This is a genomic window from Streptomyces sp. NPDC036815 (assembly GCF_055609205.1).
Map to the genome: position 1 here is coordinate 1 of NZ_JBVJPW010000002.1, position 56,111 is coordinate 56,111.

Below are 56,111 nucleotides of genomic sequence, written 5' to 3' on the forward strand. Positions count from 1 at the left end.
TGCCGCCGCGTTCCGAAGCCATGATCCACCTCGCCATGACCGACCTCATGGCCCGCCGCCTCACCGGCGAGAACACCATCTCCTGGCGCGACCCGACACCAGCACACCAAAGCCGCATTCAGGGATGAAACGACCTCTCAGCGCGGCAGCCACCAACGCGCCTTGTAGATGCCACCGTTGACGTACTTGTAGGAACTCTCCGGCCGGTGCACGCTCACCGTCGTGGTCCACCAGGTCTCGCCGAGCCCGCTCTCCGGCACGGTGGTCACGACCTGCCCGGTGCGCGGGTCGTCCCCGACGGCCTTCACCGACTTCCGCGAGATCGTCCCGGATCCGGCGAAGTCCCGCACGAACTCCCCGGTCCGCGCCTCGTACTGGAAGACCGCCGCACTCGTCGTCACCCACAGCCGCCCCGGCCGCCCGGCGACCGGGAACAGGTCGTGCCCGCCCGGCGTCCTGCCCGGCGTGCCGACCGGCAGCCCCACCGCGGACAGCCGCGTCAGCGTGGGCCGCGCGGCCTTGCCGCCCACCGCGTACGTCACCAACTCGTCGTCGCCGAGGGCCCACAGCACCTCGCGGGCGGCGTCCCAGTGCAGCGCGTGCGCGCCCTTGAGCTCCGCCTCCGTGTACCGCGCGGACCGCGGCCCCAGCGACGCCGCGTACAGCCGCACCCGCGCGCCGGTGCTGCACGCGACGGCCACGTTGCCGTCGGGCAGCAGCTCCGCGCTGTGCGGGTTGAACAGATCGTCGCCGGGTCCGATCGCCGTGCCCCAGTACCGCCGCCCCGTCGGGTGCTCGACGACGGCCACGAAGCCGAACGACGCCGTGGTCAGGACGTACGTGCGCCGCCGGTGCAGCCGCGCCTTCGCCTCGCACGGGTACACCCAGCTCACGTCCGGGTCCAGGTCCCGGTAGCGCGGGTCGCCGAGCGGTGAGAACTCCCAGCACACGGCGGACGGGTCGACGGCCGGGTCCCAGACCCGGCGCCGCGGGTCGAGCACGAGGATCCGCCTGCTCGCCTGCTCGGTCAGCAGAACGGGCGGCGTCCCGGCGGGAACCCCGCCACCACCACCCGCCCCGAACGCCCGTGCGGTGGGCAGCGCCACCGCGACCCCGGCACCCGCCGCACCCAGCACGACGGCACGTCTCGACGGCACGGCAGCCATGAAATCCCCCCGGAACCTGGGCAGTTGGTCAGGTGCGCGACCGCAATCTGCCATGCCGTCCGGTCCCGGGACAGCCTTCTACCGGACTTTGTGCCCGTGTCCCGCCGCCGACCACCCCGTTGGGGGACGGTCTACAGGTCGTAGACCACCGTCACGGGAGCGTGGTCGCTCCACCGCTCGGCGTGGCTCGCGGCCCGCTCCACGTACGCCTTCACGGCGCGCCCGGCGAGCCCCTCCGTCGCCACGTGGTAGTCGATGCGCCAGCCCGTGTCGTTGTCGAAGGCGCGCCCGCGGTAGGACCACCACGAGTAGGGGCCCTCGACGCCCGGGTGCTGCTGACGCACGACGTCCTCGTACTCCTCGAAGACCTCGTCCAGCCAGGCGCGCTCCTCGGGCAGGAAGCCGGAGTTCTTCTTGTTGCCCTTCCAGTTCTTGAGGTCGGCCTCCCGGTGGGCGATGTTCCAGTCGCCGCAGACGACGACGTGCCGCCCCTCGGCGGCGGCCCGCGCCTTGAGCTCCTTGAGGTAGCCGAGGAACTCCCCCATGAACCGCACCTTCTCGTCCTGCCGCTCGGTGCCGACCTCGCCGGAGGGCAGGTACAGGCTGGCGACGGTGACGCCCGGCAGATCGGCCTCGACGTACCGGCCGCTCCCGTCGAACTCCTGCGACCCGAAGCCGACCCGCACCCGGTCCGGCTCACGGCGCGTGTACAGCGAGACACCGGCACGGCCCTTCGCGGCGGCGGGCGCGTGCACGACGTGCCACCCCTCGGGAGCCCGCACCTCGTCCGGCAGCTGCTTCTCCTCGGCGCGCACCTCCTGCAGGCACAGCACGTCGGCCGAGGTCTCGGCGAGCCACTCCACGAAGCCCTTCTTGGCGGCGGCGCGCAGGCCGTTCACATTCACGGAAGTCACAGTGAGCATCCCGGCACGATACCGGCACACTGGACGCCGGAACTCCCACCCGTATCGCATAGAAGTACGATGGAGCGCATGAATATCCAAGCTCGCGAGGCCGCGATCCCCGCACCCGCCCCGGCCGGTGCGCCCGCCCCCGTCCACCTGCGCACCGTCACCTTCGCGCACCCCGACGCGGTCCGGCTCAACGACCGCGTCCAGCTCGAATACGCGGAGCGCTACGGCGACGAGGGCGACGTCACCCCCCTCGACCCCACCATGTTCGAGCCGCCTCGCGGGCTCTACCTCATCGCGTACGACGAGCACGGCACCGCCCTCGCGACCGGCGGCTGGCGCCGCATGGACGAGAACGGCGAGGGCTACCAGGACGGCGACGCCGAGCTGAAGCGGATGTACGTCATCCCCGAGGCCCGCGGCCTCGGCCTCGCCCGCCGGATACTCGCGGCCCTGGAGGCGGACGCGAAGGCGGCGGGCCGCGTCCGCATGGTCCTGGAGACCGGCACGAAGCAGCCCGAGGCGATCACGCTCTACTCCTCCAGCGGCTACATACCCGCCCCCGCGAAGTTCGGCCACTACCGCTTCGACGACCTGAGCCGCTGCTACGCGAAGGCCCTGTAGCCCTCGCCGGGCCCTCACCGTCCCTCCCCCCGGGATCCACCTCCCCTACCCCCGCACGGCCGACCGCAGATCGAACTCGGCCAGCGCGCCGCCCCCCGCCGGATTACTGAACCGCAGTCCGGCCCGCAGCGCCCGGGCCTGGCCCTGCGCGATCGTCAGTCCGAGCCCGAGCCCCACCCCCTTCTCTCCGCACCCGCTCCGGAACCGCTGCGGCCCGCCGGACAGCAGGGACTCCGGAAACCCGCCCCCGGAGTCCCGCACCCGCACCACCCCGGCGTCGACCTCGACGGTCACCGGCGCCGCCCCGTGCCGCAGCGCGTTGCTGACCAGGTTGGCGACCACCCGTTCCACCCGTCGGGGGTCGGTCACCACCTCCGCGTCCCGCACCACGTCCACCGTCACACCGGCCGCCCCCGCGGCCCCCGCGACGGCCGACCTGCGGACCAACTCGCCGAGCCCGCACGCCTCGGCCGCGACCTGCTCGCCCGCCCCGTCGAGCCGCGCCACCTCGATGACGTCGTCGACCAGCTCCCGCAGCCGCTGCGCCGCCTCGCGCACCAGCTCCGAGGGGCGCCCCGGCGGCAGGAGTCCGGCCGCCGTGACCATGCCCGCCACCGGCGTCCGCAGCTCGTGCGCGATGTTCGCCGTCACCTCGCGCTCGGCCTGCAGCCGGGCCGCGAGCGCGTCGGCCATGGTGTTCACGGCGGCCGCGAGCCGGGTGATCTCGTCCTTGCCGCGCAGCGGGAGCCGGGCCGTCAGATCCCCCTCCGCGATGCGCTGCGCCGCCCCCGCCTTGGCCCGCAGCCGGTGACCGAGCCGCGTGGCGACGAGCAGCCCCGCCACACAGGCCAGCGCCGTCCCGAACCCGCCGGAGATCCACAGCACCCGGTCCAGGTCACGGACCGTCTCCGCCTCCCTGTCGTAGGGCCGCTTGAGCGCCACGACCTCCCTGTCGTACTTGCTCGCCGCCCACAGCTGCGGAACCCGCCCCTTGCGGTCCAGGTAGACGCCCCACCGCCCGTTCGCCACGGCCCCGGCGAGCGGCCCCGGCAGATCGACGGGGTCGATGAGGGTGCGGTCCCCGTCGATCCCGGCCGCGTGGTCCTGCACGGCGGTCCGCAGCCGGTCGCCGATCTGGCTGCGCGCGCCCGCGTACTGCGCCTCGACCGTGCGGTGGTGCACGAGGAGGCCCATCAGGACGGAGACCAGCGCGGCGGTGCCCGCGATGGCGATGCCGATCTTGGTACGCAGCCCCATGCCGTTCCCCGCGCCTCAGAGGTCCGGGACCGACAGGCGGATGCCCTGGAACTGCACGTTCACCGCGGCGGGGGGAAGTTCCCCCGGCGTCTTCGGCTCGACGGTGGCCCGCCGGTAGGACGCCACGTAGTCCTGCCGCTCCAGACCGCTGAGGGTCAGCGTCGCGTCGTACGGCTTCTTCGCGCAGCGGGGCTCGCACCACGCGCCGCCGAGCTTTCCGGTGGCCCGCGCGGTCGGCCCGCCCCAGTCCCGCCAGCTCAACTCCGTGAGCGTCACGGCCTCGGTGAGCCCCACCGCCGCCGGTTGCTGCAGCGGCCGCCCGGTCACATCGGCGAGATAGACGGGCCCGGCCACCCGGGAGGGCCGCAGCGCGGGCCCCTCCACCCGCAGCCCCCGAGGCTCGGCGCACCCGCCCACCGACACGGCGGCGAGTGTGACGCCGCACACGGCGGCCATCCTCAAAGGGGACACCATGGATCAAATGTATCCACGGCCTCGCAAAGCACACGTGGGACGGACCACATGGGTTTCAGTACGGCGCAACGCAAAGATCCCGCCCGGTTCGATGAACCGGACGGGATCTCATGTGCAGTGGACCTGTGGGGATTTGAACCCCAGACCCCCTCGATGCGAACGAGGTGCGCTACCAGACTGCGCCACAGGCCCTTGCAACGAGTGAAACTCTAGCACCCCCAACCGGGTGCTCGGAAATCCGGTCCTGGCTGGTCAGCCAGGGCGGCCTCCGGAGGCTTCACTCGTTGGCCGCCCGCGGCCGGCCGCCGTCCTCGTACTGGTCGAAGAGCGGCGTGCGGCCGCGCTCACGAGCCCGCCGTGCGGACGCCGCCCGGCGCTTGTCGCTGCGGCCGCCACCGGCGTCGGCGCCGTCGGCCCCGTCGATGTCGCCCGCCTCCTCGGCCGGCCGCTCCCGCTCGGCGGCTCGCTCGGCCGACGGCTCCGCCTTGCTGGAACGCGCCGCGCTCCACGCGTCGGGCGAGCCCAGGTCGACGCTGCCGGTGGCGCGCGGGGCGACCGGCGCGGTCACGTACGTCGGCAGCGGCACCGGGACCGGGTCCCAGCTGTCGCCGCGGCCGGGACCGCGCTGCCGCTCGCGCTGCTGGTCGACCCACTCGGCATGGTCGGTCTGCTCGACGAGGGCGCGGCGGTCGGCCGCGAGTGCCGACAGGCCGGTCTCCGTCTCGACCGCGGGGCCGTCCTCCGCCGCCTCGTCGCCGAGCGGCTCCGGGCTCGCGGGCCTGCGCCGCGGCTGCCGCTCACGCAGTCGCTGCGCCGCGACCTCGGCCCTGCGCCGGTCCATCGTGTAGGTGAAGCGGCGCCGCTCCTGGCCGCGCAGATAGACGATGTACGCGCTCAACAGCACGGCGGGCACGGCGGGCGCCCACAGGAAGGCGAGCCCGCCGACCCCGGCGACGACCGCGCCGACCGTGAAGGCGAGGAAGAGGAGGACCGTCGTGCGCCGGCGCCTGGCGAGGACCTTCGTGCGCCGGGCGCGTGCGGCGGCCTCCGCCGACGCGGCGCGCTGTGCGGGTGTCGCCCTGACCGGCGCCTTGGCCCGGGGGGCCGGGACGGATTCACGTGCGGGTTCGGGTTCGCGCTCGGCGCGCGCCTGCGGCCGGGCCACGGGTTCGGGCCGCTCCGCGGGGGGCTGCGCGCGCTCCTCCCGGGGTTTTTCCCGGGGCTCCGCCCGGTCCGTGCGGTGCTCTCCCGTATCGAGAGGAGGCGCGACGAAGGAGCGGACGTCCACCGAGCCGGTGATGCCGTCCGCGTCGTCGCGCGACTCCCCCTCCTCGGGCGAGCGCGTTTGCAGGTCCTTGGCGTATCGGCGCTCCATGCCCGCCCGTCCGGACAGCAGCCGGATGGCGGTGCTGAAGCGTTCCGTCGGACGGGCTTCGTTCAGCTCGTCCTGCCTACGGAGCCACATCGGCACCAAGTAGGCGGCCCAGGCCCCGACGATGACTGCGTAGATGAGGCCGCTGCTGCTCACGCTCACACGGTAGAGGGGTTTCCGTGAGGCCATCTGCCAATTGAGTCGGTGTGTCGCACGATCTGGCTGATATCTCGAACTTTTTTTGCGACTGATGCGATCAACAGGCCGCCGCCAGCGTGAAATTAATGCCTGAGACAAGACTCATACCCGTCTCGGACGGTCGATCGGCGATGAATTTCGAACACATATTTCATTTATGCGGGTCAGGAACAGCTCTACGCCGTGTTCCGAGGTCGCGCCTGGTGCCAGCGGCGCAACAACCCTTCCGGTACCTCTTCGGTCGTCAGCGCGAAGACAAGATGATCGCGCCACGCGCCGTCGATGTGGAGATAGCGCGGCCGAAGCCCCTCCTCGCGGAATCCGAGTTTCTCCACGACCCGTCGGCTCGGCGTGTTCTCGGGGCGAATACACACCTCGATACGGTGCAGTCCGACCGAGCGGAAGCAGTGGTCGACGGCGAGCGCGACGGCGGTCGGCATGACCCCGCGGCCCGCGACGGACTCGTCGACCCAGTAGCCGACGTGGCCCGAGCACATCGATCCCCAGGTGATCCCGGCGACCGTCAACTGTCCGACGAGACGGCCCTGGTACTCGATGACGAACGGCAGCATCCGGCCCGCGCCGGCCTCCGCGCGCAGGTGGCGGACCATCTGACGGTACGTGGGGCGGTGCACGATGGGGCCGCTGGGAGTGGGCGGCGGGATCGTGGCCTCCCAGGGGCGCAGCCAGTCGCGGTTGCGCCGGTTGACCTCGCGCCAGGCCCGCTGGTCACGCAGCTTTATCGGACGGAGGACGACATCGCCGTCCGTCAGTTCGACGGGCCAGGAAGGGCTGTTCAGCTCGCACCCCCTGGAGGGGCGGGATGGTCGCCGCCGCGCAGCTGGTCGACCGCGTGCCGCAGCAGCGGCTCCAGGACGGCGAGACCGTCGCGTACACCTCCCGTGGAGCCCGGCAGGTTCACGATCAGCGTCCGGCCCGCCACCCCGGCGAGTCCGCGCGACAGGACGGCGGTGGGGACCTTGTCCCTGCCGTACGCGCGGATCGCCTCCCCGATGCCCGGCACCTCGTGGTCGAGCACGCCGCGGGTGACGTCCGGGGTGCGGTCGGTGGGCGAGATGCCGGTGCCGCCGGTGGTGAGGATGACGTCGTACCCGGCGTCGACGCCCGCGCGCAGCGCGGCCCCGACCGGATCACCGTCCGGGACGACCTGCGGTCCGTCGACGGCGAACCCGAGCGCGGCCAGCCCTTCGGCGAGGATCGGGCCGCCCTTGTCGGCGTAGACACCGGCGGCGGCGCGGTTGGACGCGGTCACCACGAGCGCGCGGTAGGGCGCGGCAGCGCGCGTACCGGCTTCGTCGCGCGCCCCACCGGTGGCGTCCTCGCCGCTCATGCCTGTGCTCCCTCGCGCGTCCAGTGGCCCGACTTTCCGCCGGTCTTCTCCTCCACGCGTACGTCGGTGATGACGGCGCCCTTGTCGACGGCCTTGACCATGTCGACGACCGTGAGGGCCGCGACGCTCACCGCGGTGAGCGCCTCCATCTCGACGCCCGTGCGGTCGGTGGTCTTCACCGTGGCGAGGATCTCGACGGCGTCGTCCGCCACGGAGAGGTCGAGCTTGACTCCGGAGACGGCCAGCGGGTGGCAGAGCGGGATGAGGTCAGGGGTGCGCTTGGCGCCCATGATGCCCGCGATCCGCGCGGTGGCCAGGGCGTCGCCCTTGGGTACGCCCTCGCCGCGCAGCAGTTCGATCACCCGGGGCGAGACCCGTACGCGGCCGCTGGCGCGGGCGGTGCGGGCGGTCACGTCCTTGGCCGACACGTCGACCATGCGGGCCGCGCCCGCCTCGTCGATGTGGGTCAGTCGCTGCTGCTCAGGGGCTCCGGGGGTGTCCCCCCGGGAATTCGCGGTCATGTGCTTGGCGCTCCCGGTCCGGGCTCCGCGCGGTGCGGCGCGCGGGCCTGTTGTGCGCGACACGGTACCGCGCGGTCGGCCCTCTCAGCCGAGCAGGACCACCTCGACCTCGGCGCCCGGCTCCACCGACGTGTCGTCCTCGGGGATGACGATCAGCGCGTCCGCGTGCGCGAGGGCGGCGATCAGATGCGAGCCGGAACCGCCGACGGGCGTCACGCGGCCCGCCTCCTCGTCGTAGCGCCCCCGCAGGAACTGACGGCGCCCCGCAGGCGAGCGCAGCGCCTGGTCCGCGAGGAGCTCCGCGCGCGCGGTGGGCCGGTGGACCGTGGGCAGCCCCATGAGGGTGCGGATCGCGGGGCGCACGAAGAGCTCGAAGGAGACGTACGAGGAGACGGGGTTGCCCGGGAGGGCGAGCAGCGGGGTGTGGTCGGGACCGATCGAGCCGAAGCCCTGCGGCTTGCCCGGCTGCATGGCGAGCTTGCGGAACTCCACGCCGCTGCCCGCGCCCATGCCGTCCTCGTCCTCCGGATCGCCGATGGAGGACAGCGCCTCCTTCACGACGTCGTACGCGCCGACGCTCACGCCGCCCGTGGTGACGATGAGGTCGGCACGGATCAGCTGGTCCTCGATGGTGGAACGCAGCGTCTCCGCGTCGTCGGCGACCGCGCCCACGCGGTAGGCGATGGCTCCGGCGTCGCGGGCGGCGGCGGTGAGGGCGAAGCTGTTGGAGTCGTAGATCTGCCCCTCGGCCAACTGCTCGCCGGGCTGGATCAGTTCGCTTCCGGTGGACATGACGACCACGCGGGGGCGGGGGCGCACCTTCACCGTGCCGCGCCCGATGGCGGCGAGCAGGGCGATCTGCGGGGGGTCGAGGACGGTGCCGGCGGTCAGGGCGCGGTCGCCGGTCTGGACGTCGCTGCCGCGCGCGCGGACGTGCGCGCGTGCCACCGCGGGGCGGTGCACGCGGACCTCGCCGGAGGCCCCCTCGGGGGAGGCGCTGTGGGCCCGCATCCCGGAGACGGGGCCCTCGCCCAGACCGCCGTCGGTCCACTCCACGGGGACGACGGCCTCGGCGCCGGGCGGCAGCGGGGCGCCGGTCATGATGCGGGCCGCCTGGCCCGCGCCGACGGTGGGCTGCGCGCCCGCACCCGCGGCCACGTCCCCGATGACGGTGAGGACGGCGGGGAACTCCTCGCTCGCGCCCTCGACATCGGCGACCCGCACCGCGTACCCGTCCATGGAGCTGTTGTCGAAGGGCGGCAGCGAGACGGGCACCGTGACGTCCTCGACCAGGACGCAGCCCTGGGCGTCGAGGAGTTGGAGCTCGATCGGTTCGAGCGGCCGGACGGTCTCGAGGATGTCGTCCAGATGCTCGTCCACCGACCAGAACTGGTCCTGGTCGGTGATCGGTGTCGTCGTGCTGCTGCTCAAAGTGCTACATCTCCTCGGTGACGTAACTGCGGAGCCAGGCCTGGAAGTCCGGGCCCAGATCTTCACGTTCGCACGCGAGTCTGACAATGGCACGCAGATAGTCGCCACGGTCACCGGTGTCATAGCGGCGGCCCTGGAAGACGACGCCGTGCACCGGGCCGCCGATCTTCTCGTCCGCGGCGAGCTGCTGGAGTGCGTCGGTGAGCTGGATCTCGCCGCCGCGGCCCGGCTCGGTCTTGCGCAGTATGTCGAAGATGTGCGGGTCGAGGACATAGCGGCCGATGATCGCGTAGTTCGACGGGGCGTCGGCCGCGTCGGGCTTCTCGACCAGGCCGGTGACCTTGACGACGTCACCGTCGCCGGTGGGGTCGACCGCCGCGCAGCCGTAGAGGTGGATCTGCTCGGGGGCCACCTCCATGAGGGCGATGACGCTGCCGCCGTGCTGCTCCTGGATCTCGACCATGCGGGCCAGGAGGGGGTCGCGCGGGTCGATGAGGTCGTCGCCGAGGAGCACGGCGAACGGCTCGTGTCCGACGTGCGGCGCGGCGCACAGGACGGCGTGACCGAGCCCCTTGGGGTCGCCCTGGCGTACGTAGTGCATCGTCGCGAGGTCGCTGGACTCCTGGACCTTGGCGAGGCGTGCCTCGTCGCCCTTCTTCAGGAGGGCCGACTCCAGTTCGTAGTTGCGGTCGAAGTGGTCCTCCAGCGGGCGCTTGTTGCGACCCGTGATCATGAGGACGTCGTCGAGACCCGCGGACACGGCCTCTTCGACCACGTACTGGATCGCCGGCTTGTCGACGACCGGCAGCATCTCCTTGGGAGTCGCCTTGGTGGCCGGCAGGAAGCGCGTGCCGAGACCCGCGGCAGGGATGACCGCCTTGGTGATCCGGGTGTGGGGGGGGTGAGACTCAGTCATGGCGTCACCATATCCGGTGCGTATGTGCGGAATCTGTGGATCCGGATAACTCGGCGGCATATGCGCCCACCAGGAAGGAATTGCGAGATCCCCATGAGCTCAACCAGCGGAACCAGCGGCACCGACGGCGGTGCCGGCAGCGGTGCCGAGGCCGGTGACCAGCCAACCAAGCGCATGTTGCGACGAGACTTCCTCGCGGTGAGAAGCGCGTTGACTGCGGATGACGCGCGGAAGGCGGCCGCGGTGCTCGCCGACCGCGCACTGGAACTTCCGGAACTCGCCGGAGCGCACACGGTCGCGGCGTACGTCTCGGTGGGGAGGGAGCCCGGCACGCGCGCCCTGCTCGACGCCCTGCACGCGCGCGGGACCCGCGTCCTGCTGCCGGTGCTGCTCGCGGACAACGACCTCGACTGGAGCGCGTACGACGGGGCGGGCTCGCTCGTCCGCGTGCAACACCAGGGGAAGATCGAGCTGTTGGAACCCTCGGGAGCGCCTCTCGGGCCCGACGCCGTCCTCGGCGCGGACGCCGTGCTGCTGCCGGGGCTCGCCGTCGACGCGCGCGGCATGCGGCTCGGGCGCGGCGGCGGCTCGTACGACCGGGTCCTGGCCCGCCTGGAGCGCGCGGACGTCCACCCCGCCCTCGTGGTGCTCCTGTACGACTCCGAAGTGGTCCCCCACCTCCCCGAGGAGGCGCACGACCGGCCGGTGCACGCCGTCGTGACGCCCTCGGGCGTGCGCCGCTTGCGCTGACCCCCGAAGCCTCCCCGACACCTGAAAGGGCCCTCCACGCGTGCGTGGAGGGCCCTTTCAGTACGTGCCGTGAGCGGTCGTCAGGGGCGCAGCACCAGCTTGTCGCTCGTGCTGCCCTCGACGGCCTTTTCCGTGAAGGACCACGGAAGGAGTTCGCCCTTGGACCACTTGTCCGTCTGGTCGGTGTAGTGGTCGTTGTAGGCGTGCCCCGAGGCGCCGGTGAGGTTGATCCACTTGGACTTGTCGAGGTCCTTGAGGTTCACCACCATCCGCATCGACGGCACCCACACCACTCCGTAGCCGCCCGCCGCGTTCCAGCCGGTCGCGTTGACCGCGGCCTCGCCGCCGCCGAGGTTCCACGGACCGCGGTTGAGCACGAACTGCAGCCAGCCGGGTCCGTCGGTGCCGAGCGTCTGGTTCTTCAGCGTGAGGCGGTGCAGCCGGCCCCAGCTCCAGGTGTCGACGTCCTTGCCGAGCTTGGCCGTCAGGTCCCAGCGCGCGTCCTCCAGAGCCCGCTTGAACAGCTGGTCGCGGTTCTTGGTCTCCTTGTCGGTACGGGTCGCAGGCGCCTTCCACCACGCGTTGGTCTCGTCGTCGATGATCTTGCGGACCACTTCGTAGTAGCGGTCGCCGCCGTCCGGCTGGGCCAGGTCGGCCTCGCGCTCACCGCACTCGCGCACCTTCGTGCCCTCGTCGGCCGGGCCGGTGTTGTCGGCCGGCTCGACGTTCAGGCACTGCCCCTTGACCCGCAGCTCCTTGGGGAGCTTGTTGCCGAAGGCCAGCTTGAGGATGTTGCGCCAGACGGAGTTGAAGTACGCGGCGGCCGCCGAATCGGCGTCCTGGGTGTAGTCCCAGCCCTCGAGGAGCTTCTGCGCCTCGCGGACGTACTTGTCCTTGACGTCGATCTTCAGCAGCTTGGGCACGAGCAGCTTGGCGATCTCGCTGCTGTTGTCCATCTGCATGAGGCGCATGTCCTCGGTGGAGATCTTGCCGCCGTTCTTGATCTTCGACTGGATGAGGTCGTCGATCCGCTGGCTGCGCGCTCCGTAGCCCCAGTCCGATGTGAGCTTGTACGGGTACTTGGCCTGGTCGACCACGGCCTGGTTGGCGGTGACGATGTAGCCGCGCTTGGGGTTGTACTCGTAGGGCAGCGCGTCCTGCGGGATGTACCCCGTCCAGCGGTAGTCGGGGTCCCAGCCCGGCGCGGGGAGAGAGCCGTCGCCCTTGCCGCGGGTGGGGATCTTGCCGGGCGCCTGGTAGCCGATGTTGCCCTTGGTGTCGGCGTAGATCAGGTTCTGGGAGGGCACCTCGAAGGAGCCCGCCGCCTTGCGGAACTGCTTGAAGTTCTTGGCCCGGTTGAGGTCGAAGACGGCGTCCATGGACTTGCCGGGGCTCAGCGCGGTCCAGCGCAGCGCCACTCCGTAGCCGTCGCCCCGGTCGGGGGCCGCGGTGTCGACGTGGGCCTTCTTGCCGACCTTGACGAGTTCGTCGTCGCGGTCGGAGATGAGCGGGCCGTTGTCGGTCTCCCGGACCGTGATCTTCTTCGAGCTGCCGCCCGCGACCCTGATGGTCTCCTCGCGCGAGGTGAACGGCACGACCTTGTCGCCGGAGAGGTAGCCGTCCCCGGTGAACTTCTCCAGGTAGAGGTCCGTCACGTCGGCGCCGAGGTTCGTCATGCCCCAGGCGATGTCCTGGTTGTGGCCGATGACCACACCCGGCATGCCCGAGAACGTGTAGCCGGAGACGTCGTACTGGCACTTGTCGGAGACCGACCGGCAGTGCAGGCCCATCTGGTACCAGACGGAGGGCAGCTGCGGCGCGAGGTGCGGGTCGTTGGCGAGGAGCGGCTTGCCGGTGATGGTGTGCTCTCCGGAGACGACCCACGAGTTCGAGCCGATGCCGTTGCCGTTCGGGCCCAGGATCGAGGGGACCTCGTCCAGGGCGCCGGAAAGCCCCGAGAGCTGCGACGTCATGCCCTCGGTCGTCGGGGTGCCGCCCGCGATACCCGTACCCGCGGTGCCGCCGGTTCCGGTTCCGTTTCCGGTCCCGGACTGGGTGCCGGTGCCGGTACCAGTGCCGGTGCCCGTTCCCGTACCAGTGCCCGTACCGGTACCCGTACCCGTCCCGGAGCCGCTTCCCATGTCACTGGGAGTGCCCTCGGGGTCGTACTCCTTGGTGACGCTGCTGTACGCGCCCTCCCGGACGATGGGCTTGTTCCGCTTGTACGGGTACTCGGGGTACAGGTCCTTGATCTGCGACGGGCCGAGGCGGCTGGTCATCAGGGAGCGGTCGATCTCGTCCTGCATGTTGCCGCGCAGGTCCCAGGCCATGGCCTTGAGCCACGCCACCGAGTCGACGGGGCTCCACTCCTGCGGCTTGTAGTCGTTCTTGAAGCCGAGCGCCGCGTACTCGACGGAGATGTCCTTGCCGTCCTTGCCGGCGAGGTAGGCGTTGACTCCCTTGGCGTACGCCTGGAGGTACTTCTTCGTCTCCGGCGAGAGCTTGGAGTCGTACTCCTTCTTCGCCACCCGGTGCCAGCCGAGCGTGCGCAGGAACTCATCGGTCTTGACCTGGCTCTTGCCGAACATCTCGGAGAGCCGCCCGGAGGTCATGTGACGACGTACGTCCATCTCCCAGAAGCGGTCCTGCGCCTGGACGTAGCCCTGTGCCATGAAGAGGTCGGCATCGGACTCGGCGTAGATCTGCGGGATTCCGTTTCCGTCGCGCTTCACGTCGACGTTGCCGGCCAGGCCGTCGAGCTTGATCGATCCCTTGGTCTGCGGGAAGGAGGCGCGCACGGTGCTCACGCTCCAGTACGCGCCGAAGCCGATGCCTCCGACGATGGCCAGGACCAGGACGATCACGACGAGTCGGGCTCGGCGCCCCTTCTTCTTCTTGCCGGACTTATGACCGGAAGAGGCGGTGGTGTTGGAGGGCATCGCTGTCCTTGCTGTCCTTACGCGAGCGGCAGGGCGGGCTGTGCTGTCGACTTGGGGCGGCTCTGGGAGCGCTGGAGCAACCATAGGCGCAGGGCGTTGCGGCTCCGGACGCGGAGTCAGGAACCCGGCCCCCATGAGATCGAATAGTCATTCGATGGCATCAAGAAAGCGTTAACAATTAGGTAAGGTAACGAAGTACTCCTACGTAGTACCCGACTCCGCTACGTAGTGCTCGGCTCCACGCAGGAAGGAACGGCCCCTGACTGTCCACCACCTCAACCAGCTCCTGCTCGTCTGCTCGCTCGTTCTGCTCGTCGCGGTGGCGGCGGTCCGCATCTCATCGCGCAGCGGGCTCCCCAGCCTGCTGCTCTACCTGGGCATCGGCGTCGCCATGGGCCAGGACGGAGTGGGCGACGTCCACTTCGACAACGCCGAACTGACGCAGGTCATCGGCTATGCCGCCCTGGTCGTGATCCTCGCCGAGGGCGGCCTCGGGACGAAGTGGAAAGAGATCAAGCCGGCCCTGCCCGCTGCGGCCGTGCTCTCGACCGCGGGCGTCGCCGTGAGCGTCGGCGTCACGGCCGCCGGAGCCCACTACCTCGTCGGGCTCGAGTGGCGCCAAGCGCTGATCATCGGCGCGGTGGTCTCGTCCACGGACGCGGCCGCGGTCTTCTCGGTACTGCGGAAGGTGCCGCTCCCCTCGCGTGTCACGGGCATCCTGGAAGCGGAGTCGGGGTTCAACGACGCCCCTGTGGTGATCCTCGTCGTGGCGTTCTCCACGGCGGGACCGGTGGACGACTGGTACGTACTGATCGGCGAGATCGCCCTGGAGCTGGCGATCGGCGCCGCGATCGGCCTCGCGGTCGGCTGGCTCGGCGCCTACGGCCTGCGGCACGTGGCCCTGCCCGCCTCCGGCCTCTACCCCATCGCCGTCATGGCGATCGCGGTCACCGCGTATGCCGCGGGCGCCATGGCGCACGGCAGTGGATTCCTCGCCGTCTACCTCGCGGCGATGGTGCTCGGCAACGCCAGGCTGCCGCACTGGCCCGCCACCCGCGGCTTCGCCGAAGGGCTCGGCTGGCTCGCCCAGATCGGCATGTTCGTCCTGCTCGGCCTCCTGGTCACCCCGCACGACCTGCTCGACGACACCTGGCCCGCGATCCTCATCGGCCTGGTCCTGACCGTGGTGGCACGCCCCCTCGAGGTCGTCCTCAGCCTGTTGCCGTTCCGCCTGCCCTGGCAGGAGAAGGCGCTGCTCTCCTGGGCCGGGCTGCGCGGCGCCGTGCCCATCATCCTGGCGACGATCCCGATGGTGAGCGGCGTCGAGGACAGCCAGCGCATCTTCAACATCGTCTTCGTCCTCGTCGTCGTCTACACCCTCATCCAGGGCCCCACGCTGCCCTGGCTGGCCAGGAAGCTGCGCCTCGGCGACTCCTCCGAGGCCGCCGACCTGGGCGTGGAGTCCGCGCCCCTGGAGCGGCTGCAGGGGCACCTGCTGTCGGTGGCCATCCCCGAGGGCTCCCTCATGCACGGCGTCGAGGTGGGCGAGCTGCGGCTGCCGCCGGGGTCGGCGGTCACGCTGGTGGTGCGCGACGGAGAATCGTTCGTCCCGCTGCCGACGACGGTGCTGCGGCGCGGCGACGAGCTCCTCGTGGTGGCGACCGACCCGGTGCGCGACGCCGCGGAGAAGCGGCTGCGCGCGGTCGGCCGAGGCGGCAAGCTGGCCAGTTGGCTGGGAACCGACGGAGAAAAACACCAATCGTAGGTGGCGGGGGTCTCATCGGCCGCAATCACAGGGCCGAATGAGATCTCTCCCTGTACGATGAAGGCACCTGATCGAACCAACTCTGCCTGAAGCAGAGCTGGCGCGACCGTATGGCGGCCGTGAAGCCCTCGCAGTGGGCCCGGCATCTACCGCAGTTCCGCGCAAGAGGACAGCTCTCGGCGCCCCCGCACGGGCGCGCTACCAGGCGGCAGAAAGGCACGGGCCGTGGCATCCACGGTCACCGAATCCCGCCCCGGCTACGGACAGCTGCTGCGTACCCCGCGCGCCTGGACGTTCCTGCTGCCCGGCTTCGCGGCGCGACAGCCGTTCGCGATGCTGACCATCTCCATCGTGCTGCTCGTGCAGCACACCACCGGCTCGTACGGGGCCGCCGGCGCCGTCTCGGCCGTCACCGGCGTCTCCATGGCGCTCTTCGCCCCCTTCAGCGGCAAGCTCGCCGACCGGTTCGGGCAGCGCGCCGTGCTGGTGCCCGGCATCCTCGTGCACTCCGCCTCCGTCATCACCCTGACGGTCCTCGCGCTCTCCGACGCCCCCCTGTGGGCGCTCTTCGCGGCGGCGGTGCCCGCGGGCGCCTCCACGCCGCAGGTCGGGCCCATGGTGCGGGCCCGCTGGGGCGTCAAGCTCCAGGACTCGCCCCTGGCCACCACCGCGGCCGCCTTCGAGTCGGTCACCGACGAGCTGACGTTCGTCCTCGGTCCGCTGTTCGCGACCGCGCTGTGCACCACCGTCGACCCCGCCGCCGGCCTCCTCACCGAGGCCGGGCTCACCCTGGTGGGCGGTCTGCTCTTCGCCGCGCAGAAGAGCACCCAGCCGAAGCCGTCCTCGCACGATGACGGGCACGCGCGCGTGGAGCAGGTCTCCGCGCTGCGCGTCCCCGGAGTGCGGGTCCTCATCGTGACGTTCCTCGGCATCGGCGCCGTCTTCGGCGGCATGCAGGTCTCACTGGCCGCCTTCACCGAGTCGATCGGCGAGCCCGGCCTGAACGGCGTCCTGTACGGCACGTTCGCGGCGGGCAACATGCTCTCCGGCATCGCCTGCGGAGCCATCGCCTGGAAGATCTCCCCGCAGCGCCGCCTCCTCGTCGGCTACGCGGCCCTGACCCTGATGGCCTCCGGCCTGTGGGCCGCGCACTCCGTGCTGCTGCTCGCCGGACTCGGCCTGCTGGTCGGCGTCTGCATCGCGCCCGCGCTGATCACCGGCTACACCCTGGTCGACAAGCTGGTCGCGCCGACCGGCCGCACGGAGGCCTTCACCTGGCTGACCGGTGCGGTCGCGCTCGGGCAGGCGGCGGCCGTCACGGTGGCCGGACAACTGGAGGACCGCTTCTGGGACGGGGCCGGATTCCTGGTCCCGCTGGGCGGTACGGCCATGGCTCTCGTGGTCCTGGTGACACTCCGTTCGCGGCTCGTCCCCAAGGCCTCGGGCCGCACCGTCGCGCGTGGCGTGGGTCACCGCGTGCCGGTGACGGTGGACTGATCTCGCGGAATACGTCACTATGGACCGTCGTTAGCACTCATCGAGTGAGAGTGCCAGGAGGAAGCAAGTGCCGACGTACCAATACCAGTGCACCGAGTGCGGCGAGGGCCTCGAGGCGGTGCAGAAGTTCACCGATGACGCCCTGACCGTATGCCCGAACTGCGACGGACGCCTCAAGAAGGTGTTCTCGGCGGTCGGCATCGTCTTCAAGGGTTCCGGCTTCTACCGCAACGACAGCCGCGGCTCGTCGTCGAGCAGCACACCGGCGACCGCGTCGTCGAAGTCCTCGACGTCGGACTCGTCCTCGTCGGGCTCCTCGGACTCGAAGGCGGCTTCGTCGTCTTCGTCCTCGGATGCCAAGTCGTCCAGCTCCTCCTCGACGCCGACGTCGTCGAGTTCGGCAGCGTAGGACCCCTCCACACGCTTTCCGTGTGACCCCGCCGTCCTGTGACGGCGGGGTCGTCGGCGTTCCCCGCCCCGGCTACTGTGCGGGCCATGGTGAACACGGCGAACGCCGCGCGGGCCGAGATCGGCGTGATCGGCGGCTCCGGCTTCTACTCCTTCCTCGACGACGTGACCGAGACGCAGGTCGACACTCCGTACGGAGCTCCCAGCGACTCCCTCTTCCTGGGTGAGGTCGCGGGCCGGCGGGTCGCCTTCCTCCCCCGGCACGGCCGCGGCCACCATCTGCCACCGCACCGCATCAACTACCGCGCCAACCTCTGGGCGCTGCGCTCGGTCGGCGTGCGCCAGGTCCTCGGCCCGTGCGCGGTCGGCGGACTGCGGTCCGAGTACGGGCCCGGGACGCTGCTGGTGCCCGACCAGCTCGTGGACCGCACGCGCACTCGTGCGCAGACGTACTTCGACGGGGCGCCACTGCCGGACGGCAGCGTCCCGAACGTCGTGCACGTGTCCCTCGCCGACCCCTACTGCCCCGCGGGGCGCACGGCGGCGCTCAAGGCGGCCCGCGGACGCGACTGGGAACCGGTGGACGGCGGGACGCTCGCTGTGATCGAGGGGCCGCGCTTCTCGACCAGGGCGGAGTCCCGGTGGTACGCGGCACAGGGCTGGTCGGTGGTGGGCATGACCGGGCACCCCGAGGCGGCGCTCGCCCGCGAACTGGAGCTCTGCTACACGTCCTTGGCGCTGGTCACGGACCTGGACGCGGGCGCGGAGACCGGCGAGGGCGTGTCCCACGACGACGTCCTGCGGGTGTTCGCCGCCAATGTGGACCGGTTGCGGGGCGTGCTGTTCGACGCGGTGGCGGGACTGCCGACGGACGACGAGCGGCGTGAGTGCCTGTGCGCGGGGGCGCTGGGCGGAATGGATCCGGGGATCCGGTTGCCGTGAGCGCGTGGCTCCCGCTGCGAGCGCGCGGCTTCTGCCGTGACCGAGGGGCGGAAGTGCCCCTTCGGGTGAGGAAGTTGTCCACAACCGGCGAGTAGTCCACGGGCCTCAGCGGGAAGCGGCGCGAGCCCGCATCGTGAGAGCGGAAGCCGAGCTCCTCGCATCGCAGGCGGTGGTTGTCGTGACCCAGACCCATGTCCCTCCTCAGACCCGACCGGCAGATCAGCCCCGACCGGCAGATCAGATCCGACCGGCAGACAACTGCCCGGTCCCCCAGTTCCCGCCCGTGCGGGTGCGCGGCGGCCGTCCGCGGCTGCGGCGACTGCTGCGGCACAGACGGCGGGCCCTGGCCGTGGGCCTCGCGATGACCGCCGCCGCCCTCGCGGCCACGGCGCCGAGGGCCCCCGCACCGCCCCCGGCGCAGGAGGCGGCCGCCACGGAGCCCGTGCGGGAGGGAGGGCCCCGCCCGGTCACGGCGGAGCGGGCGACGGTGACGGCGCCGGTACGGATCGCCGACGCGGACGCGGTGCGTCTGCTGCGCCCCGGCGACCGGGTGGACGTGATCGCCGCCGACGGATCGGCCGGGGGCGGTGCGAGGCCGCGCGTGGTGGCGGCGGGGGCGCGGGTTTCCGAGGTGCCCGAGCCGGGGGGCGGCCCCGCCGAGAGCGGCGCCCTGGTGGTCCTCTCCGTCCCTCGGGACACGGCCGCACGGCTCGCCGGGGCCTCGGCGAGCATGCGCCTGGCGGTGACCGTGCGATGAACCGGAACGTTCACGATCGCACTGGCAGCCGGTCAAGTAGCTCGATGGTGCGTAGCAATTGGACAGGTCCGCCATGGTCTGACGTAGGTTGCGAAGTTGTTTGTCCAGCAACCCGCACATGCAACGAAAGGCCTCGTGGTGAGCGAGAAGAAGGAACCGGGTCTCTGGGACGGCTTCAAGGCCTTCCTGATGCGCGGCAATGTCGTCGACCTGGCGGTCGCGGTGGTCATCGGCGCCGCGTTCACGAACATCGTGAACTCCGTGGTCAAGGGCGTCATCAACCCGCTCGTCGGCGCCTTCGGTACGAAGGACCTCGACCACTACCACTCGTGCCTGAAGTCACCCTGCGAGATGAATGCCGCGGGCGAGGTCTCCAAGGGAATCCCGATCATGTGGGGTTCCGTGCTCAGCGCGGTCCTGAGCTTCCTGATCACGGCGGCCGTCGTGTACTTCCTGATGGTGCTGCCCATGGCCAAGTATCTGGCGCGGGTGGCCGCCAGGCGGGCCGAGAAGGAGGGCACGAAGGAGGTCATGGAGATCACCGAGCTGGAGGTGCTCAAGGAGATCCGCGACGCCCTGGTGGCGCAGCGCGGCTCGGGTCACCGCGAGGAGTAACGCGGGCGGCGGCTCGGGCTCAGAGGACGGCTCGGGCTGAGGGGACGGCTCGGGCTCAGACGTGGTGGGGCGGCTTCTCGTCGAGGAAGCGCGCGAGGTCGGCGGCGCTGCCGTGGCCGGGCTCGGCCCGCTCGCCCCACCCTCGGTCCGTGTCGTCCGAAGACTGCTGCGACAGCGGGTCGTCGAAGATCAGCGCGTTCCCCGGTCGCTTCTTCGGGTCTTCGGGGGTCTTCGGCTTTTCCGGATCTCGCGGTTCGGGGGCGGGGGCGGGGCTCATGTCTCCAGGGTACGCCGGGGGTGCGGGCGGCAACCGCGAGCAGCTTGCTTCAGACGGCCTTGAGGCCCTGAGCTGCGAAGATCTCTTTCGCCTCGGCCACCTGCGCCGGGGTGGGCGAAGGGGTGCCGCGCAGCGCGAAGTCCTTGCCGAGCGCGTCCCACTTCGCCTCGCCCAGCTTGTGGAAGGGCAGCACGTCGACCCGGGAGACGTTGCCGAGCGAGGCGGCGAAGCGGGCGACGCCCTCGATGTTCGCGGGGTCGTCGGTCAGCCCGGGCACGAGGACGAAGCGCACCCAGACGTTCTTGCCGAGCCCGGCCAGACGGTGGGCGAAGTCCAGGGTGGGCCGCAGGGGGCGCCCGGTGACCTGCTGGTAGGTCTCGGGGTCCCAGGACTTGATGTCGAGCAGGACCAGGTCGGCGTCGCGGAGCAGCGCGTCGGTGGCGCGTGCGCCGAGGAATCCGGACGTGTCGAGTGCGGTGTGCAGCCCCAGTTCGTGCTTGAGGCGGTGCAGGAGTTCGCCGGTGAAGACGGGCTGCAGGAGGGGTTCGCCGCCGCTGATGGTGGCTCCTCCCCCGGCCGCGGAGATGAACTTGGTGTACTTGGCGGCCTCGGCGATCACCTCGTCGGCCGTGGTCCGCTTGCCGTCGCGCATCCGCCAGGTGTCGGGGTTGTGGCAGTACAGGCAGGTCAGCGGGCATCCGGCGAGGAACGTGACGAAGCGCGACCCCGGCCCGTCCACACCGGTGGACAGGTCCCAGGAGTGCACGGAGCCGGTGACGGGGCGGTGGGTGGCGGCCGCCGCGGGGGTGGCCGCCTCCTCGTCGGCCCCGCGGGGGCGTACGGGGATGTCGGTACCGAGCAGAACAGCCATGGCGGAACTCCCGAACTCCTGGCAGTACATGGGGTGCGCGGCGCCCGGGGCCGGGGTGAGGGCTCGGCCCCGGGGCCGCGGTTCAGGGGCGGCCCCCCGGAGGGAGCCGGTGGCTCACAGGGAGCCGTGGAAGGTGCGGTTGATGACGTCGAGCTGCTGGTCGCGGGTGAGCCGGATGAAGTTGACCGCGTATCCGGAGACCCGGATGGTCAGCTGCGGGTAGTTCTCCGGGTGCTCCATGGCGTCCTGCAGCGTCGCCTTGTCGAGGACGTTGACGTTCATGTGGAAGCCGTCGCTGGCCATGAAGCCGTCCAGGACGCCGGCGAGGTTCGCGACCCGCTCCTCGGGGGTGCGGCCGAGCGCGTCCGGGGTGATGGTGTTGGTCAGCGAGATGCCGTCCTCGGCGTCGTCGTAGTCGAGCTTGGCCACCGACATCGCGGAGGCGATGTAACCGTGCTCGTCGCGGCCGTTCATCGGGTTGGCCCCGGGGGCGAACGGCTCGCCCGCGCGGCGGCCGTCGGGCGTGTTGCCGGTCTTCTTGCCGTAGACGACGTTCGAGGTGATGGTCAGCACGGACTGGGTGTGCACCGCGTCGCGGTAGGTGGGGTGCTTGCGGACCTTCGCCATGAAGTCGTGCACGATGCGGCGGGCGATCTCGTCGGCGCGGTCGTCGTTGTTGCCGTAGGCGGGGTAGTCGCCCTCGATCTCGTAGTCGACGGCGAGACCCGTCTCGTCGCGGACCACCTTGACCCTGGCGTGCTTGATCGCCGAGAGCGAGTCGGCGGCGACCGAGAGGCCTGCGATGCCGCACGCCATGGTGCGCAGGATCTCCTGGTCGTGCAGCGCCATCTCAATGCGCTCGTAGGCATACTTGTCGTGCATGTAGTGGATGACGTTGAGCGCGTGGACGTACGTCTTGGCGAGCCAGTCGAGCATCGCGTCGTACCTGCGCACGACGGTCGCGTAGTCGAGGTAGTCGCCCTCGATGGGCGTGAAGCCCTCGACGATGGTCTTGCCGGACTTCTCGTCGCGGCCGCCGTTGATCGCGTAGAGCAGCGCCTTGGCGACGTTCACGCGGGCGCCGAAGAACTGCATCTGCTTGCCGACGGTCATGGCCGAGACGCAGCAGGCGATCGCGGTGTCGTCGCCGTACTTGGGGCGCATCAGCTCGTCGGACTCGAACTGGATGGCCGAGGTGTCGATGGCGACCTGGGCGGCGAACTCCTTGAAGCCCTGCGGCAGTCGCTGCGACCAGAAGACCGTGAGGTTCGGCTCGGGGGCCGGGCCGAGGTTGTAGAGGGTCTGCAGGGCGCGGAAGGTGGTCCGCGAGACCAGCGGGCGGCCGTCCTCGCCGATGCCGGCCATCGACCAGGTGACCCAGGTCGGGTCTCCGGAGAAGCCCTCGTTGTACTCGGGGGTGCGCAGGAAACGGACGATGCGGAGCTTGATGACGAAGTCGTCGATGAACTCCTGGGCCTCGGCCTCCGTGATGCGCCCGGCCTCGATGTCGCGCTGCAGGTAGATGTCGAGGAAGTTGTCGATGCGGCCGATCGACATGGCCGCGCCGTTCTGCTCCTTCACGGCGGCGAGGTAGCCGAAGTACAGCCACTGGACGGCCTCGCGGCCGGTGGTGGCCGGCTGGGCGATGTCGTAGCCGTACGACATCGCCATGGCCTTCAGTTCCTTGAGGGCCTTGATCTGCTCGGAGATCTCCTCGCGTCCGCGGATGACGTCCTCGGTCGCCCACTGCTCGCCGAGGGCGGCCTTGTCGGCCTCCTTCGCGGCGATCAGGCGGTCGACTCCGTAGAGGGCGACGCGGCGGTAGTCGCCGATGATCCGGCCGCGGCCGTAGGCGTCCGGCAGGCCGGTGATGATGCCGGAGGAGCGGCAGGCGCGGATCTCGGGCGTGTAGGCGTCGAAGACGCCTTCGTTGTGGGTCTTGCGCAGGTGCGTGTAGACGTCCCTGACCTCGGGGTCGGCCTCGTATCCGTAGGCGTTGAGGGCGCCTTCGACCATCCGCCAGCCGCCGTTGGGCATGATGGCGCGCTTGAGCGGGGCGTCCGTCTGCAGTCCGACGATCAGGTCCTTGTGGTCGGCGGCGGTCCCGTCGACGTAGCCCGGCTTGAACGCGTCGATCCGGGAAGGGGTCCGCACGTCCACGTCGTGGATTCCGCGCTCGATCTCCGTGGGGAACATCGAGAGGAGCTTCTGCCATACCTGGGTGGTGCGTTCGGTCGCGCCGGCCAGGAAGGAGGCGTCCCCTTCGTACGGGGTGTAGTTCTGCTGCACAAAGTCACGGACGTCGATGGCGTCCCGCCACAGACCGCCCTTGAAGCCCTCCCAGGCCTCGCCGTTCACTGTCGTTTCCGCAGGAGTGGCAGTCATGACCCGCACCTTCCGTCTCGCTTCTTCGCTATGCCTCCATTCCACTCCTCTTTGATCGATCAAAGGGGCAGCAATGGTCCTCGATCAGGGACCCAAGGTCCTTTTCCTGCGCGAGAGGAACACCGCGAACCCCACCTGACCAGGAACTTCCTGTGGGACCTTGGACCTAAGTTCGCTTGTGAAAGTATTCACAAGAATTTCCGGGAAATCCCGTGGTAGCCGGGCACGAAAAGAGGGTGGGCCGAGTGCTCCCACACTCGGCCCACCCGGACCGGATCGCTCACGCCGTCCCGGCGTCAGCTGGGCGACTCCGCGCCCTTGCGGGCGTAGAACCACCAGGCCACCGCGATGCAGCTGACGTAGAAGGCCACGAAGCCCCACATCGCGCTGGTGACCGCGAAGTTGGCGAACATCGCCGGGATGAAGAAGAAGCCGTACGCCGCGATCGCGGAGGTGAAGCCGGTCACCGCGCCCGCTTCCATCTCCGACTCCTTCAGCGCCTTCGCGTACTCGGGCGTGCCCTCGGTCAGGCCCTTCAGGTGCTGATTGCGGAAGATCACCGGGATCTGGCGGAACGTGGAGCCGTTGCCGATGCCCGAGAAGAAGAACGCGCAGAGGAAGCAGGCGAAGAAGCCCCAGAAGTTGCCGTCGTCGCCGCCGGAGGGCAGGAAGTTGATGACGCCGATGATCGAGAGCGCCATGCCGACGAACGAGATGATGGTGACCTTCGCGCCGCCGATCTTGTCCGCGATCCAGCCGCCGGCCCAGCGGGCGAGCGCGCCCACGGCCGGCCCCATCCAGGCGTACGTGGCCGCGGAGTAGGCCGCGTCGATCGGGGTGAAGGTGGTCTTGATGAGCATCGGCAGGGCCGCGGCGAAGCCGATGAACGAGCCGAACGTACCGACGTAGAGCCAGGTCATCAGCCAGTTGTGCTTGCGCTTGAAGATGACCTTCTGCTGGCTGAAGGGGGTGGAGGCGACCTTGAGGTCGTTCTGGCCGAACCACGCGACGGCCGCCAGGATCACCAGGACCGGCACCCACAGGAACGCCGCGTTCTGCAGCCAGATCGCCGAGCCGTCGGCCTTGTGCTGGGCCGAGCCGACCGCGATGACCGAGCTGGTGATGACGATCGGGGTGAGCAGCTGGACGACGGAGACGCCGAGGTTGCCGAGACCGCCGTTGATGCCGGTGGCGTTGCCCTTGTCCTTCTTGGGGAAGAAGAAGCCGATGTTGGCCAGGGACGAGGCGAAGTTGGCGCCGCCGATGCCGCAGAGGGCCGCGATGGCGATCATCACGCCGTACGAGGTGTCGGGGTTCTGGACGGCGATGCCGAGCCAGATCAACGGGACGACCAGGACGACCGTGGAGAGCGCGGTGAAGCGGCGCTGGCCGATCATCGGGCCAAGGAAGGTGTAGAGGATCCGGGCGGTGCCGCCCGTCAGGCCCGGCACCGCGGTCAGCCAGAACAGCTGCGAGGTGGTGAAGCCGAAGCCGACGTCCTTGAGGTTGGTCGCGGTGACCGACCACACCTGCCAGACGACGAAGGCGACCAGGAGGGCGGGAACCGCGATCCACAGGTTGCGCGCGGCGACCTTCCTGCCGGTGGACTTCCAGAAGAGTTCGTTCTCCGGCTCCCAGTCGGTGATGGTCTTGCCGGGGCGGTACTGCGCGGGGTCGTACGAGGTGCCCGTGGGCGCGGTCCGCGTCTCTTGGGCGGCAGGCGATCTCATGTTGATTCCCAGTTCCCTCAGGGTCCCGACCTTGCTACGGGGCCTGACGTATCCACGATCACGCGCGCGGCGCTCCGGGAGCAGAGGCGTAGGGCACCTTTCGGCCAGGCCAAAGAGCGGGAAAGTGACGGGACTTCGGGCCCCGGACCGCGGGCCCCGGCGTGCTCGGAGCCTGGGTCGTATCCCCGGTCGGCCAGGAGCAGACGCAGGCTCTCAGAGCTCGTGCACCGGCGAGGCCATGACGGGACGGCCGTCGCGCGTGCTGAGGATGCCGTGGGCGATCACGTCGGCCCCGGAGAAGGGGTCGCGGTTGCCGACCGCGCAGACCCGGCCCGCACCGTCCTCGAAGAGCGCGGCCTCCGACCCGTCGGGCAGCACCGCGGCGCGGCACAGACCCGCCCGCCGACCCCGCGCATCCGCGCACCCGCGCTGTGCGTCGCCCGGGTGTCGCTGCTGTGCCCTTCGGCGCCGCCGCCTGATCCGAGAGTCGCTCTCTGCTGTTCTGAGGGCATGACGTCCACCCCCGCCTCCCCCGCCCCCGGGGACTCCTCGCCCTCCCCCGCCCCCGGAAGGCCCGCCCCCGGAAGGCCCGCCCCCTCGTCCATCGCCGAGCCACTGCGTCCCCTCCTCGCCCGCGGGCGCGACGAGGAGCACCGCGCCGCGACCCCGCTGGAGCTCTTCTTCGACCTGTGTTTCGTCGTGGCGGTGGCACAGGCCGGTGCCGAGCTGGTGCACGCGGTCGCCGAGGCGCACACGGGCGAGGGCATCCTCAATTACGCGATGATCTTCTTCGCGCTGTTCTGGGCCTGGGTCAACTTCTCCTGGTTCTCGTCGGCGTACGACAACGACGACGTGCTGTACCGCGTGGTCACACTGATCCAGATCGCCGGGGTCCTCGTCTTCGCAGCCGGGGTGACCAAGGCTTTCGAGGAGCACGACTTCCTGCTGGTCTGGCTCGGCTACCTGATCATGCGGATCGCGCTCTCCACCCAGTGGCTGCGCGTCGCCAAGGCCGCGACCGGCGCCGAGCGCGGCACCGCCCTGCGGTATGCGGCGGGTGTGGTGATCTGTCAGATCGGCTGGTCCGGACTGCTGTTCCTGCCGGAGCACGCCAGGCCCTGGCTGTTCCTCGCGATGGCGGTGGCGGAGATGTGCGTGCCGGTGATCGCGGAGCGCGCGTACACGACGCCCTGGCACCCGCATCACATCTCCGAGCGGTACGGCCTGTTCACCATCATCGTGCTCGGCGAGACCATCGCGGCGGCAACCGTCGCCGTGAAGTCGGGCATCGAGGAGAACGACGCGCTCGACGAGCTGCTGCCCATCGCCGCGGGCGGCCTCCTCATCGTCTTCGCCGCCTGGTGGATCTACTTCGTCGTGCCCATCCACGGCCGCCTCCGCGGCAACCGCCAGGCCTTCCTGTGGGGTTACGGGCACTACGTGATCCTCGGCTCGGCCGCCGCGATCGGCGCCGGGATCGAGGTCGCGGTCGAGCAGGCCGTCGGCAAGGCGCATCTCTCGACGCCGGCCGCGTCCGCCGCCGTGACCGTGCCGACGGCGCTCTATCTGTTCACCGTATGGGCTCTGCACTCCCGTTACTACAAGGTGGGGGCGGCGCAGCAACTGGTGCTGCCGGTGAGTGCGTTGGCGGTGCTCGCGAGTACGTTCGCGGGGCGCTGGGCCGTGCTCGTGGCGGGGATCGTGACGGCTGCGACGGTCGCGACGGGGGTGACGCTCACCGCCCGGATGGCACGCCGCGCGTGACCGTGGCCCGTGGTACGCCTTCCCCATGACGTCCGAGCCCGGGCCCGACTCCGGCCCCCCTTCCCCTCGCCCCACCGGTCCTCCCACCGGTTCTCCCATCAGTCCTCCCACCGGCCCTCCCATCAGTCCCCCCACCGGCTCCCTGACCGATGTCGCCGGTCTCCGCGTCGGGCACGCCACGCGGACCGGTGACGGCCGGCTCACCGGCACCACCGTCGTCCTCGCGCCCGAGGGCGGTGCCGTCGTCGCCGTGGACGTGCGCGGTGGCGGTCCCGGCACCCGGGAGACGGACGCCCTCGACCCGCGCAATCTGGTGCAGCGCGTCGAGGCCGTGGTCCTCACCGGCGGCAGCGCGTACGGCCTCGACTCCGCGTCGGGCGTGGTGGCCTGGCTCGAGGAGCGGGGCCGGGGCGTGCGGGTCGGCCCCGACCCCGCCCACGTCGTCCCCGTCGTCCCGGCCGCCTGCGTCTTCGACCTGGGCCGCGGCGGCGACTTCCGGGCCAGGCCGGACGCGGCGACCGGCCGGGAGGCCGCCGAGGCCGCCGCGCGCACCGCGCCGTTCACCCCCGTCGAGGAGGGCGGCGTCGGCGCGGGCACCGGCGCGGTGGTCGGCGCCTTCAAGGGCGGTGTCGGCAGCGCGAGCGTCCGCCTCGGCTCGGGGATCACGGTCGCCGCGCTGGTCGTGGCGAACGCCGCGGGCTCGGCGGTCGATCCGGCGACGGGCGTGCTGTACGGGAGGTACTTCGAGGGGCGGCGGGTCGACTACCCCGCGCCCGGGACCCACGAGGAGGCGAAGCGACGCCTCACCGAAGCCGCCGCCGACAACGGCCCGCCGCCCCTCAACACCACCCTCGCCGTGGTCGCCACCGACGCCGCGCTCAGCAAGGCCCAGGCGCAGAAGCTGGCCGGCACGTCGCACGACGGCATGGCGCGCGCGGTGCGGCCGGTCCATCTCCTCAACGACGGCGACACGGTCTTCGCCCTCGCCACCGGCGAACACGCCCTGGCCGCCGACAGTCCGCTCGCCCTCAACGAGATCCTCGCCGCGGGCGCGGACGTCGTGACGGCCGCGATCGTACGGGCGATGCTGGCGGCTGACTCGGTACGGACGCCGGGCGGCACCTTCCCCGCGTACAGCGACCTGTACAGCACACTGGGAGAAACGCACCAATAGGGGCAAATCCCCGCCTTGGCCCGCCCGTTGGGCCTTGAATGTGCCCACACTCACACCCGCCGCCGGGAACCTCCGGACGCGCGAGCGCGCTCTTCACTCGTACTGGATCAGAACACCTACTGGATCAGAAAACGTACTTGGAGCAGCCCGTGACAAGGTCGGTCATAGTCAACCCCCGGCGCCGTGCCCTGCTGGCCGCCACCGCGCTCGCCGCCGTGGGCGCGCTGACCCTGTCGGCCTGCGGAGGTGACGCGGACGCCAACGACGACAAGAAGGGCGGCTCGGCCGCCAAGGGCGCGGACATCACCATCTCGTCCAAGGACGGCGCCACCGACGCCTCGATCAACGCCACCGGCGTGAAGGTCAAGGACGGCAAGCTGACCAGCGTGAAGATGACGTCGGTGGCGTCCGGCACGGTGGTCGAGGGCACGATCTCCGGCGACGGTACGAGCTGGAAGCCCAAGTCGCAGCTGGAGCGCGGCACCAAGTACAAGGTGACCGCCAACGCCAAGGACGCCAAGGGCAACGCGGCGACCGAGAACGCGACGTTCTCGACGGTCTCCTCCGCCAACAGCTTCATCGGCACCTACACGCCGGACGGCGGCACCACGGTCGGCGTCGGCATGCCGGTCTCCTTCAACTTCGACAAGGCGATCACGGCGAAGAAGGACGTGCAGTCGCACATCACGGTCACGTCGAGCAGCGGCCAGAAGGTCGTCGGCCACTGGTTCGGCAACCAGCGCCTCGACTTCCGGCCCGAGGACTACTGGAAGGCCGGCTCCAAGGTCACGATGAAGATCAACCTGGACGGCGTGAAGGGCGCGGAGGGCGCCACCGGCGTGCAGAACAAGACGGTCACCTTCACCGTCGGGCGCGCGCAGGTCTCCACGGTCGATGTCGGCGCCAAGAAGATGACGGTCGAGCGCGACGGCAAGGTCATCAAGTCCGTCCCAATCTCGGCGGGCAGCCCGTCGAACCCGACGTACAACGGCAAGATGGTCATTTCGGAGAAGTTCACCCAGACCCGGATGAACGGCGACACGGTCGGCTTCGGCGGGGAGTACGACATCAAGGACGTGCCGCACGCCATGCGCCTGTCCTCGTCGGGCACCTTCATCCACGGCAACTACTGGGGCTCGCCCTCGATCTTCGGCAGCGCCAACACCAGCCACGGCTGCGTCGGCCTGCAGGATGCGCGCGGTGCCGGTGACCCGAACACCCAGGGCGCCTGGTTCTACAACAACTCCCTGATCGGAGACGTCGTGACGGTCAAGGGCTCGCCCGACAAGACCGTCGCCCCGGACAACGGCCTCAATGGCTGGAACATGTCCTGGAGCGAGTGGACGGCGGGCAGCGCGAGCTGACGCCGCACCCCTGACCCACCCCCTGGCACACCCTGAAACACCCCTGACGCACCACCAACTGAGCGAGCCGCACGGGAACTTCCCGGGCGGCTCGCGCGTTTTCCGTTTCCCGGACATGATGTCGGACCCAGGGGCTACGGTATGCACTCACCAGGTGACATGTAGCAACGCCGGGAGAAGAACCTTGAGCGTTCCGTACGACACCGCGTACGAGCCACCCGAGTCGCCCGAGCCACACTCCCCGGAGGAGCACCTCGAGCGACTCCTCGGCCGCGCCCTGAACTCCTTCGAGCTGCCGGACGAGGTGATGGCCCGCCTCGACTCGGCCCTCGCGCACGACAGTTCGCTGCACTCCGCGCACCACAGCGCGGGCCTGCACCGCGAGACGTACAAGCACACCTGGCTGCTCGCGGACGCCACTGTGCTCACGCTCTGGGAGCTCGTGCACAACACCGCGCCGGGCAGCGCCCCGACGCACGAGGTCTACGCCGACGAGGAAGAGGCGGGCGTCGCCACCTCACGGCTGCCGCTGCCGCCCGACACACCCGCGTGCGGCCGACCCGTCATGCTCCAGCTCCCGGCCGACACCGAGCCCCGGCACGCGTACGCACCCGACGACTCCGCGGACCACGCGCGCAGGCTGCTGCGCCGCGCGGAGAACCCGGACGGCGACCGTCCGGGCAGGAGCGTGGAGCGCCTGCTGCGTGCGGCGTTCGCGCACCAGATCACCCAGGCCTTCGGCCGCCCCTGCCTCTCCGGCGAGATCCGCATGTGCTTCTCGCTCTACGAGCACGCGTTCCTGCTCTTCGACGGCGGCGAGACCAGTCTGTGGGAGGTCGAGCACACGCTCACGCCCGACGGGCGCCACATGTGCGAGGTGTACGACACCGAGGAGGCGGCCCGCGCCGCGATGGAGCGCCGGGCCCAGGAGTGGATGCGGAGCCGGGACAGCCGGACACAGGGCTGAGCGTGCGAGCCCCCCAGGGGGCCGGTGGGGGCACGGGCAAGGGGACCCGGTGGGGCCGCGGGTCAGGGGCGGCCGTCGCCGAACTGTCGTACGAGACCGGCGAAGGCGTCCCGCTCGTCCGCGGTGAGCTCCACGGTCTCGGCCCGCGGGGGGCCCTGTTGGGCCGGCAGCGCGCGGAGCGCCGCCTGCGCCTGCACCTGGTGCGGCCCCTCCGTGTCGAAGCGGTCCCTGCGCATCACCCGCACCAGGCCGACGGCCCAGACGGCGGTCGCCACGGCCAGCGCGGCCACGCCTATCTGCTGAACGATCGATACATCCTGGAACATGCGGCCCAGTAGACAACAGGGACGGGGGCTTCCGACAGGGGAGATCAGGACTTAGGTCCCGAAGTGACGCAACTCGCACACTCCGGTCCCTGAACCCTTTTATCCGCTTCCCGAACCCTTTCACCCCCTTGCCCACCTTGGCCCCCGCCCCTGGGGGCACAGGCTCAGACCGCCGCCGACGCCCGCTTGTTTTCAGCCACTTCCGCCATCGGGGCAGCCGCGGCCACTGCCTCGTCCGCACCCGGGGGCAGCGTCTTCCTCGCGCCCTTGAGCAGGACGACCACGAGCGTCGAGACGCCGACACCGGCCGCGATCGCGACGAGGTAGAGCAGCGGCTGGCCGATCAGCGGGACCACGAAGACGCCGCCGTGCGGAGCGCGCAGCGTGCAGCCGAAGGCCATCGACAGGGCTCCGGTGACCGCGCCGCCCGCCATGGACGCGGGGATGACGCGCAGCGGGTCGGCGGCCGCGAACGGAATCGCGCCCTCCGTGATGAAGGAGGCGCCGAGGAACCAGGCCGCCTTGCCGTTCTCCCGCTCGGTCCTGGTGAAGAGGCGGCCGCGGACCGTCGTGGCGAGCGCCATGGCGAGCGGCGGGACCATGCCGGCCGCCATCGTCGCGGCCATCACCTTGAGGCTTCCGTCGGTCGGATGGGTCAGGCCGCCGATCGCGAAGGCGTAGGCCACCTTGTTGAGCGGGCCACCGAGGTCGAAGCACATCATGAGGCCGAGGATCACGCCGAGGATGATCGCGTTGGCTCCGGAGAGGCCCTCCAGCCAGTCGGTCAGCGCGCTCTGCAGGGAGGCGATGGGCTTGCCGACGACGAGGAACATCAGGAAGCCGACCACCGCCGACGAGATCAGCGGGATCACCACCACCGGCATGATCCCGCGCAGCACGGCCGGAATGCGGACCCGTTGGATGCCCATGACGACGGCGCCCGCGAGGAGCCCCGCGGCGAGACCGCCGAGGAAGCCCGCGTTGATGGTGACGGCGACCGAACCGCCGACGAAGCCGGGCACCAGACCGGGCCGGTCGGCCATGCCGTACGCGATGTAGCCCGCGAGGACCGGGACCAGGAAGGCGAAGGCGAGGCCGCCGATCTGGAAGAGCAGCGCGGCCCAGCTGGTGTGGTCCGTCCAGATGAAGTGCTCGGCGACGGACGGCGCCTTGTCGATCTTCCAGCCGCCGATGGCGAAGCCGAGGGCGATGAGCAGGCCCCCCGCCGCGACGAACGGGACCATGTAACTGACCCCGGACATCAGCCACTTGCGGAGCTTGGTGCCGTATCCGTCGCCCTCGTCCCCGGCGCCTTCCACCGGCGTGGGACCCGCGGGGGCGGTGGTCTCGCCGCGGGCCGCCTTCTCCCTCGCCTCGGCGATGAGTTCGGCGGGCCGGTTGATTCCGGCCTTCACCCCTACGTCGACGGTGGGCCTGCCCGCGAAGCGGGGCTTGTCCCGTACGGGGACGTCGTGGGCGAAGATCACGGCGTCCGCGGCGGCGATGACCTCCGGGTCCAGGCGCGTGAAACCGGCCGACCCCTGCGTCTCCACCGTCAGTTCGACGCCTGCCTCGCGGGCCGCGTTCTCCAGGGACTCGGCCGCCATGTAGGTGTGGGCGATGCCCGTGGGGCAGGAGGTGACGGCGACGATACGGAACGGCTCGGCCGCGCCGGGACCGGAATCCCCGACGGCCTGCTCGGCCTGCTCGGCCCGCTCGGCCACGGGGGCTTCGGTCACCGGCTCCTCGCCCCTGATCAGGGCCGCCGCCTCCGCCGCCGTCGGGGCGGAGCGCAGCGCGCCCGTGAACTCCCCGTCCATCAACTGCCGTGCCAGCGACGAGAGGATCGTCAGGTGGGCGTCGTCCGCGCCTGCCGGGGCGGCGATCAGGAAGATCAGGTCGGCGGGGCCGTCCGGCGCGCCGAAGTCGATGCCCCGCGCCGAGCGGCCGAAGGCGAGGGTCGGCTCGGTGACGTGCGCGCTGCGGCAGTGCGGGATGCCGATGCCGCCGTCCAGGCCGGTCGGCATCTGCGCCTCGCGCGCGGCCACGTCGGCGAGGAACCCGTCCAGGTCCGTCACGCGCCCGAGAGCCACCATGCGCTCCGCGAGGGAGCGGACCGCGGCGTCCTTGACCGCCGCGGCCGCCTCGGTCGCCTCGGTCCCCGCGGCCGCCTCGGTCGCCGCGCCCTCTCCGGCCGCTCCGGTCTCTTCGGTCGCTCCGGTCGCTCCCGCCTCTTCGGTCGCTGCCGTTGCCTTCGTTGCCGCGGACCGGTCGAGTTCGAGGTCGACCAGGTCCGCGGTGATCATCTCGCTCATCGCGGGCTCCTTCGCACGCGTATCGCCCGGCGGGCGGGGGCTGCTGGGGGGACGGTGGCAGGGGGCATCATGCGGCGGGCTCCGTCAGTACGCGGTCCAGCGGGACCTCGTCTGTCACGGTGACCGCCTCCGGCGCGAGGTCCGCCGGGGCGGGCATCACGCTGCCCGGCAGCTGTACCGCGGCGGCGCCGTGCGCCACGGCCGAGGCGAGCGCGCGGGGGCCCGAGCCGCCCGCGATGAGGAAACCGGCCAGGGAGGAGTCGCCCGCGCCGACGTTGCTGCGCACGGTGTCGACGGGGGCGCTCGCGAAGTACGCGCCCGACGCGTCGACCAGGAGCTGACCGTCGGCGCCGAGGCTGGCGAGGACGGCGCGCGCCCCGGCCGCCCGCAGCTCCCGCGCCGCCTTGACCGCGTCGCCGACCGTCGTGAGGGGGCGGCCCACGGCTCCGGCGAGCTCCTCGGCGTTGGGCTTGACGACATCGGGACGTTCGGCGAGCGCGGCGAGCAGCGCGGGCCCCGAGGTGTCCAGGGCGATCCGGGCGCCCGCCTCGTGCGCGCGGGCCACCAGCTCCGCGTACCAGGAGGGGCGCAGGCCGCGCGGCAGGCTGCCGCAGCAGGCGATCCAGTCGGCGCCCTGCGACCGCTCGCCGACGGTGGTGAGCAGCAGCTCCCGTTCCTGGTCGGAGAGTTCGGGGCCGGGGGCATTGATCTTGGTGAGCGTGCCGTCGGGCTCGGCGACCGCGATGTTGGAACGGGTCTGTCCGGACACCGGCACCGGGGCGACCTCGATGCCCTGCTCGTCGAGGAGCTGGGCGACGAGCGCGCCGGGTGCGCCGCCCAGGGGCAGCACGGCGACCGTCCGCACGCCCGCCGCCGCGACGGCCCGCGAGACGTTGACGCCCTTGCCACCCGGGTCCATGCGGTCGCCGGTGGCGCGGACGACCTCGCCCCGGTCGAGCGAGGGCACCTCGTAGGTGCGGTCGAGGGAGGGGTTGGGGGTGACGGTGAGGATCATGCGCGTACTACTTCCGTGCCTGCGGCCTCGATGGCGGCGGCGTCGTCGGGGTCGAGACCCGTGTCGGTGATCAGCAGGTCCACGTCGGCGAGGTCGCCGAAGCGGGCGAAGTGCTCCTGGCCGTGCTTGGCGGAGTCCGCGAGCAGCACGACGCGGCGGGCCGCGGCGACGGCCGCGCGCTTCACGGCGGCCTCGGCGAGGTCGGGGGTGGTGAGGCCGCCCGCGGCCGAGAAGCCGTTGGCGGCGAGGAAGAGGACGTCGGCGCGGATCTCGCCGTACGCCCGCAGGGCCCACGCGTCCACCGCCGCGCTGGTGCGCTGCCGGACCCGGCCGCCGATGAGGTGGAGCTGGATGCCGGGGTGGTCGGCGAGGCGGGCGGCGGTGGGCAGTCCGTGCGTGACGACGGTGAGCTGCGACTCCAGCGGGAGCGACGCCGCGAGCCGTGCCACGGTGGAACCGGCGTCGAGGATGACGCTGCCCTCGGCGGGCAGTTCGGCGAGTGCGGCGCGGGCGATGCGGTCCTTCTGGTCGGCGGCGGTGCTTTCGCGCTCGGCGAGGTCCGGCTCGAAGTCGAGCCGCCCGGCCGGGATGGCCCCGCCGTGCACACGGCGCACGAGACCGGCGCGGTCGAGCGCCTTGAGGTCGCGCCGGATGGTCTCCGCGGTCACCTGGAACTCTTCGGCCAGCGACAGCACGTCGACCCGTCCGCCGTCCCGCGCAAGGCGCAGGATCTCCTGCTGCCGCTCCGGTGCGTACATGTCCGTCTGCCTCCGCCGCATGCCCGAATCTGTGGTTTCACCCGCAGAGTACGGCCGCACCTCCGGAAAGTAAACAGATTCGGGCGCGACTCAGACACAAACGGACCTAAGTGCCGAGGTCGGGCCCCTTATGCCCGAAGGACACAGCCCATATGACCGGGACCTACGGCCAGCGGAACCCGTCGAGCGCGTCCAGACACCGCTCCGCGAGCGCGGCCGGTCCCCCGGCACCCCCGGCCGGATCCGACCCCACCGCCCAGGTCTCCACCGCGACCCGCACCGCCGCACTCGCGATCCCCGCCGCGAGGCGCAGCTCCAGCGCGGGCCCGGCGGCAGCGTCCGGCACCCGGGACCCCGACCGCTCGGCCAGGACCGCGAGCAGCGTCTGCTCCGAGGCGTGGCACGCGTCCGCCCACACCGAGCGCAGCACCGCGCTCTCCACCGCCATGCGCAGCAGCGCGCGCACCCAGTCCAGGGACTCGGCCGCCGCGGCGCCGTCGGCCGCGAGGGCGTGCGCGACCGCGTGCCGCAGCGCGTCCGGCACCGGCAGGTCCGCCGGCGCCCGGCGCACCGCCTCGGCCCACTGCTGGGCGCCCGCCGCGAAGAGCGGCGCCACCGCCTCCTCCTTGGTGGCGAAGTAGCGGTAGAACGTGCGCGGCGCGACACCGGCCGCGCGGGCGATGTCCTCGGCACGGGTGGCCCGCAGTCCGTCCGCGACGAAGAGCGCCGCCGCGGTACGGGCGATCTCCAGGCGGGTCTCGTTCTTACGTCGCTCCGTCAGCGAACTCGCAGGCACAGCAGGCGCATCAGGCACAGCAGGCGCATCAGGCATCTCAGGCATGCCAGGCAGGTTATGTCAGCGCCGCACGGGGAGCTCAGAGGCGCAAAGTGCCTGTGTGGCAGAATCTGCCACCGAAGGCGCGGTGGCGCGGTGCGGACAGCGCGCACCCGCGCACGCGGTGCGAGCAAAGGTGGCAACAGCGGTGCGTCGTCGGCAGTTCCTTCTCCACACGGCCGGTCTCGCCGGCGCCACCGCGCTCGGCGCCGGCGGCCTCAGCGCCTGCTCAGCGGAGACCGACACCCCGCTCAAGCTCCTCGTCGCGAGCTACGACAAGAGCGTGGGCTCCTCGATCGGCGACCAGTGGGGCAGCCTCATCGCCGCCTTCGAGAAGGCCCACCCGCACATCGCAGTCGACCTCGAACGCGTCCCGTTCGCCAAGCTCGACCGCACGCTGGCCCGGCGCGTGAAGGACGGCGACGCCCCGGACATCGCCCAGTCGAACTTCTTCGCGCCCTACGCCGAACAGGGCGAGCTCTACGGCGCGTCCGACCTCTTCGACGTCCGCACCGAGGGTGACTTCATCCGCTCCTACGCGGAGGCGGGCATGGTCGACCGCGTCCAGTACGGGCTGCCCTTCCTGGCCAGCACCCCGCGGCTCTTCTACAACAAGGCGCTCTTCAAGCAGGCCCGCGTCGAGGCCCCCCGCTCCTGGGCCGAACTGCGGGACGCCGCCAAGGCGTTGAAGGCGATCGGCGTGCCCACCCCCTACGGCCTGCAGCTGGGCCCGGAGGCCGCCGAGGACGAGGCGCTCGCCTGGCTGCTCGCGGACGGCGGCGGCTACGCCGGGCTCACCGGCTACGACTTCGCCACCGCGGGCAACATCGACACCCTGACCTGGCTGCGCGACAACCTCGTACGGCCGGGCCTCGCGGGCGCCGACCCGAAGTCGCTGACGAGGACGGACGCGTACGCACAGTTCCTGCGCGGCAGGATCGGCATGATGATCGCGCACCCGGTCCTGATGGGCGCCGCCGACCGGGCGAAGTTCCCGTACGCGCACGCCCCGTTCCCCAAGAAGCTCGGCGGCGCGGCGCCGCCCGTGGGGCTCAACGACTGGCTGATGGCGTTCAAGCGGAACGGGCGGCGCGAGCAGTGCGGCACGTTCCTGAGCCATCTGTACGGCCGCAAGTCCGCCCTGGCGTACGGCGGGAACCAGGCCGCGCTGCCGGTGACGAGCTCGGCGTCGGACGCCCTGCGCGAGGACCCGAAGCAGCGCCCGATGTGGGACTTCATCGACCAGATGCCGCAGGCACAGTTCCAGCCGACAAACCTCGGCTCGTGGCCGGAGGTCAGGAGCGCCGTGCGCACGCACATCGGCGAGGCGGTGGCCGAGGGCGGCGACCCGAAGGGCGTCCTGGAGTCCCTGGACGCCGCGGCGACCCGGGCCGAGCTGTAAGAGCCTGTCTTCAACGCCCGGTCCGGGCCCCGCGATCCGTACACCCAGGACGACCTCCCGGGTCAGGAGGACAACGCCGGTTCCCGCTCAGGCAGTTCGTCGCCGCCGTCGGAGGCGGGACCCTCGTCCGGCCCACTTCCCTCGACGTGCTGGCGAGGCTTCGCGGGCAGCGCGAACATCAGCAGGAAGATGACCACGAGGACGCCCGTCACCCACCACAGCGCGTTCTGGAACCCGTCCGCGAACTCCGCCGGGATGCGGTTCGGCGCGACGTGCTCGTCGATCACTCCGAAGAAGGCCACCGAGACCAGGCCGAGGCCGAGTGCGTTGCCCATCTGCTGCACGGTGTTGATGAGGCCGGAGGCCGAACCGGCGTGCTCCTTCGGGACGTCCGAGAGGACCGCGTCGGTGATCGGGGCCACGATCAGCCCCATGCCGATGCCCATCACCGCGAGCGGCAGCGCCATCTGCCAGGACGTGATGCCCGCGCCGTACCGGTCGGCCTCCCAGATGTAGACGAGCACGCCCGCGGCCATCGTCAGGGCTCCGGCCTGCAGCACCTTGCGGCCGAAGCGGGGCACGAGCTGCTGCACGGAGATGCCGGCCGCCGCCGAGACGGCGATCGAGAACGGCACGCCGGTGACGCCCGCACGCAGCGCGGTCCAGCCGAGGCCGACCTGCATGTAGAGGGTCCAGACGAGGAAGAAGATGCCGAGCGCGATGCCGAACACGGTCTGCACCGCGATGCCCGCCGCGAAGCTCTTCACCTTGAACAGCGAGAGCTCCACCAGCGGCGAACCGTCCTTCGCCGCCTTCCACTTCTCGTACGCGATCAGGGCGCCGAAGACGACGAAGGCGCCCGCCATCATGACGTACCCCCACACCGGCCAGTCCAGCTCGCGGCCGCGGGTCAGCGGGTAGAGCAGCATCAGCAGGCCGAGCGAGACCAGGACGACGCCGACGAGGTCGAGTTTGAGGGCCCGCGGCGCCTTGGACTCGGTGATGAACTTGCGGCCGAGCAACAGGCCCACGATGCCGACCGGCAGGTTGATGAGGAAGATCGGCCGCCACTGGAGGCCGAAGAGGTTCCACTCGGTGAGCAGCGCGCCGAGCAGCGGCCCGGAGACGGCGCCGAGGCCGACGACCATGCCGAAGAGGCCGAAGACCTTGCCGCGCTCGTGCGCCGGGAAGGTCGCGTGCACGATCGAGAGGACCTGCGGCACCATCATGGCGGCCATGCCGCCCTGCAGGATGCGCGAGGCGACCAGCATCTCCGGGTTCGCCGCGAAGCCGCAGAGCGCGGAGGCGATGGTGAACCCGGTGATGCCTATGAGGAAGAGCCGTTTGCGGCCGTGGATGTCACCGAGCCGCCCGCCGGTGATGAGACCGGCGGCGAAGGCGAGCGCGTAGCCCGCGGTGATCCACTGGATCTGGCTGAGGGAGGCGCCCTCGTTCCGCTGGATGGACGGGATCGCGATATTGACGATCGTCACGTCGACGAGGTCCATGAAGGCGGCTGTCATCACGATGGCCAGGGCGAACCAGCGCCGCCGGTCGCCGGCGGCCACCGGCGTCCCGGGTACTGAAGTGGTGCTCGGTGAAGTCATGCCGATCAGGCTAGAGGCCATGTAGGACAGCTCACGACCTAATTCTCCGGCATCCTGGACGGCATGGGGATGACGTGAGGACGGGCGAGGGCGACGTGGCCGAGGACGACATGGGTGCGTACGACGTGACGGCGGACGGCGCGAGGCCGGGCGCCGGGGCGACCGGCACCACCACGAAGCGGCCGACCGCGACGGGCACAGGCGGCGCCGACACCCCCGCCCGGCTCTTCCAGCTCCTCTCGCTCCTCCAGACGCCCCGCGAGTGGCCCGGCGCCGAGCTCTCCGAGCGGCTCGGCGTCAGCAGGCGCACGGTGCGCCGGGACATCGACCGGCTGCGGGACCTCGGCTATCCGGTGCGGGCCAGCCAGGGCGCGGCGGGCGGCTACCGCCTGGTCGCGGGCAAGGCCATGCCTCCGCTGGTCCTGGACGATGAGGAGGCGGTGGCCATCGCGGTCGGCCTGCGGGCCGGGGCGGGGCACGCGGTGGAGGGCGTCGAGGAGGCGTCGGTACGGGCGCTCGCCAAACTGGAGCAGGTGCTGCCGTCCCGCCTGCGCCACCGGGTCTCCGCGCTGCAGATCGCGACGACGCCGCTGACGAGCGGGGACGGGGCGAGCATCGCGCCGGAGACGCTGACGGTGATGGCGTCGGCCGCGGCCGGCCACGAACGCCTGCGGTTCGCCTACCGCGCGGGCGACGGCACGCAGTCGCGGCGGCTCGCCGAGCCGTACCGCCTGGTGTCGACGGGGCGGCGCTGGTACCTCGTGGCGTACGACATCGACCGTGAGGACTGGCGGACGTTCCGGGTGGACCGGGTGAGCGAGCCCTTCGCGACGGGTGCGCGCTTCGCCCCGCGGGCGCTGCCCAACGGGGACGCCGCGCAGTTCATCCGCGATTCGGTGTGGCGCGGCCGTCAGTCCTACGAGCTGGACGTGACCTTCGCCGCGCCCGCGGAGTTCGTCACCGCGCGCATGCCGTCGGGGATCGGCCCCCTGGTCTCCCTGGACGACCACCGCTGCCGCCTGCGCACCACGTCGACGGACTCCATCGAGTGGCTGGCCGTCCGCCTGGCGGTCATGGACTGCGACTTCACGGTGCACGGACCCGCTGAACTGGTCTCGTGCGTAAGGGAGATGGGCGCACGCCTGTCACGGGCGTCGGGGGACACCCCGGACTGACGACGGACCGACAGCGGGCGGTACCCCAACCCCGTGCCCCGTTGAGCGGGCCGCCCTAGGCCGCCGCGTCGAAGCCCGTGTCCCGTGCCAGCTTCTTCAGTTCGAGCAGCGCGTGCTTCTCGATCTGCCGGATGCGCTCGCGGGTCAGCCCGTGCTCCTTGCCGACCTCCGTCAGCGTCCGCTCCCGGCCGTCGTCGATGCCGTACCGCATCTTGATGATGGAGGCCGTGCGCTGGTCGAGGCGGCCTATCAGGTCGTCGAGCTCCTCGCTGCGCAGCAGGGAGAGGACGGACTGCTCGGGCGAGACCGCGGAGGTGTCCTCCAGGAGGTCGCCGAACTGGGTGTCGCCGTCGTCGTCCACGCCCATGTTCAGCGAGACGGGGTCGCGTGCCCAGTCCAGGACGTCCGTGACGCGCTCGGGCGTCGAGGAGAGCTCCTTGGCGATCTCCGCGGGCTCCGGCTCCCGGCCGTTCTCCCGGTTGAACTCGCGCTGCACGCGGCGGATCCGGCCCAGCTCCTCCACCAGGTGGACGGGGAGGCGGATGGTGCGGGACTGGTCGGCTATGGAGCGGGTGATGGCCTGGCGGATCCACCACGTGGCGTACGTGGAGAACTTGAAGCCCTTGGCGTAGTCGAACTTCTCGACGGCGCGGACCAGGCCCGCGTTGCCCTCCTGGATCAGGTCGAGGAGGGGCAGGCCGCTGCGCGGATAGCGGCGGGCCACCGCGACGACCAGGCGGAGGTTCGAGCGGATGAAGACGTCCTTGGCCCGCTCGCCGTCGGCGACGAGCGCTTCGAGCTCCTCGCGGCCCGCGGTGACCTTGCTGTCCTCGACCTCGCCGTCCAGGATCTTCCTGGCGTACACCCCCGCCTCGATGACCTGGGAGAGCTCCACTTCCTTGGCGGCGTCGAGCAGTGGCGTACGCGCGATCTCGTCGAGGTACATGCCGACCAGGTCGCGGTCGGCGATCTCCCCGCCTACGGCGCGAACACTGCGCGCCGCGTCGCTTCCGCCGGAGGCGGACTTACGACGGGCGACGGCACGGGTTGCCATGCGTGCTCCCTTGCGATGTGGTTGTCCTGGTCGGCCCATGTGTGGGGCCTCTGTGGTGGATGGCACACCCTCGGGTGCCCTGCATCCGATGGAAACAACGACTGGAATCCGGACAGAATTCCCAAGCCGACCATCTTTTTTCCTGACGGTGCAGTACCCTGTGCGGCCACGCAGGGCGGCCGGATGGTGTCGGAGGGTGCAGAGATCCAGGTCAAGCCGGGTGTCGAGGCCGACCTCGAAGCCCTGAAGGACCGCTGCCACCACTTCGTGCGAGAGACGGCCGTCACCTTCGACGCCGTCGTCCTCCGCCCGGAAGAGCGCCGCCCTTGGCTGCTCTCCCGCCCCTGAAGACGGCCCGCACCGCCCGTTGGTTGCTCACCGGCGCGATTCCGGCCCTCACCCTGATCGTGTGCTCGGTTACGCGACGAGTACTCCTTCGAAACAGCCCTTTCCGGCAGCCCCTGCCGACGTCCCTTCCCGACCGAAGTGGGGTACGAGCCGCCCCTCGGCCCCCGGACCTAGGCCCCGAGACCGTTCCCCGCCCGCAGGTCAGCGGCCTACGGTCCCCCCATGAACGACACAGGCGCAGGCGCCACGACGGGCGCTACGACGGGCGGCACATCGGGCACCCTCGACGAAGCCCTCGAGCGGCTGCACGCCGCCGGACCCGAGCGGCTCGGCCGCCTCACCAATCACGCGCCGATGGCCGTCGAGGCACTCGCCGCGCGCGGGCAGGCGGGCGCCGTCCACCGCTGGCTCGATCTCTACGCCCCCAAACTGGAGGAGTTTCCCTCCTCGGTCGAGCCGGTCACCGAGGAGAACTGGCCCGCCGCGCTGGGCGACCCGCGCCGCGCCGCGGACTGGATCGCCCACTTCCGCCGGGAGACCGGGGAACGCCCCTGGCGCGACGTGCTCGCCGAGTGGTGGCCGCGCCTGCTCCCCGGCCTGTACGGCGGCTCCACGCACCCGGTGATCAGGGTGGGCCACGCCGTGCGCGCCCTGGCGGAGGGCGGCGACACCGCGCCCCGCCTCGCCGAGCTCGCGCACGGCCTCGGCTACTGGGCCGCCCGGCACCGCCCCGTCACCGGCATCGCCCCGCTGCCGGGCGCCCTGAGCGCGGCGGACGCCCTGGAAGCGGTGCCGCCGATCGACGGACGTACGGCGGGCAGCTTCCCCGAACGGCTCGGACGGGTCGGCGCCCTGCCGCGGTGGGGCGCCACCGTGACGGACCCCGAAGAGGCGCGGCGCGGGCTGACCGAGCTGGTGCGGGCGGCCACCCACCGGTACGCCACGCACGGCCACGGCGAGGAGACGATGCTGGTGCACGTGGCGACCGCGCCCAACGCCGTGCTGCGCGCCCTGCCCGCGCTCCCCCGCACCCTGTGGGTGCCGAGCCTGCACGCCGCGTGGACCGCGTCGGCGGCGGTCACCGCCATGTACGCGCCGGACGAGCCGGTGGCGTACACCGCTCCCGGCACGTACACCGCCGAAGAGGTCTTCGAGCGGGCCCTCGCGCACGGCGACGAGCACGTCATCAAGCTGACGGACACGGCCCTTGACGTCGGCGATGAACAGGCCCTGGCGGCGGCCCTGCGCGCGATGGAACTCAGCGAACCGCTCGCCTGAAGCGAACCGCCCGTCCGAAGCGAACCGCCCGTCCGAAGCGATCCCCTCGCCCGACCCGCGTCACCCGAACTGCACCGACCTCTTCGCGAGCCCCATCCAGAACCCGTCGATCACGCTGCGCTGCCCGCCGAGGTCCCCCGCGGCCTCGGCCGCGCCGAGCGTCACGAAGAGCGGTGCGAAGTGCTCGGTGCGCGGGTGGGCGAGCTGCCCGGCCGGGGACTTGTGCCCGAAGTCGAGCAGCGCGTCCACGTCGCCCGCCTCCAGGGCCTCGTGCCCCCAGGCGTCGAACTCCGCCGACCAGGAGGGGACGCCGCCCTGCCGCAGCGCCGCCAGGTTGTGCGTGAAGAAGCCGCTGCCGACGATCAGCACGCCCTCGTCGCGCAGCGGCGCCAGCTTGCGCCCGATGTCCATGAGGCGGCGCGGGTCGAGGGTCGGCAGGGAGATCTGCAGGACGGGGACGTCGGCGTCCGGGTACATCTCCACGAGCGGCACGTACGCGCCGTGGTCGAGCCCGCGGTCCGGCACGTCCTGCACGGGCGTGCCGGGCGCGCGCAGCAACGCCCGTACGGAAGCGGCGAGTTCGGGTGCGCCGGGGGCCGCGTACGTCACCCGGTAGTAGTGCTCGGGGAAGCCCCAGAAGTCGTACACGAGCGGCAGCGTCTCGGTGGCGGACAGGGCGAGCGGCGCCTCCTCCCAGTGGGCGGAGACCATGAGGATCGCCTTCGGGCGCGGCAGCCCCGCGGACCAGGCGGCCAGCTCGCCGGGCCAGACCGGGTCGTCGGCGAGGGGCGGGGCGCCGTGGCTGAGATACAGGGCGGGCATGCGGGACATCGCGCACCTCCGAACGGGACCAAGTACTTGAAAGCTCAAGCTCTACGGTCCGAGCGTACGCAGGGTTTGTTCAAAGTTCAAGGAACGACCTCGTACAGTGGGGTACATGGATACGGCAGCGACCCCTCCCCCGGCCGACGACCCGCGCTGGCTGGACGGCGACGAGCAGCGCGTCTGGCGCTCCTACCTCCAGGCGACCACGCTTCTCGACGACTTCCTCGACCGCCAGTTGCAGCGCGACGCGGGCATGCCGCACATGTACTACGGCATATTGGTCCAGCTGTCCGACGCGCCCCGGCGGCGCCTGCGGATGACCGAGCTGGCCAAGACGATGAAGATCACCCGGTCCCGCCTCTCGCACGCGGTCGCGCGCCTGGAGAAGAGCGGCTGGGTGCGTCGCGAGGACTGTCCCTCCGACAAGCGCGGGCAGCTGGCGATCCTCACGGACGAGGGTTTCGAGGTACTGCGCAGGACGGCTCCCGGCCATGTCACCGCCGTCCGCCAGGCCCTCTTCGACCGGCTCACCCCCGAACAGCAGAAGTCCCTCGGCGAGATCATGACGATCGTCGCCGAGGGACTCCAGCCGAAGGAGGCCGGGGCGGACCTCCCCTGGCTCCGCTAGGGTCTCCGCCGTGGAGAGGCACCCCTGAACAGCATCAGTGCGCCAGCACCGGCACCTTGATCTCGTCCTCGACGCCGTCCTCCGAGGAGGCCGAGGCGCTGCCGCCCTGGGCGCCGGTGGTGATGAACGTCGCCGCGATCACCGCGGAGACCGCCAGGATGCCGACCGCCCACCAGATCGCGCTGGTGTAGCCCTCGACCATGGCCTGCGCCTGGAGGAGCTGCGCGTTGGTCGCGCCGGCCGCGTGGTCCGTGAGGTACGCGGTCGTCGCCGAGGCGGCGATCGTGTTCAGGAGGGCCGTGCCGATGGCGCCGCCGACCTGCTGCGAGGTGTTGACCATCGCAGAGGCGACACCGGCGTCACGGGCCTCGACGCCGTGCGTGGCCAGCGACATGGCGGGCATGAACGCCGTACCCATGCCCAGACCCAGCATCAGCTGCGCGGGCAGGATCAGACCGGCATACGAGCTGCCGATCTCCATCTGCGTCAGGAGCAGCATGCCGAGGGCGGCGAGCAGGAAGCCCGGAGCCATCAGCAGCCGCGGCGGGACGCGGGTCATGAGGCGGGCGCCGATCTGCGTGGAGCCCGTGATCATGCCGACCATCATCGGCAGGAAGGCGAAGCCGGTCTTGACCGGCGAGTAGCCCTTCACGACCTGCAGGTAGTACGTGAGGAACAGGAACAGGCCGAACAGCGCGATGACGGCGAGACCCAGCGACAGGTAGACACCGCCGCGGTTGCGCTCGGTCAGGACGCGCAGCGGCAGCAGCGGCGACTTGACCTTGGCCTCGGTGCGGACGAACGCGGCGAGCAGCACGACGGACGCGACGAACATCGTCACGGTCACGCCGTCCGACCAGCCCGCGGACTCGGCGCGGGTGAAGCCGTAGACGAGCGCGACCAGGCCGAGGGTGGACAGGACCACGCCCGGGATGTCGAGCGGCGAACGGTTGCGGCCGCCGGCCGGCTCACGGATGACGAAGTACGCGCCGAGGGCGGCGATCACCGCGAACGGGACGTTCACGAAGAAGGTCCAGCGCCAGTTCAGGTACTCGGTGAGGAAGCCGCCGAGGACCAGGCCGACGGCGCCGCCGCCACCGGCGATCGCGCCGTAGATGCCGAAGGCCTTGGCGCGCTCCTTGGCGTCGGTGAACATCACCGCGAGCAGCGAGAGAGCGGCGGGCGCGAGCAGCGCGCCGAAGACGCCCTGCAGGGCGCGGGCGCCCAGCATCATGACCTCGCCGGTGGCGGCGCCACCGAGCGCGGAGGCCGCGGCGAAGCCGATCAGGCCGGTCACGAAGGTGCGCTTGCGGCCCCACAGGTCGGCGATGCGGCCGCCGAAGAGCAGCAGTCCGCCGAAGGCGAGCGCGTAGGCCGTGATGACCCACTGGCGGTTGCCGTCGGATATGCCGAGGTCCTGCTGGGCGGAGGGCAGCGCGATGTTCACGATGGTCGCGTCGAGCACGACCATCAGCTGGGCGAGAGCGATGAAGACCAGCGCTCTCCAACGGTTGGAGTCAGGCCCCGAAGTGGGCTTGAGGGCAGTGTCAGACATAGGGAGTAGCCACCTAGCGGTACGGAGTGTGCAAGAAGAACGGCCTGTGCGAGACCGGCCGGAAGACAAGAGGCGTCGATGGTCCTGTCAGTGGTCCTGTCGGAGGTCCTCCAGAGTCGCGGCTTCCCCCGGGAGCTCGGACCGTGCGGGAGCCATCAGGCCATCGAGGAAGAGTTGCAGATGACGGTGGATGAAGCCGTCCATGCTCGGGCAGGCCGTACCCGGCAGCGGCCGGGTGAGCTGGGAGAGGGCGACCATCAGGTCTCCGACGGCGATGTCGGTGCGCAGCTGCCCGGCCGCACGGGCCCGCTCCATGAGGCCTTCGATGGACAGTTCGAGCTGCTCACGGGCGTCGAGCAGGTCGGGGTGGAAGGGGTCGAACTCGGGCGAGAGCATCGGGCACATGGCGCCGATCCGCTCCTCGGCGGCGGCGTGCACGAAGGTGCGCAACGCCCCGAACGCGGCGCCCTCGGCGGCGTCCGCCGTCGCGATGCCCTGTTCGGCGAGGGCCGCGACGCGCTCCATGACGGTGCGGACGACCTGGCGGACGAGTTCGCCGCGGTCGGCGAAGTGACGGTAGACCGTGGCGTTGCCGACACCGGCCCGGCGCGCGACCTCGTCGAGGGGCACGTCCGCCCCGTGCTCCACGAACATCTCGCGTGCGGCGGCGACGATCCGCTCCCGGTTGCGCAGGGCATCGGCCCGCGGGCGGGCGGCTCGGCGCTGCGGGGCGGTGGCGGTGTCCACGGCTGCTCCTCGGTTCACAGGGGGCGCGGGGCCCCGACGGTGTGGTGCTCGGCTCCGGTGATCCGGGGAGTCTCTCCCCGTTTCGCGCGAACACCCTTCTAAACGGGGAGAGAGTCCCCGGATATTTCACCACCACATGTGACCTGCGTCACACCACAAGCCCCGAAAAACCCACGATCGGGCCCGCCCAGCGAGCGCCCGCGCACCCCCCGGCACAGGGTGATCGGACAGGGTGCAGCCAGGACCGGCGGCTGCCGCGGAGCGGAGGGCCATGCATGCAGCAGCCGACCTGGATGCAGATACGCCCGGCCCGACGCAGCGTCGCCCTCGTCTCCGTGGCGGCGCTCGCCCTGGCGGTCACCACGTCGGCGAGCACCGGACGCCTGGCCGCGGACTCGCGCAGCGCGGCGGGACCGGTCTCCCTGGCCAGGAGCAGCGCCCTCAGCCCCTGCATGATCAGCGGCACGATGGGCGTGCAGATGTCGGAGGGCATGCCGACACCGCCCGGCTACGCCCGCTCCACCGGCACCGTCCGCGCCCTGAACCTGATGATCGACTTCACTGACGCCCCCGGTCAGGGCAGCGCCAAGGACCGCCTCGCGGAGTTCTTCCCGCAGACCACCGACTGGTTCAGGACCAGTTCGTACGGCCGCCTCGACTACCGCCCCGAGACCCCGCTCCCCGACTGGCTGCGGATGCCCAAGTCGTTCGCGGAGTACGGCATAGAACGCGGCGCCCCCTTCGACCCCGGCTACCGCACGCTCGTCCAGGACATCGTCGCGGCCGCCGACCCGGACGTGGACTTCCGCTCGTACGACCTCGTGAACATCCTGATCACCCCGAACGCGGGCCCCTCCGCCCTCGACACCGTCCTGTCGGTGACCTTCGCGGGCAACCACGAGGCGCCGGTCGCCGACGGCGTCCCGGTCTCCAACGCGTCCTTCGTCTACAGCCGCCAGGACGACGGCTCCGGCAGCTACCACGAGACCGGCTACCGCGTACTCCCCCACGAGAACGGCCACGTCTTCGGCCTGCCCGACCTCTATACACAGGAGGGCGGCGGCGCGGCGGGCCACTGGGACATCATGAGCGAGGACTGGGGCGCCAACAACGACCTGCTGGCCTGGCACAAGTGGAAGCTGGGCTGGCTCGACGACGACCAGATCGGCTGCGCCGCGAAACCCGGCACGACCGAGCACGTCCTGACCCCGCTGGCGGGCCCCGGCGGCACGAAGCTGGCCTTCGCCCCGCTGACCGAGAAGACGGGGTACGCCATCGAGGTCCGCACCCAGGCAGGCAACGACGAGGCGGTGTGCAAGCCGGGTGTCCTGGTCTACCGGGTGGACGCGGACGTCGACACCGGCCACGGCCCGATAACGGTCTCCGACGCGGCGCCCGACAGCGGCGGCTGCACACGCCGCCCCAACGTCCACGCGGAACTGTCCGACGCCCCCTACGGCGTCGGCGAGACCTTCACCGACAGCAAGACAGGGGTACGGGTGACGGTGGCGGGAGTGACCGACGAGGGCCAGTACCGCGTACACGTCACGCGGCCGTAGCGTCCCCGCCCGAGTGGGCCCCCGGCACGGTCTGCCGGATCTGCCGCAGGAAGGCCGCATTGCTGGGAGTCTTCCTGATCCGGTCGAGCAGCGTCTCCAGGGACCCCTGCCCGTCCCTGCCGTGCAGGGCCCGCCGCAGCCCGCGCAGGGCGGTCAACTCGGCTCCGGGCACCAGCAGTTCCTCGCGCCGGGTGCCGGAGGGGGTGACATCCACGGCCGGGAAGACGCGCCGGTCGGCGAGAGAGCGGTCGAGCCGCAGTTCCATGTTCCCGGTGCTCTTCAACTCCTCGAAGTAATAATCGTCGGCGCGCGATCCGGTCTCGACGAGAACGGTCGCGAGCATGGTCAGGGAACCGCCTTCCTCGGCGAGGCGCGCGGCCCCGAAGATCCGCTTGGGCCCCTGCACGGCGGCGGCGTCGACGCCACCACTGAGGGTGCGCCCACTGCCGGTGGCGGCGTTGTTGAACGCGCGGCACAGCCGGGTGAGCGAGTCGAAGAGCATCACCACGTCCTTCCCGTCCTCGACCATGCGCTTGGCGCGCTCGACGGCGAGTTCGGCGAGGGCGATGTGCTCCTTGGCGGGCCGGTCGAAGGTCGACGCGAGCACCTCACCACGGACCGAACGCCGCATGTCGGTGACCTCCTCGGGCCGCTCGTCGAGGAGGACGACCATGAGGTGGCACTCGGGGTGGTTCTGGGCGACGGCAGCGGCGATCTGCTGAAGCAACACAGTTTTGCCGGTCCGCGGCGGGGCGACGATCAGCCCGCGCTGCCCCTTGCCGACGGGCGCGACGAGGTCGACAAGACGGGTGGCGGCGGGCCCGTCGGCGGTCTCCAGCCGAAGCCGTTCGCGAGGATGCAACGGGGTGAGATCCCCGAACCGCCGCCGCCCCCGCAGCATTTCGACGGCCCGCCCGTTGACGCGCTGGACCTGCCCAAGCATCCGCCCCCGCCCGCAAACACCTTCGACGAAGTCCCCGGCGCGCAGCCCGAGTTGACGAACGAGATCAGCGGAAACCTGCACGTCACGGAGCCCGACGACGCCGACGCCCCCACGCAGGAACCCACGCCCCTCCCGCCCGAGGTCGAGAACGCCCGCACAGGCAGCCCCAGTTGCACCGGAAGCCCCAGCGACCCCGGTTCCAGTTTCAGTTTCAGTAATGGTGAGACTCATGACGAATTGACCCTTTCGCGGACACGCGACAGAAGAGGACCGGCAACCTGACGGGGCGGCAAAACCACACCCCGTACGCCGGCGGAAAGGAGAACTGCTGCAAGAGCTACCGCAAAGCAACTACCGCGAAGCAACTACGGCGAAGCAACTACTGCGAAGCAGTGAGAAGAAGGCCTGAGCAACCTGAGCGGCTCACGGCCCACCAAGCCCCCGGAGAACCGGGGAGAGGGAAGCACGGGCGCCCACCGAAAAAGGAGGGGGCGTCACACACGCACTCATCGCAAGGTAACACACGAACGGCGGACCGCCCCAGACCTTTCCCGGCCGGGTGGCAACCTCTACGGAGAGGTCGTACGTTAGGTTAGGCTTACCTAAAAAGTTGGGGGAGGTCGCTCACACCATGCCAGAGCACACACCGAACGAGTCGCACGCCGCCGAGGGCGAGTTCGCCGGGCGGACGGCTCTGGTGACCGGCGCGGGCCAGGGCATCGGTGCCGCGGTCGCCGCCGCGCTCGCCGCCCGGGGCGCGCACGTGGTCGCCACCGACCGCGACGCGCACGGCATCGACGAACTGGCCGCCGCGTCACGAACAGCCCCCGGCACGATCACCCCCCGCGTCATGGACGTCACCGACGCCGACACGGTGAACGCCGTCGTCTCCGACACCATCCGCGACCACGGCGCCCTCGACCTCCTCGTGAACGTGGCGGGCATCCTCCGCAGCTCCGCCGTGGCCCAACTGACCGACGCCGACTGGGCCGACACCTTCGCCGTGAACGCCACGGGCGTCTTCCACACCTCGCGCGCCGCCGCCTCCCACATGACGGCACGCGGCTCCGGCTGCATCATCACCGTCGGCTCCAACGCCGCCGGCATCCCCCGTACCGGCATGGCCGCGTACGCCGCGTCCAAAGCCGCGGCCGCGGCGTTCACCAAGTGCCTGGGCCTGGAGATCGCCCGCAGCGGCGTGCGCTGCAACGTCGTGGCACCCGGCACCACCGACACCGCGATGCAACGCTCGCTCTGGCCCGACGACTCGGCGCCCGAGGCCCCGCCCGGCGTCCTCGACGGCGACCTGCGGACGTACCGCACGGGCATCCCCCTAGGCCGCATGGCCGCCCCGCAGGACATCGCCGACGCGGTGCTGTTCCTCGCGTCGGACCGTGCCAGGCACATCACGTTGCAGGAGCTGTACGTCGACGGCGGCGCAACCCTGCGCTGACACGCACGGACCCGCAGGGGGAAGCGCGCGCGAGGGGCCGTGGGGGGTATGTGCGAACGGAGCACCGAGCACACTGTGCCGCCGTTGTCCGCACGACGTGACGCAGGGATAGCGAGTACGCACATACCCACCGCGGCCCCGCCCCCACCACACCCCGGCCCAAGAACACCGCACGCCGCCAACGCACCGCAACGCCCCACCCTCCCTTCACGCGCCCCACCACCACTGAGCACCCACCCCGAGCCCCCCTTCCGCCCCTCCCGCCCAAGCCCCACCTGAGAATTGGAGCCCCCGTGTCGACGGCACCCGAGGTCGCCCCTCACGTCACGACGGCCGAGCAGGCCCACCCTGTCGTAGGAGCGGCCACCGCGCTCCTCGCCGCCTACACCCCCGGGGAGCGCTTCCTGGCCACCCCGACCCGCACGCTGCTCACCACCGGCACGCACGCCGAAGTACCCCACGACGAGAGACCGTTGCCGACCCGCGTAGCCGCCGCCCTGGCCGAGGCGAGCCGCGCCGGAATCAACGAGCCGTACGTCATCGGCGCGGTCCCCTTCGACCACACGGCGCCCGCCGCACTCACCGTCCCCGAAACCCTGCGCACCGCACCCCCGCTCGCCGCGGACCCCCTGATCGCGCTGCCCACGGAAACCCCGGACCCCGCCGGCTGGCAGCTCCGCCCGGTGCCCTCCCCCGAGGAGTACGGCGCAGGCGTGGCCGCCGCCGTGGACCGCATGTGGCGCGGCGACTTCAGCAAGGTAGTCCTCGCCCGCACCCTCGAACTCACCGCGCCCGCCCCGCTCGACCTCCCCGCGATGCTCCAGCGCCTGGCCCGCCGTGACCCCTCCGGCTACACCTTCGCGCTGCCGACGGCCCCGGGCCGCACCCTCATCGGCGCCAGCCCCGAACTGCTCGTCTCGCGCCACGGCCGGCAGGTCGTCGCGAACCCCCTCGCAGGCTCGACGCCGCGCAGCGACGACCTCGCCGAGGACGTGCGCCGCGCGGCCGCGCTCCTGGAATCGGCCAAGGACCTGCACGAACACTCCGTAGTGGTGGACGGCGTCCACCAGGCGCTCGCGGCCTTCTGCACGGACCTGACCGTGCCACCCCGCCCCACGCTCGTCCGCACCGCGACGATGTGGCACCTGTCCACCACGGTGACCGGCACCCTCACGTCGTCCGACACCTCGGCCCTCGAACTGGCCTGCGCGCTGCACCCCACCCCCGCGGTCTGCGGCACGCCGACGGCGACCGCGCGCGAGGTGATCCGCGAGACGGAGCCGTTCGACCGCGGCTTCTTCACGGGCGTGGTCGGCTGGGGCGACGCGAACGGCGACGGCGAGTGGGTCGTGACGATCCGCTGCGCCGAGGCCGAGGAGCGCAGCCTGCGGCTGTACGCGGGCGCGGGCGTGGTCGCCGCGTCGGACCCGGCGGCGGAAACGGCGGAGACGGGCGCGAAGTTCCGTACGTTCCTGAACGCTGTGGGGGCGGAGCTGTGAGCCTTTCGGATGTAGTGGACGCGCCCACGTGGCCGCGGGAGTTCGCGGAGCGCTACCGCGCGGCGGGCTGGTGGCGGGGCGAGACGTTCGGCGGGATGCTGCGCGAGAGAGCCGCCGAGCACCCGGACCGCGTGGCGATCGTGGACCCCGGCTCCGGCGGCACGTCGCCACGCCGCTGGACGTACGGCGAACTGGACCACCGAGCCGACCGCCTGGCGGCGGGCCTGCTCGCGCGAGGCATCGGCAAGGGCGACAAGGTGGTCGTCCAACTGCCCAACGTCGCGGAGTTCTTCGAAACAATCTTCGCCCTGTTCCGCATCGGCGCGCTGCCGGTCTTCGCACTGCCCGCACACCGCGAGACGGAGATCCGCTACTTCTGCGAGTTCACCGAGGCGGTGGCGTACGTCATCCCGCAGGAGCTCGGCGGCTTCGACTACCGCGGCCTGGCGGCGAAACTGGTGGACGAACTCCCCACGCTGAAGCACGTGTTCGTAGCAACGGGCGACGCGAGCCCCTTCGAACCCCTGTCAGAGGCGGCCACGGCCCCGACCGAAACCCCACCCCCGCCCCCGCCGCCCACCCCTTCCGACCTGGCGTTCCTCCAGCTCTCCGGCGGCAGCACGGGCATCCCGAAGCTGATCCCGCGCACCCACGACGACTACATCTACTCGCTGCGCGGCTCCAACGAACTGTGCGCGGTCGACGAGAACAGCGTCTACCTCGTGGCCCTGCCCGCGGCCCACAACTTCCCGCTCTCCTCGCCGGGTTCGCTCGGCGCGCTGTACGCGGGCGCCCGCGTCGTGCTCTGCCCGCAGCCCAGCCCGGAAGTGGCCTTCCCCCTGATCGAGGCCGAGGGGGTCACCATCACAGGCCTGGTCCCGCCGCTCGCCCTGCTCTGGACGGAGGCGGCACCGTCGACCGCGTACGACCTGAGCAGCCTGGAGGTGCTCCTGGTGGGCGGCGCGAAGTTCAGCGAGGAGGCGGCGCGCCGAGTGAAGCCCGCGCTCGGCTGCACGCTGCAGCAGGTATTCGGCATGGCGGAGGGCCTGGTCAACTACACGCGCCTGGACGACTCCCCGGAGACGATCGTCACCACGCAGGGCCGGCCGATCTCCCCGGACGACGAGATCCGGGTGGTCGACGACGAGGACAACGAGCTGCCGCCGGGCGAGACGGGCCACCTGCTGACCCGCGGCCCGTACACGATCCGCGGCTACTGGAAGGCGCCCGAGCACAACGCGCGTTCCTTCACGGCGGACGGCTTCTACCGCACGGGCGATGTCGTACGCGTCACCGAGACCGGCCACATCGTCGTCGAGGGCCGGGCGAAGGACCAGATCAACCGGGGCGGCGAGAAGATCGCGGCCGAGGAGGTGGAGAACCACATCCTCGCGCACCCGTCCGTGCACGACGCGAACGTGGTCGCGGAACCCGACGCGTACTTGGGCGAACGGACGTGCGCGTACGTGATCCTGCGGACGGGGGCCGAACCGCTGAAGCCCGCCGCCGTCAGGAAGTTCGTGCGCGAGAGGGGCCTGGCGGCCTACAAGGTGCCGGACCGGGTCGAGTTCGTGAAGACCTTCCCGCAGACGGGGGTGGGCAAGATCTCCAAGAAGGACCTGAGAGCGACGGTTCCTCAGCCGCCCACGCTCCCCGCCGCATAACCCCGCCCCTTACGCCCCCCCCCCGGCACCACACCACACCCCGCCCCACCACACCCCGCCCCACCCCGACCCGACCCGACCCGAAACGGACCGCCCACCACCATGGCCCTCCCCGCCATCACCCCCTACCCGATGCCGTCGCCCGACGAGCTGCCGACGAACCGCGTCGGCTGGAAGGTCGACCCGTCCCGCGCCGTACTCCTCGTACACGACCTGCAGAACTACTTCCTGTCGGCGTACGACCGGACGGCGTCGCCCGTACCCGAACTCCTGTCGCACGTAGCGGAGTTGAAGCGCTCGGCGGACCGGCTCGGCGTCCCCGTCGTGCACACCGCGCAGCCCGGCGGCCAGACCCCCGCCGAGCGCGGGCTCCAGCAGGACTTCTGGGGCCCGGGCCTGCCCGACGACGCGCACGCGGCGGCGATCGCGTCGGAGATCGGCCCGGCGCCCGCCGAGACGGTGCTCACCAAGTGGAAGTACAGCGGCTTCGTCCGCACGGACCTCCTGGAGCGGATGCGCGAGCAGGGCCGCGACCAGCTGGTCATCACCGGTGTCTACGCCCACATCGGCGTCCTGATGACGGCGTGCGACGCGTGGATGCAGGACATCCAGGCGTTCGTGGTCGCGGACGCGGTGGCGGACTTCTCGGCGGACGACCACGCGATGGCGCTGCGCTGGGCGGCGGGCAAGTGCGCGGTGGTCACGACGACGGGGACGGTGTTCGCGCCGGAGGCGTGAGGCGCCCTCTTCTCAGCCAACCCTGTCAGGGACACAAGCCGCGCCCCTGACAGGGCCGACCGCGTCTCCACCCCCACCCCCGCCCCCGCCTCCGCCTCCACCGCCATCGAGCGCAACGGTCAGCGCGTTGAGCCGCGCGCGCAGATCCCGTACCTCACCGAGGGAGAGCCCGGTGGACTCGGCGATGGCGCGGGGCACGGCGCGGGCCTTCCCGCGGAGGGCGACCCCTTCATCGGTGAGCCGGACGGCCACGGACCGCTCGTCCTCGGCGCTCCGCCGCCGCTCCACGTACCCGGTCGCCTCCAGCCGCTTGAGCAGCGGCGAAAGCGTCCCGGAGTCCAGCCGCAGCCGCTCCCCGATCTTCTTGACGGGCAGCTCGCCGTGCTCCCAGAGCACGAGCATCACCAGGTACTGGGGATAGGTCAGCCCCAGGTCCTTCAGCGCGGTCCGGTAGACGCCGTTGAAGGCGCGGGCGGCCGCGTGCAGCGAGAAGCAGATCTGCTCGTCGAGCCGGAGAAAGTCCTCGTCCCGTACGTCGTCGTCCATACCCCCAGAGTACAAGGTGCCACTGCACCCGACTCAATTGTGCACAACTAAGTTGCGCACAACCAAATAGCGTGCTCTACTCGACCTCGTACGCAGCCGCACCGAATGACTCGTACGCAGCCGCACCGAACGAGAGGACCGGACCACCATGGACGCGCTGTACACCGCAGTGGCCACCGCCAACGGCCGCGAGGGCCGCGCCGTCAGCTCCGACGGCCAGATCGACCTGCAGCTCGGCTTCCCCGCGGCCCTGGGCGGCAACGGCCAGGGCACCAACCCCGAGCAGCTCTTCGCCGCCGGTTACGCGGCCTGCTTCGCCAGCGCGATGGGCAACATCGCACGCCAGGAGAAGATCGACGTCACGGACGTCTCAGTGACGGCCGAGGTCAGCATCGGCAAGGACACGGACGGCGGATTCGGCCTGGCCGTGGTCATGCGGGCCGAGCTTCCGGACCACCTGCAGGGCCCCGCGGGCGAGGAACTCCTGAAGAAGACGCACGCTTTCTGCCCCTACTCCAAGGCGACGCGCGGCAACATTCCGGTGGAGCTGGTGATCGAGTAGGGACGACCTACGCGCCCACAGTCGAGGCTGAGGCTGAGGCCGACGCCGAGGTCGGCGCCACGCGCCACACACGCGCAAGCTCGGCCAGCGGAACGCCGAGGACCTCACTGAGCCGGACGACGGTGCCGAACGCGGGCGTGGGCAGCCGGCCGGTCTCGATCTTACGGAGCGTCTCGGGCGAGATGTCCGCCGCGAGGGCCACGTCTACGGGGCTGCGCCCGGCCCGGGCAGCGCGCAGCGCGGCCCCGAGGCGTCGGCCCGCCTCGATCTGTTCGGGGGCGAGCGGGTGGCGAACCATGCGAACAGGGTAGGGGCGCCACAGTTCGAGCAGCAACCACCTCACGCCCACCCCGTCTGGTATAAATATACCGGTCTAATTATGCCGGTCTAACTATGCCGGTCGAACGTACTGGCCGCTCCGGGGAAATCGAGGATCGCAGTGATCGAGCACAAGTCACCCAGGGACATCGAGCGCATGCACGTGACCGGCAGGTTCGTCGGCGAGGTCCTGGAGGAGCTCGGCGACCTCGCCGCGGTCGGGGTCGACCTGATGGACCTGGAACACCACGCCCGCCGTCGGCTCAAGGAACGCGGCGCGGAGTCCTGCTACTGGGACTACGCCCCCTCGTTCGGCAAGGGCCCCTTCCGCAACGTGGTGTGCCTCTCGGTCAACGACGCGGTCCTCCACGGCCTGCCGCACAGCTACAAGCTGCGCGACGGGGACGTGCTGACCATGGACATGGCTGTGACGATCGACGGCTGGTCGGCGGACTCGGCCCACACGGTCATCGTCGGCACCCCGGACGAGGAGGACGTGCGCCTGATCGAGGCCACGGAGGTCGCCCTGGACTCC

At 71.2% G+C, this 56,111-nt stretch carries 53 protein-coding genes, 1 tRNA gene and 1 pseudogene (1 of these 55 running past the window's edge); 25 read left to right on the forward strand and 30 right to left on the reverse strand.

From position 1 onward, the window contains the following. Positions 1-128 (forward strand): annotated as a pseudogene (locus tag ACZ69I_RS06130) (IS5 family transposase); the annotation flags it as partial. 9 nt (positions 129-137) lie between these two features. On the opposite strand, the gene ACZ69I_RS06135 reads toward ACZ69I_RS06130, so the two are convergent. Next, a complete protein-coding gene (locus tag ACZ69I_RS06135; protein WP_470830670.1) occupies positions 138-1,166 on the reverse strand; it encodes a DUF6528 family protein in 1,029 nt (342 codons plus the stop codon). A gap of 131 nt (positions 1,167-1,297) precedes the next feature. Beyond that, positions 1,298-2,089 carry an exodeoxyribonuclease III gene (locus ACZ69I_RS06140; RefSeq protein ID WP_470830671.1) on the reverse strand — a complete coding sequence of 264 codons (792 nt, stop codon included), beginning with the start codon at positions 2,087-2,089 and terminating at the stop codon, positions 1,298-1,300. A 69-nt stretch (positions 2,090-2,158) separates the two neighbouring features. Here ACZ69I_RS06140 and ACZ69I_RS06145 point away from each other — a divergent pair, with 69 nt between their 5' ends. After that, the gene (locus tag ACZ69I_RS06145) at positions 2,159-2,701 is read left to right on the forward strand and encodes a GNAT family N-acetyltransferase (RefSeq protein ID WP_467672357.1); all 543 of its coding nucleotides are present in this window, start codon (positions 2,159-2,161) and stop codon (positions 2,699-2,701) included. A gap of 45 nt (positions 2,702-2,746) precedes the next feature. Here ACZ69I_RS06145 and ACZ69I_RS06150 read toward each other — a convergent pair whose 3' ends face one another. From ACZ69I_RS06150 to galU, 9 genes are all read right to left on the reverse strand, one after another. Further along, positions 2,747-3,958 (reverse strand): HAMP domain-containing sensor histidine kinase, encoded by a 1,212-nt coding sequence (locus ACZ69I_RS06150; protein WP_470830672.1) that lies wholly within the window; start codon positions 3,956-3,958, stop codon positions 2,747-2,749. 15 nt (positions 3,959-3,973) lie between these two features. Then, positions 3,974-4,432 carry a hypothetical protein gene (locus tag ACZ69I_RS06155; RefSeq protein ID WP_470830673.1) on the reverse strand — a complete coding sequence of 153 codons (459 nt, stop codon included), beginning with the start codon at positions 4,430-4,432 and terminating at the stop codon, positions 3,974-3,976. Between the two features lie 118 nt (positions 4,433-4,550). Next, positions 4,551-4,624: transfer RNA gene (locus ACZ69I_RS06160), tRNA-Ala, on the reverse strand. Between the two features lie 85 nt (positions 4,625-4,709). Further along, a complete protein-coding gene (gene sepX, locus ACZ69I_RS06165; protein WP_470830674.1) occupies positions 4,710-5,960 on the reverse strand; it encodes a divisome protein SepX/GlpR in 1,251 nt (416 codons plus the stop codon). Positions 5,961-6,178: 218 nt separating this feature from the next. Then, positions 6,179-6,802, reverse strand: coding sequence for a GNAT family N-acetyltransferase (locus tag ACZ69I_RS06170; protein ID WP_389718186.1), 624 nt, complete (start codon positions 6,800-6,802; stop codon positions 6,179-6,181). Next, positions 6,799-7,353 (reverse strand): MogA/MoaB family molybdenum cofactor biosynthesis protein, encoded by a 555-nt coding sequence (locus ACZ69I_RS06175; protein ID WP_470830675.1) that lies wholly within the window; start codon positions 7,351-7,353, stop codon positions 6,799-6,801. The genes ACZ69I_RS06170 and ACZ69I_RS06175 overlap by 4 nt, the downstream gene beginning before the upstream one ends. Next, positions 7,350-7,874, reverse strand: coding sequence for a cyclic pyranopterin monophosphate synthase MoaC (gene moaC / locus ACZ69I_RS06180; protein ID WP_467672367.1), 525 nt, complete (start codon positions 7,872-7,874; stop codon positions 7,350-7,352). The genes ACZ69I_RS06175 and moaC overlap by 4 nt, the downstream gene beginning before the upstream one ends. 84 nt (positions 7,875-7,958) lie before the next feature. After that, positions 7,959-9,305, reverse strand: a complete 1,347-nt coding sequence (gene glp / locus ACZ69I_RS06185) for a molybdotransferase-like divisome protein Glp (RefSeq protein WP_470830676.1) — start codon at positions 9,303-9,305, stop codon at positions 7,959-7,961. A gap of 4 nt (positions 9,306-9,309) precedes the next feature. Next, positions 9,310-10,221: a UTP--glucose-1-phosphate uridylyltransferase GalU gene (galU, locus tag ACZ69I_RS06190; RefSeq protein ID WP_470830677.1), complete on the reverse strand. Its 912-nt coding sequence runs from the start codon at positions 10,219-10,221 to the stop codon at positions 9,310-9,312. 174 nt (positions 10,222-10,395) lie between these two features. On the opposite strand from galU, the gene ACZ69I_RS06195 reads away from it, so the two are divergent. Further along, positions 10,396-10,971, forward strand: coding sequence for a 5-formyltetrahydrofolate cyclo-ligase (locus ACZ69I_RS06195; protein WP_470831058.1), 576 nt, complete (start codon positions 10,396-10,398; stop codon positions 10,969-10,971). An 80-nt stretch (positions 10,972-11,051) separates the two neighbouring features. Here the strand turns inward: ACZ69I_RS06195 and ACZ69I_RS06200 are convergent, their stop codons facing one another. Beyond that, positions 11,052-13,910 (reverse strand): penicillin acylase family protein, encoded by a 2,859-nt coding sequence (locus ACZ69I_RS06200; protein ID WP_470830678.1) that lies wholly within the window; start codon positions 13,908-13,910, stop codon positions 11,052-11,054. 259 nt (positions 13,911-14,169) lie between these two features. On the opposite strand from ACZ69I_RS06200, the gene ACZ69I_RS06205 reads away from it, so the two are divergent. The 6 genes from ACZ69I_RS06205 (at position 14,170) to mscL (ending at position 19,894) form a co-directional block, all read left to right on the forward strand. Beyond that, on the forward strand, positions 14,170-15,675 hold the full coding sequence (locus tag ACZ69I_RS06205; protein WP_470831059.1) for a potassium/proton antiporter: 1,506 nt from the start codon (positions 14,170-14,172) through the stop codon (positions 15,673-15,675). 225 nt (positions 15,676-15,900) lie between these two features. Beyond that, positions 15,901-17,172 (forward strand): MFS transporter, encoded by a 1,272-nt coding sequence (locus ACZ69I_RS06210; protein ID WP_470830679.1) that lies wholly within the window; start codon positions 15,901-15,903, stop codon positions 17,170-17,172. A 67-nt stretch (positions 17,173-17,239) separates the two neighbouring features. Beyond that, on the forward strand, positions 17,240-17,581 hold the full coding sequence (locus tag ACZ69I_RS06215; RefSeq protein WP_470830680.1) for an FmdB family zinc ribbon protein: 342 nt from the start codon (positions 17,240-17,242) through the stop codon (positions 17,579-17,581). A gap of 86 nt (positions 17,582-17,667) precedes the next feature. Next, on the forward strand, positions 17,668-18,522 hold the full coding sequence (locus ACZ69I_RS06220; RefSeq protein ID WP_470830681.1) for an S-methyl-5'-thioadenosine phosphorylase: 855 nt from the start codon (positions 17,668-17,670) through the stop codon (positions 18,520-18,522). Positions 18,523-18,805: 283 nt separating this feature from the next. Further along, positions 18,806-19,279 (forward strand): hypothetical protein, encoded by a 474-nt coding sequence (locus ACZ69I_RS06225; protein ID WP_470830682.1) that lies wholly within the window; start codon positions 18,806-18,808, stop codon positions 19,277-19,279. A 138-nt stretch (positions 19,280-19,417) separates the two neighbouring features. Next, on the forward strand, positions 19,418-19,894 hold the full coding sequence (gene mscL, locus ACZ69I_RS06230; RefSeq protein ID WP_467672383.1) for a large conductance mechanosensitive channel protein MscL: 477 nt from the start codon (positions 19,418-19,420) through the stop codon (positions 19,892-19,894). Between the two features lie 55 nt (positions 19,895-19,949). Here mscL and ACZ69I_RS06235 read toward each other — a convergent pair whose 3' ends face one another. From ACZ69I_RS06235 to ACZ69I_RS06255, 5 genes are all read right to left on the reverse strand, one after another. Further along, the gene (locus ACZ69I_RS06235; RefSeq protein WP_467672385.1) at positions 19,950-20,171 is read right to left on the reverse strand and encodes a hypothetical protein; all 222 of its coding nucleotides are present in this window, start codon (positions 20,169-20,171) and stop codon (positions 19,950-19,952) included. Between the two features lie 49 nt (positions 20,172-20,220). Continuing rightward, the gene (gene pflA, locus ACZ69I_RS06240) at positions 20,221-21,042 is read right to left on the reverse strand and encodes a pyruvate formate-lyase-activating protein (RefSeq protein ID WP_470830683.1); all 822 of its coding nucleotides are present in this window, start codon (positions 21,040-21,042) and stop codon (positions 20,221-20,223) included. Between the two features lie 114 nt (positions 21,043-21,156). Beyond that, positions 21,157-23,427, reverse strand: coding sequence for a formate C-acetyltransferase (gene pflB / locus ACZ69I_RS06245; RefSeq protein WP_470830684.1), 2,271 nt, complete (start codon positions 23,425-23,427; stop codon positions 21,157-21,159). A 296-nt stretch (positions 23,428-23,723) separates the two neighbouring features. Then, entirely contained in the window at positions 23,724-25,157 is a 1,434-nt protein-coding gene (locus ACZ69I_RS06250) for a NarK family nitrate/nitrite MFS transporter (RefSeq protein WP_470830685.1), read from the reverse strand. A gap of 213 nt (positions 25,158-25,370) precedes the next feature. Continuing rightward, positions 25,371-25,535 carry a nitrite reductase (NAD(P)H) small subunit gene (locus ACZ69I_RS06255; RefSeq protein WP_470830686.1) on the reverse strand — a complete coding sequence of 55 codons (165 nt, stop codon included), beginning with the start codon at positions 25,533-25,535 and terminating at the stop codon, positions 25,371-25,373. Between the two features lie 132 nt (positions 25,536-25,667). On the opposite strand from ACZ69I_RS06255, the gene ACZ69I_RS06260 reads away from it, so the two are divergent. From ACZ69I_RS06260 to ACZ69I_RS06275, 4 genes are all read left to right on the forward strand, one after another. After that, positions 25,668-26,921 (forward strand): low temperature requirement protein A, encoded by a 1,254-nt coding sequence (locus ACZ69I_RS06260; protein WP_470830687.1) that lies wholly within the window; start codon positions 25,668-25,670, stop codon positions 26,919-26,921. A gap of 25 nt (positions 26,922-26,946) precedes the next feature. Then, entirely contained in the window at positions 26,947-28,095 is a 1,149-nt protein-coding gene (locus ACZ69I_RS06265) for a P1 family peptidase (RefSeq protein ID WP_470830688.1), read from the forward strand. A 38-nt stretch (positions 28,096-28,133) separates the two neighbouring features. Then, positions 28,134-29,459 carry a L,D-transpeptidase gene (locus ACZ69I_RS06270; RefSeq protein ID WP_470830689.1) on the forward strand — a complete coding sequence of 442 codons (1,326 nt, stop codon included), beginning with the start codon at positions 28,134-28,136 and terminating at the stop codon, positions 29,457-29,459. A gap of 184 nt (positions 29,460-29,643) precedes the next feature. Further along, positions 29,644-30,426, forward strand: a complete 783-nt coding sequence (locus ACZ69I_RS06275) for a DUF6227 family protein (RefSeq protein WP_470830690.1) — start codon at positions 29,644-29,646, stop codon at positions 30,424-30,426. A gap of 62 nt (positions 30,427-30,488) precedes the next feature. On the opposite strand, the gene ACZ69I_RS06280 is transcribed toward ACZ69I_RS06275, so the two are convergent. The 5 genes from ACZ69I_RS06280 to ACZ69I_RS06300 all read right to left on the reverse strand — a co-directional run bounded on the left by ACZ69I_RS06280 (position 30,489) and on the right by ACZ69I_RS06300 (position 35,672). Then, positions 30,489-30,752: a hypothetical protein gene (locus ACZ69I_RS06280; protein ID WP_470830691.1), complete on the reverse strand. Its 264-nt coding sequence runs from the start codon at positions 30,750-30,752 to the stop codon at positions 30,489-30,491. A gap of 164 nt (positions 30,753-30,916) precedes the next feature. Next, positions 30,917-33,067, reverse strand: a complete 2,151-nt coding sequence (locus tag ACZ69I_RS06285; protein ID WP_470830692.1) for a PTS fructose transporter subunit IIABC — start codon at positions 33,065-33,067, stop codon at positions 30,917-30,919. Positions 33,068-33,134: 67 nt separating this feature from the next. Further along, positions 33,135-34,082: a 1-phosphofructokinase gene (gene pfkB / locus ACZ69I_RS06290; RefSeq protein WP_470830693.1), complete on the reverse strand. Its 948-nt coding sequence runs from the start codon at positions 34,080-34,082 to the stop codon at positions 33,135-33,137. After that, complete coding sequence (locus tag ACZ69I_RS06295; protein ID WP_470831060.1) at positions 34,079-34,840, reverse strand: DeoR/GlpR family DNA-binding transcription regulator; 762 nt, start codon at positions 34,838-34,840, stop codon at positions 34,079-34,081. Before ACZ69I_RS06295 ends, pfkB begins: the two co-directional genes overlap by 4 nt. Positions 34,841-35,003: 163 nt before the next feature. After that, complete coding sequence (locus ACZ69I_RS06300) at positions 35,004-35,672, reverse strand: TetR family transcriptional regulator (RefSeq protein WP_470831061.1); 669 nt, start codon at positions 35,670-35,672, stop codon at positions 35,004-35,006. 64 nt (positions 35,673-35,736) lie between these two features. On the opposite strand from ACZ69I_RS06300, the gene ACZ69I_RS06305 reads away from it, so the two are divergent. Then, positions 35,737-37,077 (forward strand): extracellular solute-binding protein, encoded by a 1,341-nt coding sequence (locus tag ACZ69I_RS06305; RefSeq protein ID WP_470830694.1) that lies wholly within the window; start codon positions 35,737-35,739, stop codon positions 37,075-37,077. 62 nt (positions 37,078-37,139) lie between these two features. Here the strand turns inward: ACZ69I_RS06305 and ACZ69I_RS06310 are convergent, their stop codons facing one another. Further along, positions 37,140-38,684, reverse strand: a complete 1,545-nt coding sequence (locus tag ACZ69I_RS06310; protein ID WP_470830695.1) for an MFS transporter — start codon at positions 38,682-38,684, stop codon at positions 37,140-37,142. Between the two features lie 74 nt (positions 38,685-38,758). Here ACZ69I_RS06310 and ACZ69I_RS06315 point away from each other — a divergent pair, with 74 nt between their 5' ends. After that, positions 38,759-39,859, forward strand: a complete 1,101-nt coding sequence (locus tag ACZ69I_RS06315) for a helix-turn-helix transcriptional regulator (RefSeq protein WP_467672415.1) — start codon at positions 38,759-38,761, stop codon at positions 39,857-39,859. A gap of 55 nt (positions 39,860-39,914) precedes the next feature. Here the strand turns inward: ACZ69I_RS06315 and ACZ69I_RS06320 are convergent, their stop codons facing one another. Continuing rightward, positions 39,915-40,913 carry a sigma-70 family RNA polymerase sigma factor gene (locus ACZ69I_RS06320; RefSeq protein WP_467672417.1) on the reverse strand — a complete coding sequence of 333 codons (999 nt, stop codon included), beginning with the start codon at positions 40,911-40,913 and terminating at the stop codon, positions 39,915-39,917. A 183-nt stretch (positions 40,914-41,096) separates the two neighbouring features. Between ACZ69I_RS06320 and ACZ69I_RS06325 the strand changes: the two genes are divergently transcribed. Both ACZ69I_RS06325 and ACZ69I_RS06330 read left to right on the forward strand, forming a co-directional pair. After that, complete coding sequence (locus tag ACZ69I_RS06325) at positions 41,097-41,261, forward strand: hypothetical protein (protein ID WP_467672419.1); 165 nt, start codon at positions 41,097-41,099, stop codon at positions 41,259-41,261. A 222-nt stretch (positions 41,262-41,483) separates the two neighbouring features. Then, a complete protein-coding gene (locus tag ACZ69I_RS06330) occupies positions 41,484-42,539 on the forward strand; it encodes a questin oxidase family protein (RefSeq protein ID WP_470830696.1) in 1,056 nt (351 codons plus the stop codon). A 60-nt stretch (positions 42,540-42,599) separates the two neighbouring features. On the opposite strand, the gene ACZ69I_RS06335 is transcribed toward ACZ69I_RS06330, so the two are convergent. Continuing rightward, a complete protein-coding gene (locus ACZ69I_RS06335; RefSeq protein ID WP_470830697.1) occupies positions 42,600-43,370 on the reverse strand; it encodes a dioxygenase family protein in 771 nt (256 codons plus the stop codon). A 106-nt stretch (positions 43,371-43,476) separates the two neighbouring features. On the opposite strand from ACZ69I_RS06335, the gene ACZ69I_RS06340 reads away from it, so the two are divergent. Then, the gene (locus tag ACZ69I_RS06340) at positions 43,477-43,992 is read left to right on the forward strand and encodes a MarR family winged helix-turn-helix transcriptional regulator (RefSeq protein ID WP_470830698.1); all 516 of its coding nucleotides are present in this window, start codon (positions 43,477-43,479) and stop codon (positions 43,990-43,992) included. 34 nt (positions 43,993-44,026) lie between these two features. Here ACZ69I_RS06340 and ACZ69I_RS06345 read toward each other — a convergent pair whose 3' ends face one another. Next, a complete protein-coding gene (locus tag ACZ69I_RS06345) occupies positions 44,027-45,547 on the reverse strand; it encodes an MFS transporter (protein WP_470830699.1) in 1,521 nt (506 codons plus the stop codon). An 87-nt stretch (positions 45,548-45,634) separates the two neighbouring features. Then, positions 45,635-46,294: a TetR/AcrR family transcriptional regulator gene (locus ACZ69I_RS06350; RefSeq protein ID WP_470830700.1), complete on the reverse strand. Its 660-nt coding sequence runs from the start codon at positions 46,292-46,294 to the stop codon at positions 45,635-45,637. Positions 46,295-46,587: 293 nt separating this feature from the next. Between ACZ69I_RS06350 and ACZ69I_RS06355 the strand changes: the two genes are divergently transcribed. Further along, a complete protein-coding gene (locus ACZ69I_RS06355) occupies positions 46,588-47,853 on the forward strand; it encodes a M6 family metalloprotease domain-containing protein (protein ID WP_470831062.1) in 1,266 nt (421 codons plus the stop codon). Here ACZ69I_RS06355 and rho read toward each other — a convergent pair. Next, entirely contained in the window at positions 47,840-49,027 is a 1,188-nt protein-coding gene (gene rho, locus ACZ69I_RS06360) for a transcription termination factor Rho (protein ID WP_470830701.1), read from the reverse strand. The genes ACZ69I_RS06355 and rho overlap by 14 nt on opposite strands. A 400-nt stretch (positions 49,028-49,427) precedes the next feature. Here rho and ACZ69I_RS06365 point away from each other — a divergent pair, with 400 nt between their 5' ends. From ACZ69I_RS06365 to ACZ69I_RS06380, 4 genes are all read left to right on the forward strand, one after another. After that, entirely contained in the window at positions 49,428-50,249 is an 822-nt protein-coding gene (locus tag ACZ69I_RS06365; RefSeq protein WP_470830702.1) for a 2,3-dihydro-2,3-dihydroxybenzoate dehydrogenase, read from the forward strand. A gap of 293 nt (positions 50,250-50,542) precedes the next feature. Continuing rightward, complete coding sequence (dhbC, locus tag ACZ69I_RS06370; RefSeq protein ID WP_470830703.1) at positions 50,543-51,748, forward strand: isochorismate synthase DhbC; 1,206 nt, start codon at positions 50,543-50,545, stop codon at positions 51,746-51,748. A gap of 14 nt (positions 51,749-51,762) precedes the next feature. Further along, positions 51,763-53,412, forward strand: coding sequence for a (2,3-dihydroxybenzoyl)adenylate synthase (locus ACZ69I_RS06375; RefSeq protein ID WP_470830704.1), 1,650 nt, complete (start codon positions 51,763-51,765; stop codon positions 53,410-53,412). Positions 53,413-53,514: 102 nt separating this feature from the next. Beyond that, positions 53,515-54,150, forward strand: a complete 636-nt coding sequence (locus ACZ69I_RS06380; RefSeq protein ID WP_470830705.1) for an isochorismatase family protein — start codon at positions 53,515-53,517, stop codon at positions 54,148-54,150. A gap of 12 nt (positions 54,151-54,162) precedes the next feature. Here the strand turns inward: ACZ69I_RS06380 and ACZ69I_RS06385 are convergent, their stop codons facing one another. Next, on the reverse strand, positions 54,163-54,696 hold the full coding sequence (locus ACZ69I_RS06385; protein WP_470830706.1) for a MarR family winged helix-turn-helix transcriptional regulator: 534 nt from the start codon (positions 54,694-54,696) through the stop codon (positions 54,163-54,165). A gap of 148 nt (positions 54,697-54,844) precedes the next feature. On the opposite strand from ACZ69I_RS06385, the gene ACZ69I_RS06390 reads away from it, so the two are divergent. After that, the gene (locus ACZ69I_RS06390; protein WP_470830707.1) at positions 54,845-55,258 is read left to right on the forward strand and encodes an organic hydroperoxide resistance protein; all 414 of its coding nucleotides are present in this window, start codon (positions 54,845-54,847) and stop codon (positions 55,256-55,258) included. Between the two features lie 7 nt (positions 55,259-55,265). On the opposite strand, the gene ACZ69I_RS06395 is transcribed toward ACZ69I_RS06390, so the two are convergent. After that, positions 55,266-55,556, reverse strand: coding sequence for a helix-turn-helix domain-containing protein (locus ACZ69I_RS06395; RefSeq protein ID WP_470830708.1), 291 nt, complete (start codon positions 55,554-55,556; stop codon positions 55,266-55,268). Positions 55,557-55,697: 141 nt separating this feature from the next. Between ACZ69I_RS06395 and map the strand changes: the two genes are divergently transcribed. After that, positions 55,698-56,111, forward strand: partial view of a type I methionyl aminopeptidase gene (gene map / locus ACZ69I_RS06400; protein WP_470830709.1) — the 5' portion only. The gene runs 393 nt beyond the window's last position; the window shows 414 of its 807 coding nt (coding positions 1-414); its start codon is at positions 55,698-55,700; the stop codon falls past the right edge of the window.

Excerpts from the sequence above, each read along its gene's own strand:
- ACZ69I_RS06380 (WP_470830705.1), top strand. The coding sequence starts at position 53,515 with ATGGCCCTCCCCGCCATCACCCCCTACCCGATGCCGTCGCCCGACGAG.
- ACZ69I_RS06335 (WP_470830697.1), bottom strand. The coding sequence starts at position 43,370 with ATGTCCCGCATGCCCGCCCTGTATCTCAGCCACGGCGCCCCGCCCCTC.
- ACZ69I_RS06300 (WP_470831061.1), bottom strand. The coding sequence starts at position 35,672 with ATGCCTGATGCGCCTGCTGTGCCTGATGCGCCTGCTGTGCCTGCGAGT.
- ACZ69I_RS06220 (WP_470830681.1), top strand. The coding sequence starts at position 17,668 with ATGGTGAACACGGCGAACGCCGCGCGGGCCGAGATCGGCGTGATCGGC.
- pflB (WP_470830684.1), bottom strand. The coding sequence starts at position 23,427 with ATGACTGCCACTCCTGCGGAAACGACAGTGAACGGCGAGGCCTGGGAG.
- ACZ69I_RS06320 (WP_467672417.1), bottom strand. The coding sequence starts at position 40,913 with ATGGCAACCCGTGCCGTCGCCCGTCGTAAGTCCGCCTCCGGCGGAAGC.
- ACZ69I_RS06340 (WP_470830698.1), top strand. The coding sequence starts at position 43,477 with ATGGATACGGCAGCGACCCCTCCCCCGGCCGACGACCCGCGCTGGCTG.
- ACZ69I_RS06145 (WP_467672357.1), top strand. The coding sequence starts at position 2,159 with ATGAATATCCAAGCTCGCGAGGCCGCGATCCCCGCACCCGCCCCGGCC.
- ACZ69I_RS06385 (WP_470830706.1), bottom strand. The coding sequence starts at position 54,696 with ATGGACGACGACGTACGGGACGAGGACTTTCTCCGGCTCGACGAGCAG.
- ACZ69I_RS06330 (WP_470830696.1), top strand. The coding sequence starts at position 41,484 with ATGAACGACACAGGCGCAGGCGCCACGACGGGCGCTACGACGGGCGGC.
- ACZ69I_RS06285 (WP_470830692.1), bottom strand. The coding sequence starts at position 33,067 with ATGAGCGAGATGATCACCGCGGACCTGGTCGACCTCGAACTCGACCGG.
- pfkB (WP_470830693.1), bottom strand. The coding sequence starts at position 34,082 with ATGATCCTCACCGTCACCCCCAACCCCTCCCTCGACCGCACCTACGAG.
- pflA (WP_470830683.1), bottom strand. The coding sequence starts at position 21,042 with ATGGCTGTTCTGCTCGGTACCGACATCCCCGTACGCCCCCGCGGGGCC.
- ACZ69I_RS06280 (WP_470830691.1), bottom strand. The coding sequence starts at position 30,752 with ATGTTCCAGGATGTATCGATCGTTCAGCAGATAGGCGTGGCCGCGCTG.
- ACZ69I_RS06325 (WP_467672419.1), top strand. The coding sequence starts at position 41,097 with ATGGTGTCGGAGGGTGCAGAGATCCAGGTCAAGCCGGGTGTCGAGGCC.
- ACZ69I_RS06310 (WP_470830695.1), bottom strand. The coding sequence starts at position 38,684 with ATGACTTCACCGAGCACCACTTCAGTACCCGGGACGCCGGTGGCCGCC.
- rho (WP_470830701.1), bottom strand. The coding sequence starts at position 49,027 with ATGAGTCTCACCATTACTGAAACTGAAACTGGAACCGGGGTCGCTGGG.
- ACZ69I_RS06250 (WP_470830685.1), bottom strand. The coding sequence starts at position 25,157 with ATGAGATCGCCTGCCGCCCAAGAGACGCGGACCGCGCCCACGGGCACC.
- ACZ69I_RS06195 (WP_470831058.1), top strand. The coding sequence starts at position 10,396 with ATGTTGCGACGAGACTTCCTCGCGGTGAGAAGCGCGTTGACTGCGGAT.
- ACZ69I_RS06155 (WP_470830673.1), bottom strand. The coding sequence starts at position 4,432 with ATGGTGTCCCCTTTGAGGATGGCCGCCGTGTGCGGCGTCACACTCGCC.
- ACZ69I_RS06345 (WP_470830699.1), bottom strand. The coding sequence starts at position 45,547 with ATGTCTGACACTGCCCTCAAGCCCACTTCGGGGCCTGACTCCAACCGT.
- ACZ69I_RS06355 (WP_470831062.1), top strand. The coding sequence starts at position 46,588 with ATGCAGATACGCCCGGCCCGACGCAGCGTCGCCCTCGTCTCCGTGGCG.
- ACZ69I_RS06200 (WP_470830678.1), bottom strand. The coding sequence starts at position 13,910 with ATGCCCTCCAACACCACCGCCTCTTCCGGTCATAAGTCCGGCAAGAAG.
- ACZ69I_RS06135 (WP_470830670.1), bottom strand. The coding sequence starts at position 1,166 with ATGGCTGCCGTGCCGTCGAGACGTGCCGTCGTGCTGGGTGCGGCGGGT.
- ACZ69I_RS06265 (WP_470830688.1), top strand. The coding sequence starts at position 26,947 with ATGACGTCCGAGCCCGGGCCCGACTCCGGCCCCCCTTCCCCTCGCCCC.
- ACZ69I_RS06270 (WP_470830689.1), top strand. The coding sequence starts at position 28,134 with ATGTGCCCACACTCACACCCGCCGCCGGGAACCTCCGGACGCGCGAGC.
- ACZ69I_RS06235 (WP_467672385.1), bottom strand. The coding sequence starts at position 20,171 with ATGAGCCCCGCCCCCGCCCCCGAACCGCGAGATCCGGAAAAGCCGAAG.
- ACZ69I_RS06295 (WP_470831060.1), bottom strand. The coding sequence starts at position 34,840 with ATGTACGCACCGGAGCGGCAGCAGGAGATCCTGCGCCTTGCGCGGGAC.
- ACZ69I_RS06140 (WP_470830671.1), bottom strand. The coding sequence starts at position 2,089 with ATGCTCACTGTGACTTCCGTGAATGTGAACGGCCTGCGCGCCGCCGCC.
- ACZ69I_RS06365 (WP_470830702.1), top strand. The coding sequence starts at position 49,428 with ATGCCAGAGCACACACCGAACGAGTCGCACGCCGCCGAGGGCGAGTTC.
- moaC (WP_467672367.1), bottom strand. The coding sequence starts at position 7,874 with ATGACCGCGAATTCCCGGGGGGACACCCCCGGAGCCCCTGAGCAGCAG.
- ACZ69I_RS06260 (WP_470830687.1), top strand. The coding sequence starts at position 25,668 with ATGACGTCCACCCCCGCCTCCCCCGCCCCCGGGGACTCCTCGCCCTCC.
- ACZ69I_RS06395 (WP_470830708.1), bottom strand. The coding sequence starts at position 55,556 with ATGGTTCGCCACCCGCTCGCCCCCGAACAGATCGAGGCGGGCCGACGC.
- ACZ69I_RS06390 (WP_470830707.1), top strand. The coding sequence starts at position 54,845 with ATGGACGCGCTGTACACCGCAGTGGCCACCGCCAACGGCCGCGAGGGC.
- galU (WP_470830677.1), bottom strand. The coding sequence starts at position 10,221 with ATGACTGAGTCTCACCCCCCCCACACCCGGATCACCAAGGCGGTCATC.
- ACZ69I_RS06175 (WP_470830675.1), bottom strand. The coding sequence starts at position 7,353 with ATGAGCGGCGAGGACGCCACCGGTGGGGCGCGCGACGAAGCCGGTACG.
- ACZ69I_RS06150 (WP_470830672.1), bottom strand. The coding sequence starts at position 3,958 with ATGGGGCTGCGTACCAAGATCGGCATCGCCATCGCGGGCACCGCCGCG.